This window comes from Prosthecobacter sp. (assembly GCF_044378005.1).
In the GTDB taxonomy this organism is placed as follows: domain Bacteria; phylum Verrucomicrobiota; class Verrucomicrobiia; order Verrucomicrobiales; family Verrucomicrobiaceae; genus Prosthecobacter.
In genome coordinates, this window is the sequence record NZ_JBILYB010000006.1 from 1 (window position 1) to 57398 (window position 57398).

General features: G+C 60.6%; 50 protein-coding genes (1 of these 50 running past the window's edge). 35 read left to right on the forward strand and 15 right to left on the reverse strand.

What is annotated here, in order from left to right; genetic code table 11:
* Window positions 1-503, forward strand: a 503-nt coding sequence (locus AC6FTP_RS02165; protein ID WP_497205260.1) for a hypothetical protein, incomplete at its 5' end; no start/stop codon positions are given.
* Between the two features lie 24 nt (window positions 504-527).
* Window positions 528-2528: a hypothetical protein gene (locus tag AC6FTP_RS02170; RefSeq protein WP_497205261.1), complete on the forward strand. Its 2001-nt coding sequence runs from the start codon at window positions 528-530 to the stop codon at window positions 2526-2528.
* Between the two features lie 95 nt (window positions 2529-2623).
* Here the strand turns inward: AC6FTP_RS02170 and msrA are convergent, their stop codons facing one another.
* Window positions 2624-3247, reverse strand: coding sequence for a peptide-methionine (S)-S-oxide reductase MsrA (msrA, locus tag AC6FTP_RS02175; RefSeq protein WP_497205262.1), 624 nt, complete (start codon window positions 3245-3247; stop codon window positions 2624-2626).
* 189 nt (window positions 3248-3436) lie between these two features.
* Between msrA and AC6FTP_RS02180 the strand changes: the two genes are divergently transcribed.
* The 4 genes from AC6FTP_RS02180 to AC6FTP_RS02195 all read left to right on the forward strand — a co-directional run bounded on the left by AC6FTP_RS02180 (window position 3437) and on the right by AC6FTP_RS02195 (window position 6802).
* On the forward strand, window positions 3437-3739 hold the full coding sequence (locus AC6FTP_RS02180; RefSeq protein ID WP_497205263.1) for a ribonuclease III domain-containing protein: 303 nt from the start codon (window positions 3437-3439) through the stop codon (window positions 3737-3739).
* Between the two features lie 85 nt (window positions 3740-3824).
* Window positions 3825-5321 carry a class I adenylate-forming enzyme family protein gene (locus AC6FTP_RS02185; RefSeq protein ID WP_497205264.1) on the forward strand — a complete coding sequence of 499 codons (1497 nt, stop codon included), beginning with the start codon at window positions 3825-3827 and terminating at the stop codon, window positions 5319-5321.
* Window positions 5318-6550: a type III PLP-dependent enzyme domain-containing protein gene (locus AC6FTP_RS02190; RefSeq protein WP_497205265.1), complete on the forward strand. Its 1233-nt coding sequence runs from the start codon at window positions 5318-5320 to the stop codon at window positions 6548-6550. Before AC6FTP_RS02185 ends, AC6FTP_RS02190 begins: the two co-directional genes overlap by 4 nt.
* 18 nt (window positions 6551-6568) lie before the next feature.
* Window positions 6569-6802, forward strand: coding sequence for a phosphopantetheine-binding protein (locus AC6FTP_RS02195; RefSeq protein ID WP_497205266.1), 234 nt, complete (start codon window positions 6569-6571; stop codon window positions 6800-6802).
* A 3-nt stretch (window positions 6803-6805) separates the two neighbouring features.
* Here the strand turns inward: AC6FTP_RS02195 and AC6FTP_RS02200 are convergent, their stop codons facing one another.
* Window positions 6806-7798 (reverse strand): hypothetical protein, encoded by a 993-nt coding sequence (locus AC6FTP_RS02200; RefSeq protein WP_497205267.1) that lies wholly within the window; start codon window positions 7796-7798, stop codon window positions 6806-6808.
* 78 nt (window positions 7799-7876) lie between these two features.
* Between AC6FTP_RS02200 and AC6FTP_RS02205 the strand changes: the two genes are divergently transcribed.
* A complete protein-coding gene (locus AC6FTP_RS02205) occupies window positions 7877-9208 on the forward strand; it encodes a hypothetical protein (RefSeq protein WP_497205268.1) in 1332 nt (443 codons plus the stop codon).
* 79 nt (window positions 9209-9287) lie between these two features.
* Window positions 9288-9647, forward strand: coding sequence for a hypothetical protein (locus tag AC6FTP_RS02210; protein ID WP_497205269.1), 360 nt, complete (start codon window positions 9288-9290; stop codon window positions 9645-9647).
* Here AC6FTP_RS02210 and AC6FTP_RS02215 read toward each other — a convergent pair whose 3' ends face one another.
* On the reverse strand, window positions 9648-10142 hold the full coding sequence (locus AC6FTP_RS02215; protein WP_497205270.1) for a hypothetical protein: 495 nt from the start codon (window positions 10140-10142) through the stop codon (window positions 9648-9650).
* Window positions 10143-10217: 75 nt separating this feature from the next.
* Here AC6FTP_RS02215 and AC6FTP_RS02220 point away from each other — a divergent pair, with 75 nt between their 5' ends.
* From AC6FTP_RS02220 to AC6FTP_RS02250, 7 genes are all read left to right on the forward strand, one after another.
* On the forward strand, window positions 10218-10757 hold the full coding sequence (locus AC6FTP_RS02220; protein WP_497205271.1) for a flavoprotein: 540 nt from the start codon (window positions 10218-10220) through the stop codon (window positions 10755-10757).
* A gap of 25 nt (window positions 10758-10782) precedes the next feature.
* The gene (gene hemL / locus AC6FTP_RS02225) at window positions 10783-12069 is read left to right on the forward strand and encodes a glutamate-1-semialdehyde 2,1-aminomutase (RefSeq protein ID WP_497205272.1); all 1287 of its coding nucleotides are present in this window, start codon (window positions 10783-10785) and stop codon (window positions 12067-12069) included.
* Window positions 12070-12111: 42 nt separating this feature from the next.
* A complete protein-coding gene (locus AC6FTP_RS02230) occupies window positions 12112-12405 on the forward strand; it encodes a hypothetical protein (protein WP_497205273.1) in 294 nt (97 codons plus the stop codon).
* A complete protein-coding gene (locus AC6FTP_RS02235; protein ID WP_497205274.1) occupies window positions 12398-12736 on the forward strand; it encodes a type II toxin-antitoxin system RelE/ParE family toxin in 339 nt (112 codons plus the stop codon). The genes AC6FTP_RS02230 and AC6FTP_RS02235 overlap by 8 nt, the downstream gene beginning before the upstream one ends.
* Before the next feature lie 66 nt (window positions 12737-12802).
* The gene (locus AC6FTP_RS02240) at window positions 12803-13150 is read left to right on the forward strand and encodes a cupin domain-containing protein (RefSeq protein ID WP_497205275.1); all 348 of its coding nucleotides are present in this window, start codon (window positions 12803-12805) and stop codon (window positions 13148-13150) included.
* Window positions 13151-13156: 6 nt separating this feature from the next.
* Window positions 13157-13471: a putative signal transducing protein gene (locus AC6FTP_RS02245; RefSeq protein WP_497205276.1), complete on the forward strand. Its 315-nt coding sequence runs from the start codon at window positions 13157-13159 to the stop codon at window positions 13469-13471.
* 57 nt (window positions 13472-13528) lie between these two features.
* Window positions 13529-15733 carry an excinuclease ABC subunit UvrB gene (locus AC6FTP_RS02250; protein WP_497205277.1) on the forward strand — a complete coding sequence of 735 codons (2205 nt, stop codon included), beginning with the start codon at window positions 13529-13531 and terminating at the stop codon, window positions 15731-15733.
* Here the strand turns inward: AC6FTP_RS02250 and AC6FTP_RS02255 are convergent, their stop codons facing one another.
* From AC6FTP_RS02255 to AC6FTP_RS02265, 3 genes are all read right to left on the reverse strand, one after another.
* Window positions 15734-16909, reverse strand: coding sequence for a radical SAM protein (locus tag AC6FTP_RS02255; RefSeq protein WP_497205278.1), 1176 nt, complete (start codon window positions 16907-16909; stop codon window positions 15734-15736).
* Window positions 16910-16987: 78 nt separating this feature from the next.
* On the reverse strand, window positions 16988-17338 hold the full coding sequence (locus AC6FTP_RS02260; RefSeq protein ID WP_497205279.1) for a hypothetical protein: 351 nt from the start codon (window positions 17336-17338) through the stop codon (window positions 16988-16990).
* A 14-nt stretch (window positions 17339-17352) separates the two neighbouring features.
* A complete protein-coding gene (locus AC6FTP_RS02265; RefSeq protein WP_497205280.1) occupies window positions 17353-19536 on the reverse strand; it encodes a transglycosylase domain-containing protein in 2184 nt (727 codons plus the stop codon).
* A 131-nt stretch (window positions 19537-19667) separates the two neighbouring features.
* On the opposite strand from AC6FTP_RS02265, the gene AC6FTP_RS02270 reads away from it, so the two are divergent.
* From AC6FTP_RS02270 to AC6FTP_RS02280, 3 genes are all read left to right on the forward strand, one after another.
* Entirely contained in the window at window positions 19668-20792 is a 1125-nt protein-coding gene (locus tag AC6FTP_RS02270; RefSeq protein WP_497205281.1) for a serine hydrolase domain-containing protein, read from the forward strand.
* 78 nt (window positions 20793-20870) lie between these two features.
* The gene (locus AC6FTP_RS02275) at window positions 20871-22046 is read left to right on the forward strand and encodes a hypothetical protein (RefSeq protein WP_497205282.1); all 1176 of its coding nucleotides are present in this window, start codon (window positions 20871-20873) and stop codon (window positions 22044-22046) included.
* Between the two features lie 4 nt (window positions 22047-22050).
* On the forward strand, window positions 22051-22938 hold the full coding sequence (locus AC6FTP_RS02280) for an MBL fold metallo-hydrolase (RefSeq protein WP_497205283.1): 888 nt from the start codon (window positions 22051-22053) through the stop codon (window positions 22936-22938).
* 3 nt (window positions 22939-22941) lie between these two features.
* Here the strand turns inward: AC6FTP_RS02280 and AC6FTP_RS02285 are convergent, their stop codons facing one another.
* The 3 genes from AC6FTP_RS02285 to AC6FTP_RS02295 all read right to left on the reverse strand — a co-directional run bounded on the left by AC6FTP_RS02285 (window position 22942) and on the right by AC6FTP_RS02295 (window position 25171).
* Window positions 22942-23406: a RidA family protein gene (locus tag AC6FTP_RS02285; RefSeq protein ID WP_497205284.1), complete on the reverse strand. Its 465-nt coding sequence runs from the start codon at window positions 23404-23406 to the stop codon at window positions 22942-22944.
* 60 nt (window positions 23407-23466) lie between these two features.
* Window positions 23467-24045: a CDP-diacylglycerol--glycerol-3-phosphate 3-phosphatidyltransferase gene (gene pgsA / locus AC6FTP_RS02290; RefSeq protein WP_497205285.1), complete on the reverse strand. Its 579-nt coding sequence runs from the start codon at window positions 24043-24045 to the stop codon at window positions 23467-23469.
* A 154-nt stretch (window positions 24046-24199) separates the two neighbouring features.
* Entirely contained in the window at window positions 24200-25171 is a 972-nt protein-coding gene (locus tag AC6FTP_RS02295; protein ID WP_497205286.1) for a D-alanyl-D-alanine carboxypeptidase family protein, read from the reverse strand.
* Window positions 25172-25345: 174 nt separating this feature from the next.
* On the opposite strand from AC6FTP_RS02295, the gene AC6FTP_RS02300 reads away from it, so the two are divergent.
* The 3 genes from AC6FTP_RS02300 to AC6FTP_RS02310 are packed head-to-tail and all read left to right on the forward strand — an operon-like array spanning window position 25346 to window position 28008.
* Complete coding sequence (locus tag AC6FTP_RS02300; RefSeq protein WP_497205287.1) at window positions 25346-26092, forward strand: peptidoglycan recognition protein family protein; 747 nt, start codon at window positions 25346-25348, stop codon at window positions 26090-26092.
* Between the two features lies 1 nt (window position 26093).
* Window positions 26094-26990, forward strand: coding sequence for a hypothetical protein (locus AC6FTP_RS02305; RefSeq protein ID WP_497205288.1), 897 nt, complete (start codon window positions 26094-26096; stop codon window positions 26988-26990).
* Window positions 26991-27042: 52 nt separating this feature from the next.
* The gene (locus AC6FTP_RS02310) at window positions 27043-28008 is read left to right on the forward strand and encodes a DUF6807 domain-containing protein (RefSeq protein ID WP_497205289.1); all 966 of its coding nucleotides are present in this window, start codon (window positions 27043-27045) and stop codon (window positions 28006-28008) included.
* A 5-nt stretch (window positions 28009-28013) separates the two neighbouring features.
* Here AC6FTP_RS02310 and AC6FTP_RS02315 read toward each other — a convergent pair whose 3' ends face one another.
* Window positions 28014-28736: a methyltransferase domain-containing protein gene (locus AC6FTP_RS02315; RefSeq protein ID WP_497205290.1), complete on the reverse strand. Its 723-nt coding sequence runs from the start codon at window positions 28734-28736 to the stop codon at window positions 28014-28016.
* A gap of 10 nt (window positions 28737-28746) precedes the next feature.
* The gene (locus tag AC6FTP_RS02320) at window positions 28747-29916 is read right to left on the reverse strand and encodes a M29 family metallopeptidase (protein WP_497205291.1); all 1170 of its coding nucleotides are present in this window, start codon (window positions 29914-29916) and stop codon (window positions 28747-28749) included.
* Between the two features lie 240 nt (window positions 29917-30156).
* Between AC6FTP_RS02320 and AC6FTP_RS02325 the strand changes: the two genes are divergently transcribed.
* The 3 genes from AC6FTP_RS02325 to AC6FTP_RS02335 are packed head-to-tail and all read left to right on the forward strand — an operon-like array spanning window position 30157 to window position 31902.
* Complete coding sequence (locus AC6FTP_RS02325; RefSeq protein WP_497205292.1) at window positions 30157-30768, forward strand: sigma-70 family RNA polymerase sigma factor; 612 nt, start codon at window positions 30157-30159, stop codon at window positions 30766-30768.
* Window positions 30752-31402, forward strand: coding sequence for an anti-sigma factor family protein (locus AC6FTP_RS02330; RefSeq protein ID WP_497205293.1), 651 nt, complete (start codon window positions 30752-30754; stop codon window positions 31400-31402). The genes AC6FTP_RS02325 and AC6FTP_RS02330 overlap by 17 nt, the downstream gene beginning before the upstream one ends.
* Window positions 31399-31902 carry a hypothetical protein gene (locus tag AC6FTP_RS02335; protein WP_497201041.1) on the forward strand — a complete coding sequence of 168 codons (504 nt, stop codon included), beginning with the start codon at window positions 31399-31401 and terminating at the stop codon, window positions 31900-31902. Before AC6FTP_RS02330 ends, AC6FTP_RS02335 begins: the two co-directional genes overlap by 4 nt.
* 13 nt (window positions 31903-31915) lie before the next feature.
* Here the strand turns inward: AC6FTP_RS02335 and AC6FTP_RS02340 are convergent, their stop codons facing one another.
* Window positions 31916-32509 carry a hypothetical protein gene (locus tag AC6FTP_RS02340; protein ID WP_497205294.1) on the reverse strand — a complete coding sequence of 198 codons (594 nt, stop codon included), beginning with the start codon at window positions 32507-32509 and terminating at the stop codon, window positions 31916-31918.
* 127 nt (window positions 32510-32636) lie between these two features.
* On the opposite strand from AC6FTP_RS02340, the gene AC6FTP_RS02345 reads away from it, so the two are divergent.
* The 3 genes from AC6FTP_RS02345 to AC6FTP_RS02355 are packed head-to-tail and all read left to right on the forward strand — an operon-like array spanning window position 32637 to window position 36128.
* Window positions 32637-33182, forward strand: coding sequence for a hypothetical protein (locus AC6FTP_RS02345; protein ID WP_497205295.1), 546 nt, complete (start codon window positions 32637-32639; stop codon window positions 33180-33182).
* Between the two features lie 54 nt (window positions 33183-33236).
* Window positions 33237-34211, forward strand: a complete 975-nt coding sequence (locus AC6FTP_RS02350; RefSeq protein WP_497205296.1) for a hypothetical protein — start codon at window positions 33237-33239, stop codon at window positions 34209-34211.
* 27 nt (window positions 34212-34238) lie between these two features.
* The gene (locus AC6FTP_RS02355) at window positions 34239-36128 is read left to right on the forward strand and encodes an MBL fold metallo-hydrolase (RefSeq protein ID WP_497205297.1); all 1890 of its coding nucleotides are present in this window, start codon (window positions 34239-34241) and stop codon (window positions 36126-36128) included.
* A 9-nt stretch (window positions 36129-36137) separates the two neighbouring features.
* On the opposite strand, the gene AC6FTP_RS02360 is transcribed toward AC6FTP_RS02355, so the two are convergent.
* On the reverse strand, window positions 36138-37088 hold the full coding sequence (locus AC6FTP_RS02360; RefSeq protein WP_497205298.1) for a LysR family transcriptional regulator: 951 nt from the start codon (window positions 37086-37088) through the stop codon (window positions 36138-36140).
* Between the two features lie 88 nt (window positions 37089-37176).
* Here AC6FTP_RS02360 and AC6FTP_RS02365 point away from each other — a divergent pair, with 88 nt between their 5' ends.
* Genes AC6FTP_RS02365 through AC6FTP_RS02390 form a run of 6 tightly spaced genes read left to right on the forward strand, consistent with a single transcriptional unit; the run spans window position 37177 to window position 48297 of the window.
* Window positions 37177-38634: a DUF1501 domain-containing protein gene (locus AC6FTP_RS02365; protein WP_497205299.1), complete on the forward strand. Its 1458-nt coding sequence runs from the start codon at window positions 37177-37179 to the stop codon at window positions 38632-38634.
* Between the two features lie 23 nt (window positions 38635-38657).
* A complete protein-coding gene (locus AC6FTP_RS02370) occupies window positions 38658-41939 on the forward strand; it encodes a PSD1 and planctomycete cytochrome C domain-containing protein (protein ID WP_497205300.1) in 3282 nt (1093 codons plus the stop codon).
* A gap of 20 nt (window positions 41940-41959) precedes the next feature.
* A complete protein-coding gene (locus tag AC6FTP_RS02375; protein ID WP_497205301.1) occupies window positions 41960-44533 on the forward strand; it encodes a DUF1592 domain-containing protein in 2574 nt (857 codons plus the stop codon).
* Window positions 44534-44540: 7 nt separating this feature from the next.
* On the forward strand, window positions 44541-45854 hold the full coding sequence (locus tag AC6FTP_RS02380; protein ID WP_497205302.1) for a DUF1552 domain-containing protein: 1314 nt from the start codon (window positions 44541-44543) through the stop codon (window positions 45852-45854).
* 48 nt (window positions 45855-45902) lie between these two features.
* Window positions 45903-47204: an amidohydrolase gene (locus AC6FTP_RS02385; RefSeq protein WP_497205303.1), complete on the forward strand. Its 1302-nt coding sequence runs from the start codon at window positions 45903-45905 to the stop codon at window positions 47202-47204.
* Window positions 47205-47208: 4 nt separating this feature from the next.
* Window positions 47209-48297: a serine hydrolase domain-containing protein gene (locus tag AC6FTP_RS02390; protein ID WP_497205304.1), complete on the forward strand. Its 1089-nt coding sequence runs from the start codon at window positions 47209-47211 to the stop codon at window positions 48295-48297.
* A 274-nt stretch (window positions 48298-48571) separates the two neighbouring features.
* Here the strand turns inward: AC6FTP_RS02390 and AC6FTP_RS02395 are convergent, their stop codons facing one another.
* The gene (locus AC6FTP_RS02395) at window positions 48572-49258 is read right to left on the reverse strand and encodes a hypothetical protein (protein ID WP_497205305.1); all 687 of its coding nucleotides are present in this window, start codon (window positions 49256-49258) and stop codon (window positions 48572-48574) included.
* A 232-nt stretch (window positions 49259-49490) separates the two neighbouring features.
* On the opposite strand from AC6FTP_RS02395, the gene AC6FTP_RS02400 reads away from it, so the two are divergent.
* Window positions 49491-53645, forward strand: coding sequence for a PVC-type heme-binding CxxCH protein (locus tag AC6FTP_RS02400; RefSeq protein ID WP_497205306.1), 4155 nt, complete (start codon window positions 49491-49493; stop codon window positions 53643-53645).
* 81 nt (window positions 53646-53726) lie between these two features.
* Here the strand turns inward: AC6FTP_RS02400 and AC6FTP_RS02405 are convergent, their stop codons facing one another.
* Window positions 53727-56303 (reverse strand): CehA/McbA family metallohydrolase domain-containing protein, encoded by a 2577-nt coding sequence (locus AC6FTP_RS02405; RefSeq protein WP_497205307.1) that lies wholly within the window; start codon window positions 56301-56303, stop codon window positions 53727-53729.
* A 67-nt stretch (window positions 56304-56370) separates the two neighbouring features.
* Here AC6FTP_RS02405 and AC6FTP_RS02410 point away from each other — a divergent pair, with 67 nt between their 5' ends.
* Window positions 56371-57398, forward strand: the 5' end (the start) of a protein-coding gene (locus tag AC6FTP_RS02410; protein ID WP_497205308.1) for an FAD-dependent oxidoreductase. 1054 nt of this gene lie beyond the right edge of the window; the window shows 1028 of its 2082 coding nt (coding positions 1-1028); its start codon is at window positions 56371-56373; its stop codon lies off the right edge, out of view.

The window sequence follows — 57398 nt, forward strand, 5'->3', positions numbered from 1 at the left end:
TCACGGGCACCTCGACGAGCCTCGTGGTGATGAACAGCTACTTCGCCAACCCCGAGCGCCCGCGCGACTTCTCCAGCACTGCCGCCATCTTCGAGACCTTCCGCCACGCCCACCACTGGATGAAGGCCGAGTACTTCATGTCCACCATGCCGGACAAAGGCGAGGAATACGAGACGACGCAGTTCTACGGCCTCATGGCTAACCCCCACGGCATCTTCGCGCTCTACTCGTATCGCAGCGCGCAGCAGTTCCATAACTTCTGGGCCGCAGGCTCTGGCCGCGACTTCGCCCTCGGAGCCATGCAGACCGTTTATCAGCACTACGATGACGTGACCGACATCGTCAAAGCCGGCCTTTACGCCTCCGCCGAGTTCGACAGCGCCACCGCCGGACCTTTTGAGATCTACACCTGCCCGCTCATTGCCGTGGAGTCGCCCTTCAAAGCTGCGAAACCGGCGAAGCCTGCCAAACCAGCGAAGAAGAAAGCACGCCGCAAAGCGTAAGCCTCCGTTCACATTCTCCCAACCATGAAACGCCTCGCTCTCGCCCTAATTCCTATCATCGCCCTTGCCGATGGTCCCAAGGACAACCTCGCTGAAAATGTCCGCCCGATTCCGCCTCCCGGAGTCGCCGTGCCGGAGGCAGATGCCAAAGCTCTCCAGCAAGGTCTGACGGAGCTGCGTGCTGCTATCGACGCAGCCGCCAAGGCTCAGGCAAAGAACCCGAAGCTCGCCGATCTGCTACCCGATGTGGAGATTTACCACAAGGCGGTGGATTGGGCGCTGAAGTACAACGAAGTCCACAAACTCACCGAGCTGAAAGCTGCCCAGGAAATCATCGCCGAAGGCAAACAACGCGCCGAGCAGCTCAAGAACGGCCAGCATCCGTGGACGACGCAGAAAGGTCTCGTCGTCCGTGGCTATCGCTCAAAGATCGACGGCTCCGTGCAGCCCTACGGCATGGTCATTCCAGAGAGCTACAGCGGTGCGCCATCGCGTCTGGATGCCTGGTGCCATGGCCGTGGCGAGACGCTGAGCGAGATGGGTTTCATCGACCAACGCCGCAAGCAGGTTGGCAATGTCGCTCCGGCCAACACGCTCGTTTTGCACCCCTATGGCCGCTACTGCTGCGCGAACAAATTTGCCGGTGAAGTCGATCTGCTGGAGGCGCTCGATCACGCCAAGAAGTTCTACGCCATCGACGAAGACCGCACCATCGTCCGCGGCTTCAGCATGGGTGGTGCCGCTGCCTGGCAGTTCGCCGTGAACTACGCGGAGAAATGGTGCGCTGCGAACCCCGGCGCAGGTTTTGCCGAGACCCCTGAGTTCCTCAATGTCTTCCAGAGCGAGGACGTCTCCAAAATCCCCGCCTATGAAAAGACGCTCTGGCATTGGTACAACGCCACCGACAGCGCCTTGAACCTCTTCCACGTCCCCACCGTGGCCTACAGCGGCGAGATCGATAAGCAGAAGCAGGCCGCCGACATCATGGAGCGCTACCTCCGCGAGGAAAACATCGAGCTGACCCACATCATCGGCCCGCAGACCGCGCATAAAATCGAGCCCAACGCCCTCATCGAAGTTGAAAAGCGCCTCGCCGCCATCGCTGCCGTCGGTCGTGACCGCACACCGCGTGAGATCCACTTCACCACCTGGTTCCTTCGCTACAACTCCATGCACTGGATCACGGTGGACGAGCTGGAGAAGCACTGGGAGCGCACCCGCGTCCATGCCGAAATCACCGGCGATGCCGAAGTCACGATCAAAACGCAGAACGTCGCCGCCATCACCCTCGACTTCCCCGCCGGCCACTGCCCGCTCAGCGTCCGCGAAAAGCCCACCGTGAAGATTGATGGCACCGCGCTGGAAGTCGTGCGCCCAAAGACGGATCGCTCCTGGGTCGTGCATCTGCGCCGTAGCGGTAGCAAGTGGCAGCAGACGCTCACCGCCCATGAAGAGGGCAAGATCGTGAAGCAGCACGGTCTCTCCGGCCCCATCGACGACGCTTTCATGGACAGCTTCCTCTTCGTGAAACCCACCGGCATCGCCATGAACGACAAAGTCGGCGCCTGGACCAAAGCCGAGATGGATCGCGCCAGCTTCGAGTGGCGTCGCCAGTTCCGTGGCGATGCTCCTGCGAAGGATGACAAAGCCATCACCGATGCCGACATCGCCGCCAACAATCTCATCCTCTGGGGCGATCCGCAGAGCAACGCCGTGCTCGCCAAAGTCATCGCTAAACTGCCCATCCAGTGGACGAACGGCAAGCTCATCGCCAACGGTAAAACCTACGACACCGCCACCCACGCGCCCGTGCTCGTCTATCCGAACCCGCTGAACCCGAAGCGCTACATCGTCATCAACAGTAGCTTTACCTATCGCGAATACGACTACCTCAACAACGCCCGCCAGATCGCCAAACTGCCCGACTGGGCCGTGATCGATCTCACCCAGCCGAAGACGCCCCGCGCCGCTGGCGGCATCGCCGATGCCGGTTTCTTCAATGAAGCCTGGCAGTGGGGGAAGTGATCTCGTTGTAATTCTGTCGAAGCAAAAAGGGTCAAGGGGGGCGACTCCCTTGACCCTTTTGAATGTTTGGCCCTCGCTTCGATGCAGCGGCTATCTTACTTTGCCTCAACTTTCAGCTTGGCCTTCTCTTCTAGCTTTTTGCGGAACTTGATCACCTTCGGGCTGACGACGACGCGGCAGTAACCGGCATACGGGTTGTTGGCGAAGTAGTCCTGGTGGTAGTCCTCGGCGGGGTAGAATTTTTTCAGCGGCACGATCTCGGTGACGATCTTCTCGGGGCTATCTTTTTGAGCTTCGGCCATGGAGGCTTCGGCGATCTTCTTCTGCTCCTCGCTGGTGTACATGATGGTGGAGCGATACTGAGGGCCTTCGTCGTTGCCCTGGCGGTTCAGGGTGGTGGGATCATGGGCGAGCCAGAAGAGGTCGATGATGTCCTTGAAGGTGATGATGGAGGGGTCGTAGTCGATCTTGATGACTTCGGCATGGCCGGTGGTCTTTTCGCAGACCTGCTGGTAGGTCGGATTGTCCACATGGCCGCCGGCGTAGCCGCTGACGACCTTGTTCACGCCTTTGAGCATTTTGTACTGGGCCTCCACGCACCAGAAGCAGCCGCCACCGATGATGGCGGACTCCGTTTTGCCCGAGGGGGCGGGATCAGCAGCAGTGGCGGAGGTGGCGAGGAGGGACATGGCGGCGAGGGTGGCAAAGAGGGATTTCATGGTCGCAGGGGGATGCAGAGTTTTGGCGACGACACAACCGTTACGTCAGCCGTCATCCTTTCAGACGAAAGAGGATTCGTGGAGTGGGAGCGAGATCAGCGAAGTCTATTCCGGGTGAAAATGAAGTGTCATCATCCACACGCCGCTAATTCCTGCTTGGCACCGCAGTGACCTCGGGCAATCTGGCGAATGCCTGACGCTCCTCATCCTCTCGAAAAACTCCGCCAAGATGCCTGGATCGGCGATGCCGTGCTGGAGTTGTATGTTCGCTCGTGGGTGCTGCGGCATCATGGTGCGATGGATGCGGAGATGAAGACGCGCTTTACCTGCAATCAGTTCCTGAACTGCTTCGGCAATCCGACGAAGGTCGAGGCGGATATCGGCGTCATTTATCAGCGTGAGGGAATGGAGCCCGCCTTCGCGTGGATTCGCGAGCACCTGGAGCCGTTGTTTGTGAAGCAGGAAGCCAATCGCGGGCCGCGCAGGCATTGATGTGGCGGCTGACACGACAAGGAAGAACGTATTCCACCTTGCCTCCGAAATGGGCTGAGCGTTCATTTCCGGCTCATCCCCCCCGATGCCTGATTTTCATCTTCAAGACCTGCTCTCCCAGGCCGCTCTGCGTTTCCCGCAGCGGACGTTCCTGTTTGATGATCGGCAAAGCCTGACCTTCGCCGAAGCCGCCTCACGGGTGGAGCGGTTGGCTGCAGGCATGATGAAGCTGGGAGCGCGGACAGGAGATCGAGTGCTGATCGTGTCCGAGAACCGCGTGGAGCTGCCGCTGACGACTCTCGCAGCGACCCGTGCCGGGCTGGTCTTTTCCGTGCTCACCTCGCAGATCAAGGCGGAGTCTTTTCAGCGCATCGTCGGGCAATGCGAGCCGTCTTTGATCTTGCTGGAGGAGAAGCGGGCCGATCTCCGCCCCTTCTGCGGCACGGCCAAGGTCGTGTCGCTCGATCAGGACTTCGCCGCTTTGAGTGAAACGGAAGCCGTCGAGCTACCGAAACCCGAGGGCGGAGATGCCCTGGCCTTCCTCGTTTTCACTTCCGGCTCCACCGGGATGCCGCGCGGGGTGATGCTGAGCCATGCGAATGTGGATTTCGTCACGCGGGCGATTTTGGCGCGGCTTCAGTATCGGGAGACGGACCGAATCGGCGTCTTCCTGCCTCTATCCTTCGACTACGGTTTCTACCAGATTTTTTATGCGCTGATGAGTGGAGCTGCGCTCTTCATCGGGCGCTCCGAGATGGCTGGGCCAGAGCTGCCGCGCATCCTCGCGCGGCATGAGATCACGGTGCTTCCCGGCGTGCCGACGCTCTTCGCTGGACTCATCAAGATGCAGTCCTGGCGGCCCGTGGCACTGCCCCATCTGCGGATGCTGAGCAACACGGGCGATCACCTGCCGCTGCCGCACATTCGTCAGCTCCAGCAGCTCTTTCCCCAGGCGCGCGTATTCCCGATGTATGGCCTCACGGAGTGCAAGCGTGTCTCCATCCTGCTGCCGGAGGAGATCGACGCGCACGAAAACAGCGTCGGTCGTGCGCTGGATGGCACGGAAGTCTGGACCGAGTCGCCTGACGGAGAAAGGCTGCTGCCGGGAGAAGTCGGGGAGTTCATCGTCAGCGGACCGCATGTGGGCCTCGGCTACTGGCGAGCACCCGAGGAGACGGCGAAACGCTACCGCACATTGCTGGATGGTAGGCGTCTGCTCGTGACCGGAGACTACGGCGCGGTGGATGCCGAAGGCTTCCTGCACTTCCAGGCACGCAGTGATTTCATGATCAAGCACAAGGGCCACCGCATGAGCCCGGTGGAGATCGAGGAGGCTGCCTGCCGCGTGCATGGCGTCACTGCCGCTGGCTGCATCAAAGACGAGGCGCAGAACCAGCTCTGCCTCTTCATCGCCTCCACCGGCGGTCCTTTGGAAGATGCGGAGATCCTGACCGCGCTCGCGCAGCATCTCGAGCGCGCCAAGCTGCCGGATCGACTCATCCACCTGCCCGATCTGCCACGCACGGCGAATCAAAAAGTGGATCGTAAAGCTCTCCGCGCGCTGCTTTCCTCCGCCGCATGAATGCCACGCTCGCCCAGACTCTCGCCACGCATCACGGCACCCCCTTTTACGCCTATGATCTGGCCGGAGTTAGCTCTCGAGCTGCGGAGCTTTTTGCGGCACTGCCAGACGGCGCTTCGGTCTGCTATTCCTTCAAAGCGAACCCCTTGCCTGCCATCGCTCGACGGGTGCGGGAGGCGGGTTGCCGTGCTGAAATCACCTCGGAAGGAGAACTCGCCGCCGCGCAGGCCGCAGGCTTCACGGGAGATCAAATGCTCTTCGGCGGACCCGGTAAGACACGCCTGGAAATCGAAACCGCGCTGGCTGCCGGCATCCGGCTTTTCTCCAGCGAGTCCTTCCGCGATCTGGCGCTGCTTTCAGATCTCTGCCAGCAGCGTGGCATCACCGCGCAGGTGCTGCTGCGGGTGAATCCCGCCGAGGCACCGGACGCTCGTCTCGCCATGAGCGGCGTGGAGAGCCAGTTCGGCTTCGAGGAATCGCTGCTGCTGACTCCTGCCGCGCGTGAGCGTGTGCTCCAGCCCCATCTCGATGTCTGTGGCGTGCATGTGTACTTTGGCACTCAGGTTTCTGGCGTGGATGCACTCACGACGAATACCCAGCGCGCTCTTGCCGCCGCCCGGCGAGTGCAGTCGGCCTTGGGCTTCGACTGCCGCATCATCAATGCGGGTGGCGGCTTCCCCTGGCCTTACGCGAACGATCACACCCCGCCCGTGCTCGATGGCCTGCGCCAGCGGTTGGATGACGTCTGGCAGAGCACGGACTTCGCCAAGGCCGGCGCGGAACTTTGGTTCGAGTCCGGCCGCTATCTCAGCGCTAGCAGCGGCTGGCTCGTGGCCCGTGTGCTGGAAGTGAAATCCCTGCCGACGAAGACCTTCATCATTCTCGATACCGGCATTCATCATCTCGGCGGCATGGCCGGACTCGGGCGCGTGCCGCGCGGGGCGGTGACTATGCAAAACCTCAGCCGTGAGGTGTCGGCGGAGCCAATGATCACGGCAGATCTCGTCGGGCCTTTATGCACGCCGCTGGACTGTCTGGCGCGCGGCTTGAAGATTCCGCCCGTCGAGCCCGGCGACCTCATCGGCATCCCAAACGTCGGCGCCTACGGTCTCACAGCCAGCCTGCTCGCCTTCCTCAGCCATCCGCCGCCGGTCGAGATCGCCCATGAAAGCGGCCAAGAAGTCGAAGTCTGGCGATTGCGCCATGGACACGAGCGGCTGTCTGCCTGATTTTTTCGTCCCCCCGTCATGCTTTCCTCTGAAGACCGTCTCATCGCCCTGCTGCGTCCCTTTCTCCGCCTCCTCCCCGCAGACGCCGGGTTGCCCATGGATGCAGATCTCGGCAAACTGGGGCTGGATTCGCTGCAATCCATCGAGCTGCTGATGGCGCTGGAGCAGGAGTTTGGGGTCACGATCCCGGATGAAAAAATCACCGTCGATGCCTTTGCCACACCGGCAAACGTGCTCGCCCTGGTGAGCTGAGATTCAAAGCCCCCAGTCGCCCTCGGCCATCACCTGGCGCAGAGGCTGGTCTTTCAGAGCCGGAGGCAGCCAGCAGAAATGGCTGATCCTTTCCTCCCGCTGGTAAAACTGCGGCACGCCCTGCCAGGGATCATCCGGAAGGAAAGCCGCGAGGCTGATGAAGGGCCACCAGTTCCCGTGATCAGCAGGAGAATGGCGAATGAGCCAGCCGATGAGTAACCGTAGCTCATGATTCGTCTCCAGCGTGGTGAACCAGTCCATCACCTTCCAGGTGGGCACGCCGCGGATGGGCTTGGCGATGAGCATCACATAAGAACTCAGGCCACCCTCCTGATCTACGATACCGACAAAATGGTGCTGCCGCATCGGCGACGCCGCATACCAGCGGAGGTACTCGGGCGTGATGTGCTTCTGAACGAAGCCTTTGGCAAGGCCGGGGGAGATGTGGCGCACCCGCCGAACGTCCGTGGTCACCTCCCGCTCAGGTCCCAGCTTTGTGAGATCTGCATTCATCACGCCGGCGAACAGAGCGGCCGGGATGCCACGCACGACGAGACTGCGGCGCACCTGCATCCGGGGAGTCCAGCCCCAGCGTGTGAGCAGCGCTTGCACCTCCGGGCTCGGTGTCGTGTCCACCAGCAGGAGGTCACGCCCCTGACGCTGGAGCATCATTCCCATCGGCAGCGCGGCGTGCCGGTGGCCCTCCGTCACCGCCCAGGAGGTGGCGATCAAGGCCGGGATGGGCTTGCCCGTGGCGTCTTCATAAAGCGTCGGGATCGTGCCGAGATAGCCGACCATATGATCCCCATCCCGCAGGCACCAGCCACGGCATGGATGCGCCTGAGCAAAGGGGTTTTCATCCCACCAGTAGGCGAAACGCCGCAGCCACTGCGGCTCATCGCAGGCGTCTTCTCCCAAAAACTGCGTCTTCAAAAACGCCGCCAACTCCGTTCGCGTGGAAGGGCTGTCTTGAAAGAGTTCGAGCTGTGCGGACATCGGAAAAATCTACGCATTCGCCGTGCTAATGCTCGACTTTTTCTTGTCCCTGCTGCCACCACATGGCTACCCTTCGTCATGGCATGGAAATTTGATCAGGCGATCGTGCGCGGTGAACTCGACAACACCGAGCAGGGCCGTGTGCAGGTGCGTCTGGAGATCCTCGGGCGCAAAGAACCCCTGCTGTTCGATTTAGCCGGCGATGCCTGGCAGGACATCGCGGGCAGTCGGCTGCGCTTTTCCAATCCGACCCCAAAGCGACAGTTCAAAATTCCAACCACCGCGGGCGTTCAGGCAGGCTGGGTGGGAGACATCACCGCTTCACGAAAAGTGAAGGTCTTCACTGTGCCTGAGGAAGAGTGGCGACAGGCGTATCGGGAGGGAAACATCGACTCGATGCCCACCGAGATGAGGAACAGCCTCTACCTCGAATGGTTCACCGTTGAGCACGGTCGCTGCGTGGTCGAGAGCGCCGACTTCGAGATCGAGGTCATCGAGCACTCCTGGCAGATGGATGAGGATGATGAGGCCGCGCAAAAACTGGCCAACATGCACGCCATGCGTGAATACCTCGCCGGCATCATTCAGCGTCCTCCCCAGCCTGAAGACGGCGAATACGATGACGAACTGCGCCAGGAAGACTTCACAGAGGAGAAATGGGAGGAGCAACTGAAGGCCTCCGACCGTCTCAACGACGCCAGCATGGAGGCGCATGACAAGTACATCGAAGACGATGAATCCGAGAGAAAGATCGCCTTTGTCATGGGCTGGGATCACATCATCGAAGACATGGCCGATGAGCAGGAAGGCGTGCTGCCCTCCGACGATGATTCACCCGAGAAAAAGCGCCGTCGAGAATGGATCGAGGCAATGAACGAGGCCTGCCAGGCTGTCGAGAATGGCGAAGTCGAGGACGACGACGAAGATCTCATCGAGGACGATGAAGACGTGGAGGACTCGGACGACGAAGTTGCTGACGAGGATGATGAAGACGATGACATCTTCGGTGAAATCGACCGTCATCCGCTTCAGAAGCAGTCCAGGAAGTTCATGATGCGTGTTTTTGAAGAAATGCGCAGTGCCGGACTGGATGATCCGCGAGATGAGGAGCCCGGCCACCCGCTGGATGTCTTCCTTTCCAACGTGATGCAGATCTCCGGCAAACTCGCCGGGGCACTCGGCATCATGCGCCGCCGAGTGACCACCAGAATCGACATCGACACAGGCCACGTCCTCGCCATCACCAAGCGCTGCCTGAACTGGGCCAACGAGGCGCTCGCTGCGCTGAACTCCCTGCACGAACTCCCCGAATATGCCGCCCATCACTCCCTTTTGGATGGCTGGCAGGCGGAGCTTTATTCCCTCCGGGATGGCATCACGGATGTCCGCCGCGAACTTCAGGGAGGCTAAGAATCGACCACTCAGGATAAAAAACGGCACGTTTTCAGCATCGACAAACGGCCCGCCGTCAGATGAAACTCACTCCAGCATGACTCAGCCGCAACGCGAAGCCCTCTTCGACCTCCTCTCCCTTTCCATCTATGCCGATGCCCATGTCTCCCTCGCCGAGGAAGATTTGCTGAAGCAGACCTTTGTAAAAAAGGGCTGGAAGTCCGACTACCCCAAAGACCTCTTCATCGAGGAATCCTTCGCCCGTGCCCGCGAAGCTTCCGAGAGTGATGAAACCGTCTTTGACTACCTCAACAAACGCGCCGCCGTCTTCACGACGAAGGGTGCGCAAAAGGAGGCCTGTGATGTCCTCAATGCCATCCTCGAAAGCGATGGCATGGAAGCCGAGGAGAACGAGTTTTACAGCCTGTTCATCCAGTCATTACCCATGGTGAAATGATCAGCGGATGCTGCCTTGCCACAGCTTCGACTTCTTGCTCTCCAACTTCGTCAAATCCAGAGGTGCGTCAGATTTCACCTCTGCCTTCGCGCCGCGCACATCCAGCGTGAGCGACGAATTCAAATGTGAAGCCTCCAGCCAGTAGCGGAGCCGCACACTCTGCGAGGTTTGAGCAGCGATCTGTGGCGGTTTCTCCACCGGCAGGATGTACAGCGGCACCTCTTTGCCATCGCCAGTCGTGAGCTTCACATCCGGCGGTTGCAGGATCAGCGGGCGCGGGCTCGCATTGCGGTAGCGCAGTTCGATGTCCAGCCGCGCATTGCCAAAGTCACGCTCCAGCGTGCAGCGGTGGATCACCAGTGCAGGGTCGGTGCTCGTGGACTCGATCGGCTGCGGATCGCCCTCGACCACAGGTTTGTCCATGAGCACCCAGACGGCAGCGCCACCACCGAGGATCAACAGCACCCAGACTTCGAATCGTTTCAGGAAAGACATGACCTCGGGTCGCTCTGAGCCGCCAGAAATGCAATTTCAGCTTTCAGTTTTCAGCTTCCGGCTTTCTGTCCGCCTATGGCAAACATCGTTCTCGGCATCACTGGCTCCATCGCAGCATATAAAGCGGCGGACATCGCCAGCCAGCTCACTAAAGCCGGGCATGTGGTGACCTGCGTGCTCACGAAGGAAGCCGTGGAATTCGTCACGCCGCTCACCCTCGGCACCCTTTCGCGTCGCCCGGTCATCACCGATCTCTTTGCCGAAAAAGAAGGCTGGCAGCCCGGCCACATCCAGCTCGCCGATGACGCCGACCTCCTGCTCATCGCCCCAGCCACCGCGAATATCCTCGCTGCCATGGCCCATGGCTTCGCCAATGATGCGCTCACGGCCATCGCCCTTGCCACGCGTGCGCCGATCCTCATCGCCCCGGCCATGAATGGCAAAATGTGGCAGCACCCCGCCACTTTGCGAAATGTCGAGACCCTCAAAGCCTGGGGCGTCAGCTTCATCGAGCCCGCCGAAGGTTTGCTCGCCTGTGGTTACGAAGGCGTGGGACGACTGGCTCCGGTGGAAGAGATTGTGGCAGCGGCACAGCAAGCTTTTGTTCGACGCTGACGACCTCCCGCGTATCCGTTTCGCAATGCCCAACGGACCCATCTCAACCAAGCTCTTCGATCTCGCCAAGCAATACATCCCCGGCGGTGTGAACTCGCCCGTGCGCGCGTTCCGCAATGTCGGTGGAGATCCCTTCTTCGTCCGCCGCGCCAAAGGCAGCCGCATCTGGGATGTTGATGGCCGCGAGATGATCGACTTCGTCGGCACCTGGGGGCCGGCCATCCTCGGTCATGCGCCACGTCCAGTGATCGAAGCCATCCACAATGCCGCGAAGGAAGGCGTCAGCTTCGGCATCCCGAATCCGTATGAAGTCGAGATGGCCCGCATGATCTGCGAGTGGGTGCCATCCATCCAAAAAGTGCGCATGGTCAGCAGCGGCACGGAGGCCACCATGTCCGCCATCCGCCTCGCACGTGGTTTCACCGGCAGAGATCGACTCGTGAAGTTCGATGGCTGTTACCACGGTCATAGCGACAGCCTCCTCGTCGCCGCGGGCAGTGGTGCTCTGACCCATGGCAATCCCGACAGCGCCGGCGTGCCCCGTGCCTTTGCCGAGTTGACCACCGTGCTTCCCTTCAACGACGAAGCAGCGCTGGAGGAGCTGTTTGAAAAGAAAGGTCACGAGATCGCCGCGCTCATCGTCGAGCCCTACCCGGCCAATGCAGGCCTCATTTTGCCAAAGCCCGGCTTCCTGCAAAAGCTGCGCGACATCACGGCGAAGCACGGAACCATCCTCATTTTTGATGAAGTCATGACTGGCTTCCGCCTCGCCAAAGGCGGCGTGCAGGAGCTGGAGGGCATCACGCCAGATCTCACCTGCCTCGGTAAAGTCATTGGCGGTGGTCTGCCCGTCGGAGCCTTCGGTGGTCGTGCTGACATCATGGATTTCCTCGCGCCGCTCGGCCCTGTGTATCAGGCCGGCACGCTCAGCGGCAATCCCGTCGCCCTCGCGGCCGGACTCGCGCAACTTCATGAAATGGACAAACAGCAAGGCTACAAGCATCTCGAAGCCATCGGCAAGATCATGGAAGACGCCGTGCTCGACGTGCTGAAGAAGAAAGGCCTCGGCTACCGCTGGTATCGCAAAGGCAGCATGTTCTGCCTCTTTTTCACCGAGAAGGAAGTCCACAACCTGCAAGACGCCAAGACCTCCGACCTCGCCGCCTTCCGCAAGTTCTTCCACCACTGCCTCGACAACGGCGTGTACTTCGCCCCCAGCCAGTTCGAGACCGGCTTCATCAGCCTCGCCCACGACGAAGCCGACATGGCCCGCGCTGCAGAAGTGGCGGCGGAGGCGCTGGCGGCGCTGTAAAAAGGCCGTGCCGAGTTTGAGGTGGCATGATAATCTCATGCCATGCCGCAGCTTACTATTGATCTCCCCGAAGCAGCCATGCCCTGGCTGACCCGCCAGGCAGAGAACGAAAACACGACGCCGGAGAGCTATCTCGTCTCCTACGTCGTCACTCGCAGCCAAATCCAGGAGGAGGAAGAACCCGCCTACACGGACCCCGCTCAGAAGCAGCTCGAAGACATGCTGCTGGAACGGGATCAAGGGCCGTTCATTCGGATCACTGACTCCAAGGCTCTGAAAGAGCGGGTCATGGCCAGAGCACTTGCTAGAATCAAGCAGACGACCACACATGTATAACCGTGGGTACGAACTCCATCCTGATGTTGAATCCGTCGATTTGGAGGACATCGCAGCCTACATCGCCAGAGACAACCCTGCGGCAGCAGATCAGGTGACGGAGGCGATCACAGAGACTTTTGATCTCCTCGCCAGCCAGCCCATGCTTGGCACTACCCAGCACTTTGTCCGCCGAATCCTTCGTGGCATCCGCATGTTCACGGTCACAGCCTACCCGAACTACCTCATCTACTACCGCCCACTGCTGAATGATGCGGGCGTTCGCATCCTTTACGTCCTCCACGCCGCGCGTGACGCAGCCACCTATGTCCACGAGCAACCGCGCCAGTGATTGACTTCGTTATTTCTTCTTCGCTAAAGCTTCGCGGAACACATCGGTTTTACTCATTCGTCATTTATGTCCTTCCCCCGCTTCGCCGTCGCTCAGCTTGATGAAATCCCACCGACACCTTGTCCCTGCGGACAAGCTCGTCGTGCTTTCAAGGAGCCCTGGAACACGCTGGCTACGGTGCATCTCACGGACATCCATGCGGACAGCAAGGCGCACTACCATCAGAAGATGACGGAGATCTACATCGTGCTGGAGGGCGAAGGCTATCTCGAAGCCGATAGCGAGCGAATCCCGCTCAAGCCGATGACCTCCGTGATGATCCGCCCCGGCTGTGTGCATCGTGCCGTCGGCAAACTCAAGATCATCAACATCCCGATGCCGCCCTTTGATCCGGCGGATGAGTTCGAAGTCTGAACCCTCATGAAAGAACTCTATACCAGCATGGATTCCTCCCGCATCGGCTTCTACAAGTCGGTGCTCGATGAGGCGGGGATCGTCTGCTTCATCCAAAACGATGCTGGAGCGCAGACGCTGAATGTCATCTCGCCCATCTTCCAGCCCACGCTCTGTATCGTTGATGACAGCCGCTATGATGAAGCCATCGAGCTTCTGAAGCCGCATCACTATCCTGAAGCCGGTCCTGAAATCGCTGAGTGGACGTGCGAGAAGTGTGGCGAGAGCAATCCGAGCAGCTTCGAGGTATGCTGGAGTTGTGAAGCAGAGAAAACAGCCTGATCAGGTGATCTTGACTCACCTTGACCGCCTTTGACGGCGTAGCCATTGACCCCGCCCATGTCCCCTTTCCAGCTCAATCAAGAATACGCGCCCTGCGGAGATCAGGGGCAGGCGATTGAGAAGCTGGTGAAGTCAATCCGCGCGGGGAATCGGCACCAGACCTTGCTCGGTGTCACGGGCTCGGGGAAGACGTTCACGATGGCGAACATCATCGCGCAGATCGGCAAGCCGGCGCTGGTGTTTTCCCATAATAAGACGCTCGCAGCGCAGCTCTACTCGGAATTCAAAAACTTCTTCCCGAACAACGCCGTCGAGTACTTCGTGAGCTACTTCGACTACTACCAGCCCGAGGCCTACATCGCGCGCACGGACACCTACATCGAGAAGGACTCAAACGTGAATGACGAGATCGAGCGCCTGCGCCTCTCCAGCATGGGAGCGCTCATCACGCGGAAGGATGTCATCGTCATCGCCAGCGTCTCGTGCATCTACGGCCTCGGTTCGCCGGAGGACTATGAGGGCATGATGTTGCCCGTGCATGTCGGCCAGCAAATCTCACGCGAGACACTGCTCACGCGCCTCGTGGACATGCTTTACGAGCGCAATGATGTGCAGCTCAAACGCGGCACCTTCCGTGCTCGCGGCGACGTCGTGGAAGTCGTGCCCGCCTACCTCGACAGCGAAGCCATCCGCATCGAGTTCTTCGGCGATGAGATCGACCGCATCAGCGCCGTAGATGTGCTCACGGGCACCGTCACGCTGAAGATGCCAAGCTACACCATCTTCCCCGCGAAGCAGTTCGTCACGCCGGGCGACAAGCTGAAAAAAGCCATCGTCAAAATCCGCGATGAGATGACTGAGCGCGTGGCCTGGTTTGAAAAGGAAGGCAAACTGCTCGAAGCCCAGCGCCTGCGGATGCGCACTGAGCACGACATCGAGATGATGCAGGAGATGGGCTTCTGCCAGGGCATCGAAAACTACAGCCGCCATCTCACGGGTCGCGAGCCTGGAGCCACGCCGGGCACGTTGTTGGATTTCTTCCCTGATGACTTCCTCTGCCTCGTCGATGAAAGCCACGCCACCATCCCGCAGATCGGCGGCATGTATGAGGGCGACAAGTCGCGCAAGACCGTGCTCGTCGATCACGGATTTCGCCTGCCGAGTGCGCTCGACAACCGCCCGATGAAGTTCCCCGAGTTCATGGATGCGGTGGGCCAGCTCGTCTATGTCAGCGCCACACCGGCCCGCTTTGAGATCGAAAACAGCGTCGTCGGCAATGCCACCTACATCCCGCATCAGCGCGAGCGCATCGGTGAAGAAGAAGGCGTGCCCGCTGCGCTGCCAGGCATCGCTGTGCGAGTCAGTGGCAGCTCACAGCCTGTTGAAAAGTTCGATGTCACCACGAAGGGCAAGCCGCTCGTCGTCGAGCAAATCATCCGCCCCACCGGCCTGCTTGATCCCATCATCACCATCAAGCCGCTCAAAGGCCAGATCGATGAAACCATCGAGCTTTGCCGTCAGCGCATCGAGAAAGGTGAGCGTGTGCTCGTCACCACACTCACCAAGCGCACCGCCGAAGATCTCACCGACTACCTGCGCAATCTCGACATGAAGGTGCGCTACCTCCACAGCGACATCGACGCCATCGAGCGAGTCGAGATCCTCCGCAGCCTGCGCAAAGGCGACTGCGATGTGCTGGTCGGCATCAATCTGCTGCGCGAAGGTCTCGACCTTCCCGAAGTCAGTCTCGTCTGCATTCTGGATGCCGACAAAGAAGGCTTCCTCCGCAGCGAGACCTCACTCATCCAGACTTCTGGACGTGCTGCACGACACGTTGCGGGCGAGGTCGTGCTCTTTGCCGACATCGAAACAAAGAGCATCAAAGCCCTGCTCAGCATCAGCAACTATCGCCGGCAGGTGCAGCTCGATCACAACACGAAGCACGGCATTACCCCGCAAACGATCAAACGCGGCGTGCAGGAGTCGCTGCACACGCTTGGTAAAGCCCGCGAACTCGAAGAAAGCGTCCTGCGCGAAGGTGGCGGAGGCGACTTCGCCGTAACTGAAGTCATCCGCGAACTCGAAGGCGAAATGGCCGAAGCCGCCACCAAGCTCGAGTTCGAGCGCGCCGCCCTTATCCGCGACCAGATCCGCGAGCTAAAGAAGCAAGCTGGGTTGAATGCCGATGACGGCGGTGTTTTGCCAAAGCCAAAGAGCGTCACCTACCCGAAGCCAAAACGTGGCGGCGGCAAGAAGCGCTGATCAAGCCGCCTGCGCGAGAGTTTCCTCTTCGTTCAGATAGCAGGACGGGTCAGGAGCCCAGAAATCGCCGGTCATTTGCAGCGCACGCACACGGAAGCCACCACCGCAGACATTCAGCCAGCGGCAGCTCGCACAGCGGCCGGTGAGATGCTGCGTACGATTGCGCAAGGCGGTGAGTTCAGGGTGGTCGCGGTTCGTCCAGATCTCGCTGAAGGGGCGATCCTTCACGTTGCCGAGGTTGAGGCTGTGCCAGAACTGGTCGGGATGCACATTGCCTTGGGTATCGATGTTGCTGATGCCGGTACCGGAACTGTTCGCGCCGCCGCCATTCCAGGTGAGCAGTTCCATGGCCTTCGCGGCACGCTCGGGATTCTCACGTAGCAGGCGCATGTAGAGATAGGGGCCATCGACAGGTTGATCGACGGTCAAAACTTCGCGCGGTTTGCCGCTGGCAGCCCACTTCGCGGTGCGGTCCAGGATCTTGTCGAGCGCCTTGCGGGTGTCTTCATGAGCGACTTCGATGAGGTCGGCCCCACGTCCGCTATAGACGAGGTGGTAGAAGCAGACGCGTTCGATGTCTTCGCGCTCGATGAAGTCGAGGATGTTGTCGATGTCGTCGATGTTGTGCTGCGACAGCGTGAGGCGGAGCCCGACTTTTTGACCGACGGCTTTGCAGTGGCGGAAGGCGGCCACGGCTTTGTCAAAAGCACCTGTTTTGCCACGGAAGTGGTCATGAGTCGCGCCCATGCCATCGAGCGAGATACCGACGTAGGAAAAGCCGATGTCTTTGAGGCGCTGGGCTTTGTCGGCGTCGATAAGCGTGCCGTTGGTGGAAAGCGTGAGGCGGAGACCTTTGCTGGTGGCGTATTCGGCGAGTTCGAAGAACTTCGGATGGATCATCGGCTCACCGCCGGAGAGCAGAAGCGCAGGCACTTTGAACTGAGCGAGGTCATCCACGACGCCGACGCATTGATTCCAGTCGAGTTCGCCGGGGTAATGCTTCGAGTCGGAGTCCTGGTAGCAATGCAGGCACTTCAGATTGCAGCGGCGGGTGATATTCCAGACCACGATGGGCCGACGCTCGGCAGCCGTAGTCGGCGCACCATGGCCGCGACCATAACGCAGGTGATCCATGGGCTGGGCGATATCGCAGTAAAGACGGGTGAGATTGATCATGAGGCCACTATCAACGTCGCCAAAGCTCCACGCCGCCCGCCCGATCTTGCGCAGTGATGGGCCGTGTTTGCCGAGCTGTCAGAGCCTGCTGCCGGTGATCCGCTTCTTGTTGAAGTCGATGGCTTCGAAGCGCGTGTAGCTCTCATCAAAGGTCAGCACTGCCTTGCCGCCTTTACGGATGAGTTCCACGACGTGCAGGTCTTTGACCTTGAACTTTGCGGTGAAGTTCGGGTGACGAAAGGTTCCATCGTCCATGAAGACACACTCACGGTCAGGCACTCCTGCCTGAACATTCCGCCACGACCATTTCGTGGCGAGCAGCAACTGGCGGAAGTGCTCGGTGGTGCCGACGCGCTCAGGGATCTCAAGTTTCCCAGCGAGCGCCAGCAGAGGGGCAAAGAGGGTAAGAATAAAAGAGAGACGTTTCATGGCAGGGAGATTCCTCATCTGAACCAGCCGCGAATCCGGTCAAACAAACCTAGGCCACGAGGACCGGATGCACGCGGAGCAGAACTTGGTTGGGCGATCATGCCGTTGTGAGCCTCGCAGAATCCCTGGGGGACGAGTTCGTAAGGCAGCTCGTCTTCATAGGCCGCTCCGACTGACTGACAGCCGGGCGTGGCAAGCTGGCTGCTGGTACGGCAGAGGGCTACTTTTGTCAGAGGTGGTTCGGCACGAGGACCGGCGGGGATGTAGCCAAGCTCGACCGCCTTCTTCGCCACGTCCGCCCAGATGGGGATGGACATACGGCTGCCGTAGCCTTCGTCGATGATGGTTTCCGGTTTGTCCAAACCCACCCACACGGCGCAGGTGATGCGGTCGGTATAGCCCGCGAACCAGGCGTCTTTGTAGTCATTCGTCGTGCCCGTTTTGCCACCGCCGGGTTCTTTGAAGCCATGCTGAGAGCGGACGCTGGCGGCGGTGCCTTTGTCCATGACCTGACCGAGGATGCGGCGCATGATGTGCGCGACTCCGGGGGAGACGACATCGACCTCGATGATGCTGGCATCGAAAAGCACGTTGCCCGCTTTGTCGGTGATTTTGTGGATGAGGAAGGGGCGGCGGCGCTTGCCATCGTTGGGAAAGATGGTGAAGGCGCTGGCGAGTTCACGGGGGTTGCCGGCGAGATTGCCGATGAAGAGCTGGGGATTTTTGACCACATGCTCGCAGATGCCAGCATCGCCAAGCACACGCAGCACGCGGTCGAGCCCGGCGTAGTTGCCGAGGCGGATGGTCATGGTGTTGCGGCTCTGCACGAGACCGGCGGTGAGTGTCTGCTGGCCGAGAAATTTGTTATCTGAGTTCTGCGGATTCCAGGCAGGATCGGCACCCTCAATCTCGCCGGGACGGAGCGGGGCATCCTCAATCAAAGTGCCGGGTAGAAAGCCGCTGGCGAGAGCGGACGCATAAACGAAGGGTTTCACCGTGGAGCCGATCTGGCGCTGGCCGAGTGTGGCGCGGTTGAATTTGCTCTGGCGATAGTCACGCCCGCCAACGAGTGCGAGGATGCCGCCGGTTTCGTTGTCGAGCACCGTGAGCGCGCCCTGCAGATAGGGAGTGGAGGTGAGTTCGGTGCTGGGGTCCCAGGTGGCATCGAAGCTGGTTTTGGAGGGGTGTCTGTATCCCGGCAATTTTTCCACAGCAGCGAGTCGCTTCTCCACGGAAGCTTCGGCGGCGACTTGTAGTTCCTTGCTCAGGGTGGTGTGCACGAGCAGGCCGCCATCCTCGATCTCATGCTGTTCGAGCAGGCGGTCCAGATCACGTCTGACGGAATCAAGCGCCCAGTCGCCCTGGCTTTGGAAGAGCGGCTGCGCACGCATGGCGATGTCGGCGTAGCGAGCGGCGAGCTCTTCCTCGGGCGTGATCATTTTCAGAAGCAGCATGCGCTGGAGGACATCGTTCCGCTCCTTGATGGCACCGTCGAAATTACGGAATGGAGAGAAGCGCACCGGGCTGCGGATGATGCCGACGATCATGGCACCTTCGCTCAGCGAGAGCTGGCTGGCGTGCTTGCCAAAATAGACCTGACTGGCGCGCTGGATGCCATAGACGCCGGTGCCGAAAAAGATGCGGTTCACGTAGTGCTCGATGATCTGGTCCTTTGTCCACACGCGCTCGATGCGCCGGGCGAGCATCATCTCCAGCATCTTGCGATGGAAAGAGCGGTCGTTGAGGTCGGGATAGCTATTCCGGGCGAGCTGCATGGTCAGCGTGCTCGCACCCTGCACGACCCGGCGTTCCTTCATGTTCCTGACAAAGGCGCGCGCCACGCCGACGTAGTCGATGCCGCTGTGGCTGTAAAAGCGCGAGTCTTCGCGAGCGAGCAACGCCTTCACGAAATCTGGCGAGACCTGGCTGAGAGGCACGACGATGCGATTTTCCCCATGCATGCGCCCGAGCAACTCGCCTGCGGAATCGAGCACCATCGTTCGTTCAGGCATCTGACCGAGTGCGGCGAGGTCGTACTTCTTTGCGAGCTGCGAGTAGATGCCGATCACCACCGCAAGCGCCACTGTGCCGAGCAAGCTGATACCCATAATGCCAAACACAGCCCAACGCCGCCATTGGCTCCAGCGCGAGACACGGGGTGGCGGACGATGCGGGGCGGAGGCGGAGGGTTTCTTCATGGAGAGGCGGGTTCAGACGCCGGTCGGCATCATTCCATTCTAGTATTGATTCTGGCAAGATCTGCCTTGGGTTGTTTGTCCATGTCATTTAGGTCTTGCCACGCACCCGGTCATTGTTGTGTCATCTGCGCATGACCTTTCTGACACGCCGTCAAATCCTCGCCACAGCAGCTTCGGCCTTGCCCTTTGTCCGACTGAGCGCGGAGGAAAAGACGATCTCGCCGTGGTTGGCGAAGCTGGAGGCCATTCGAGTCAAACATGAGCTACCCGGACTTGGCGGAGCCATCGTCACGAGTGCGGGGCTGCGAAGTTCCGCCGTTTGTGGCGTGCGCAAGGCTGGGACTGAGATCGCGGTCATGCCAGATGACCTCTGGCATCTCGGCTCGAACACGAAAGCCATGACCTCCACGCTTGCCGCCATCGCCGTTGAGGCGGGGAAACTGAAGTGGGACAGCACGCTGGGAGAGATTTTCCCGAAGCAGAAGGATCTGAAAAAATCTCCGCTCGCCAAAGCCACCCTCACCCAGCTCCTCAGCCACTGGTCGGGTCTGCCTGCGAATGCCCTGTGGGGGATGATCAAGTTCGCGGGTGGCGATCTCCGCCATCAGCGAGAGACGGCGCTACAACTCGCCGCGCGGACACCGGACCTGCCGGAGCCGGGCAAAGAACACCTCTACTCGAACTGGGGCTACGCTCTGGCCGGGCACATGCTGGAGCAGGTGTGGGATGCACTCTGGGAGACGCTTATGAAAAAGCGCGTCTTCGAGCCGCTGGGGATCACTCATGCTGGATTCGGTGGCACTGGCACGCCGGGCAAGATCGACCAACCCTGGCCGCACAATCGCGATGGGAAGCCCAATGAGAAGAATGGTCCCGACATGGACAATGCCGCCGTGCTTGGACCGGCGGGTACCGTTCACATGCCGCTCAGTGATTGGGCCAAATTCATCGCCGAGCACCTCGCGGGGCGTGCTGGCAAAGGCAAGCTTCTGAAAACCACGGCCAGCTATGAGCATCTGCACACGGCCACCCAAAGTGGTGAACCGTATGCTTTTGGCTGGCTCGCTGTGGAGAGGGCTTGGGGCGGTCACGTCCTCAATCATAATGGCAGCAATACGATGAATCACAGCGTCGCCTGGCTGGCACCGGAGAGGGACTTCGCGGTCATCGCCTGCACAAACTCCGGCTCGGATCGGGCTGCCAAGGCTCTGGATGACGTCGCGGGACTGCTGATCCAGGAGCACACGGCGAAGTAGAGCTTCCCGAGAGGGTGTTTTGCCATCGGGTGACTACGACGTTGCTTCTCGGCGCGCCTCGGGCACTTTCCGCGCGCTTTGACGACGACCCAGGACAGGTATTTCCAGACCGGACTCGCAGGATCCTTTGTGATCCATGCGCTGGTGCTGCTTTTCCTCACCTGGTTCCTGAACAGCGAGGCCGGGCGTCGCCTGCTGGAGCCGCCAGAGGCGCCTGCACCGGTGGAGGAGCAGAAGGAGGTGACGATGATCTTCCCCGAGATGGTCATCCCACCACCGCTCCAGCCGAAACCCAAGGCCTACATCCGCACCACGCAGAATCAGGCCGCAACGGTGAAGCCAGCGGGGGCGGCTTTTGAATCCGACCGCAACACCATCGCCGCCAGCAAACTGCCGCCGAAGGCTGATGCCACGCTGATGATGCCCACGACGAATGGCGATGCGCCAACGAAGATGGAGCTGGCAAATCGCGACTTCCGCGATGGGCTGATCAAAAACGACGCCGTGGCTGCTGCGCCAGCGAACGCTACTCCGCTGGACATGCGCCCGCCCGCGCCGAATTCGCCGCCAAGCATCCTCAAACCGCAGCCCGTCACGCCTCCCCCACCCGCTCCGAAGCAGGTGGCCAAGGCCACGCCTGCGGACACCACACCACTGACCAAGATGATGGAGGAAATGGACAAAGAATCCGCCCGTCTGGACACCAACCGGTTGCTCTTGGAGGTCAGAAAGCCCGAGGCCATGAAGCCGGAAGTGGCTCCTCCGCCGAAACCGCAGGTGCGCGCGCCATCGGATGAGTCGCCACCAGTTCCCAAAGCCATCCCCGTCACTGACGATGTCAAAGCCACGGCTGGGAAGCCCGAGAAGGATGCCTTCAGCCCCTTCACCCGCATGGGGAAGAACGATGGCGCGATCAGCCGCGAGGGCGAAGACGCCGTGGATGCTGTGGCCACGCCACGCGGAATTTACATGCGTCAGGTCACCGGCGCTGTGGAAAAAAAGTGGCACCTCTACGTCCGCCTCGCGCGTGATTCCGTGACCTATGGTCGCGTGCGTTTCCGCTTCTATGTGGATCAGCGAGGCACGCCTCAGGATCTGAAAATCCTCTCCGACGCCCGCGATGCTGATCCGCGCATGAGAGAGATCACGCTCCGCGCCATCCTCGATGCCGACATCCCGCCGATCCCGGCGGAGCTCATCCCCGAACTCGAAGACGGGCGGCTAAAAATCGAGTACGAAGCCATTGTTTATTAGACTCGTGCAAGTCCACACCCTCGACCTTCATTTTCAAAACACGCCCGGCCTCATCGCCGCCTACATCATCGAATCCGCTGGCGAGCTGGCGCTCATCGAGACAGGTCCGGGCTCCACGCTGGAGACGCTGCGGGCAGGCATTCGCGGACTTGGACTTGATGAAAAGCAGATCCGCCATGTCTTCGTGACCCACATTCACCTCGATCACGCGGGCGCAGCAGGTTGGTGGGCGCAGCAGGGAGCGCAGGTGTATTGCCACCCGAGCGCAGCGCGGCATCTCGTCGATCCCTCGCGGCTCATCGCCAGCGCGCAGATGATTTATCAGGAGCGCATGGATTCACTCTGGGGTGCGATGTTGCCCGCGCCTGCCGAGCGTGTGACGCCGCTCCAGGATGGCGAAAGCGTGCGCGTGGGAGAGGCCGAAATCATCGCCTGGGACACTCCCGGTCATGCGCGCCATCACCATGCCTTCGTGGTCGGTTCCGTCTGCTTCACGGGAGATGTGGCCGGGATGCGGCTGCCGGGGAGCGACTACCTTTCCGTCACCGCCGCGCCGCCGCAGTTCGAGCCAGCGGCGTACGTCGCCTCGGTGGACCGCATTGCAGCGGCGCATTTTGAAAAGCTTTACCTCACCCACTTCGGGGAGGTCAGTGACGTCGCCGCGCATCTCGCCCGCTACCGCCAGCGCATCACGGAGGTGTACGAGGCCGTGCGTGCCGATCATGACGCCGGATGCGATGAAGCCGAGAACCGCCGCCGCTACACAGCGCGCGAACACGCGCTCGCCGTTTCTCTTGGTGTGAACGAAGCCGACTGGCAGCGACTAGAGATGTCCAACAGCACCACGATGTGTGCTGATGGTGTGCGCCTCTGCTTGGAAAAGGGGAGGTGAGCCTCAAACATCCACCTCAAAGATCCCCTCGATCTCCACGGCGATGTTTCCTGGCAGTGATCCCATGCCCACAGCACTGCGGGCACCGATGCCAGCGTCTTCACCCCAAATCTGCGCAAAGAGTTCGCTGCATCCGTTGATGACCTTCGGGTGATCGGCGAACTCGGGCGTGCTGTTCACCATGCCGAGCAGCTTCACCACGCGCTTCACGCGGTCGAGGCTGCCGAGTTCCTTCCGCAGCGTCGCCAGCAAAGCGAGCCCGGTTTGACGCGCAGCGGCATTGCCCTGGGCGAGGTCGAGGTCATCGCCCACACGACCCCGGATCATCCCGCCATCGGCGAGGTAGGGACCATGACCGGAGACGTAGGCCACATTGCCGACGATGACGACGGGCTTGTAGATGCCACCTTTCGGCGGTGCAGGAGGGAGAGTGATGCCAAGGGCGGTGAGTTGGGATTCAGCGGACATGGTGGTGATGATTACGCCCTCCATGCTGCACATTTTCCAAACACGACTCAATCCCAAATCTCAGGCATCATCAAAGAGATGCCGGTTTTTCCAGAAATAGCTAAAGCCGGAGACAACGGTGAGCACCGTCGTGATGCCGACAATCGCCGCGCCCACCCACCAGTGGGCGGGTGATGGCTCCAGCCAGGGGCGCAGGAAGCCAAACATCACCTCTGCCGAGGCGGAACTGAGCAGGAAGTAGAGCACCGTGATGATCTGCCAGGCCATTTTGTGCTTCCCGAGACGCTCAGCTGCGAGCACGACGCCTTTTTGCACCGCGATGAGCCGGATGCCCGTGACGAAAAACTCACGCCCGAGGATGGCGATGGCGATCCAGGCCTTCATCTCCGTGCGCTCCACAAGCAGGATGAAGGCGGCGGCGATGAGCACCTTGTCCGCGAGTGGATCGAAGAGCTTGCCGAAGTTCGTCACGAGATTGCGCGAGCGGGCGATCTTCCCATCCAAGTAGTCCGTGAACGATGCCGCCGAGAAAATCAGCAGTGCTGCCGTCATGGCCTGGGACCAAGGGATGTAAAAACACACCACGAATGCGCCCGTGAGGATCAGGCGGGAAACGGTGAGCTTGTTGGGCAGGTTCATACAGGTGGGGCGAAACTGTGTAGCGAGAGAAATGCGTGGATGTCAAACACCCGCTTCGCTATGTGGCGAAATCGTCAGACGCGCTGCACCCACTTCACTCCGCCAGGAATGTCGCGAAAGTCAGCCCCCCCGGCCGGCGAATCTAAAGAGATGGTCACCAGTTGAAGGCCACGCCGCCGCCGCTGGCGCGCTGGAGGCCCCAGCGCATCATGAGGCTACCGTCATTCCAGATGTATTTCGTCTTGGTGCCGAGCTGGACGAGGATGACGCTGCGGCCGCGGCTGGTGGCGGTGGAGATGAGGCAGCGGCCGCTGGCGTTCGTGTAACCGGTTTTCATGCCGTTGCACTCGGGCATGACGCCGAGGAGCTCGTTGGTGTTTTTCAGCGTGGTGGTGCGGCCATCCCGACGGGTGAAGGTATAGTACTTCCGGCGCACGGCATCGCGGATGATGGGATTCCGGTAGGCGGCCATGGCGATGCGGGCCATGTCGCGCGCGGTGGAGTGCTGGCCGGGGACGGTGAGGCCGTGGGGATTGTAAAAGCGGCTGTTAGTACAGCCGAGCGAGCGGGCCTTGGCCGTCATCTTTGCGCCGAAAGCGCTGATGCTGCCGGCATTATCCCGGGCGAGCACGTTGGCGACGTCGTTGCAGCTTTTGATGAGGAAGGCGTAAAGCAGATGGCGGCGGGTGTAGGTGTCGCCAGGACGCAGGCCGAGCACGGTGGGCTCCACGCGCACATCGGAGGACTGGACGGTGACTTTTTTATCCAGATTCCCCGCATCCAGCACAACGAGGGCGGTGAGAATCTTCTGGGTGCTGGCCACGGCACGCGGAGTCTCGGTGGCACGTCCGGCGAGGTGCTTGCCCGAATTGGCATCGATCATGATGTAGGAGGCGGCATGGATGGGTGGCCCGCTGGAGACGGCGAGCATCGGCTCGGCACCGACGGAGGTACCGCCATCATAAGCCACTGGCGTGGCGACGGGGAGGGCGGGGCTGCTGTAGTATCCGCCACTCATGTCTCCGGACATGCGTGTGCCCGAATGGTCTGCCGCGCAGGCCGAGAGGAGGAGCGCGAGCGTGCAGAAGGAGAGATTCAGGAGAAAGCGGAGCCGGGGCAACATCATGACGAGCAATGGGGGAACAGAGCGCAGCTTTCGTGCCGCTGCCCTGATGGGATCATGTAGGCGGCAGCAGCGCGGACTGTCAACCGGGCAGGCGGCGGCTGGAGGCAGCCTATGAAGGATGCGAAAACTTGCCTGCCTTCTTGGCAAAGTCTCTCCTATGGCGATAGTGCAGCCATGAAGAAATCCTGGGCACGTCTTGCCATTCCCGTTGCGCTTCTCATCGCTGTCATTTTCGCCGCTTGTGTGCAGCCGATGAATCGGTCCCGCATCAGTCAGTGGGAATCGCGTTATCATGACTCGATGCTCGGCCGGGTGACTCCGCAGCAACTCCTCAACGAGGTGGGCCTGCGCCCCGATCTCATCCGGGCTGGAACCGTCGGGCGGAAGATCTACCGGCCCATGACGCCGAAGTACATCACCATCCACAGCACGCAGAACTACACCGGAGATGCCTACAATCATGCCCTGGCTCTGAAACGCGGTGCCCTGCGTGCCACGAAACGGAAAGGCGGCAACCGCATTGGCTACCTGACCTGGCACTTCACCACGCAGGCGAACGTGGCCATCCAGCACCTGCCCTGCCGCGAGCAGGGTGAGCACGCTGACTTCGACGGCCCTGGGAACAACTACAGCATCGGCATCGAGATGTGCGAGCATCGCGGCAACGACGTCGGCCTGACCATCGACAAGACTGCGCGCCTCGCCGCCTACCTGATGTACACCTACCGCATCCCGCTGAATCATGTGGTGCCGCATTATCACTGGCCGCGCATCAGCCCCTACATCAAAGACCCGCACAAAGACTGCCCGCATTTCCTCATGGACGGCGGCAGGCCAGGGGGCACCTGGCAGTGGTTCCTCAATCGAGTGAACCTGCACTACAACCGCCTCATCCCAGGCCCGGCCCGCACCCTTGGTTAATTTGAGATTTCTCCTACCAGCCCTGCTCGCCGCCTGCGCATCTTCCGCCTGGGCGCAGCAGATCGAAACACCCCGCACTGAACGCGTGGCGGTGCTTCAGGACAAACGCATCAACGAAAGCTCCGGCCTCGCACGCAGCCTGCGGGAGCCCGGCATCTTCTGGACTCACAACGACTCGGCCAACGATCCCTGCGTCTATGCCATTGATCAGGCAGGCAAAACGCGCGCCAAGGTGCGCCTGCTGAGCGCGGTGAATTTCGACTGGGAAGACATGGCCTCCGCGAAGGACAAGGACGGAACCTCACGGCTCTACATCGCGGACATCGGAGACAATTTGCTCATGCGACCTAGCATCCAGGTTTATCAAATCCCCGAGCCTGCTTTGCCAAAGACTGCCGACAAAGAACTCCTCTCCGCCGAGCCGCAGATCTGGCATGGCCAGTATCCTGACGGGCATCACAATGCGGAGACGCTTCTTGTTCATCCGCTGACACGCCGGATCTACATCGTCACGAAAAGCGAGCAGGAGCAAAGTGCTGTGTATGCCTTTCCCGAGACCCTGACCAAGGACAAACCGATGAAGCTGGAGAAGATCGCCGATCTCCGGTTCCCGCAGCGTCAGCTCATCGGCAAGCGTCCGCACGATGCCTGCCAGACCACGGCGGGCTCTTTTTCCGCTGATGGCAGCCGCCTCGCCATTTCGACTTACAGCTTCATCTATGAATGGCGAATCAAGGCCGATGAATCCCTCGTCGAGGCTTTGAAAAAGCCTGCTGTCATCATCACGATCCCGCTCATCCCGCAGCTCGAAGCCCTGTGCTACGATGCCGATGGCAAGACGCTCTGGTTCACCAGCGAACGACTGCCTGCACCGCTCTGGCGCATCGTGCGCGATTGAGCTGCCTTTCGAAGGCAGGCGAAATTGCTTCGGCAGCGTGCGTTGAAGTCTCATGCGCCATCTCCTGACTCTGCTCCTCCCGCTGGCTGCCGCCGCGCAGCTCCCCTCAGCCAAACCAATCCCGCGTGTGCAGGCGGTGCCGATGCCGCACCACATCACCTCCTTTCAGCTCGATGGACGCGAGCTCACGGCCATGCATTTCGATCCGCAGGACATGCGCCCCTTCTGGCATCCCATCCGCGCTTCACACGATGCCAGCCTGACGCGTATGGGGCATCCGCATGATCCGCTCACGCACAGCCATCACAACAGCGTCTGGGTCACGCACAACATGGTCAACGACCTCGATTTCTGGGGTGACTACGCGAAGAAGCAGGGACGCATCGTGAACGTCGAAGTCTCCCGCGAAGGCTACGAGGACACGGACGATTTCGCCTCCATGCGCATGGTGAACCACTGGCTCAGCGAGGCGGACAAAAGCATCCAGCTCATCGAAGTCCGCCGCACCGAGATTCGCCCGCTCGATGGCGCGAAGAGCTGGTTCATGATCATCGATATCGAGTTCACGCCGGCGAAGGGAAAGACGACTACATTCGGTGCCACTGGGTTTGGCTTGGTAGCCGTGCGCGTGGCGAAGAGTATCGGCGTCCATGATGGCGGCGGGCGCATCCTGAACTCCGAAGGCCAAGTCAATGAAGAGCAGGTCTTCCGCAAACCCGCGCGCTGGTGCGACTACAGCGGCCGCATCACGAATGAGAAGGATGGCTTTGGCGGCATCACCCTGATGAATCACCCGATGAACCCTCACAACCCCACGGCCTTTCACGTTCGCAACGATGGCTGGATGGGCTGCTGCCTGAGCCTGGATGCCCCTGTCGAGGTGACCGAGGAAAAGAAGCTGCGCGTCCGCTATGGGCTCTGGGTGCATGACGGAGTCGCCACGCGGGAGCAAAGCGAGCAGCACTGGAAACGCTTCACCGAGCTGCCCGTGGCGGAGCTGCATCCGCCGAAGAAGTAGCATTGCTATTTCCTGATCCAGCGTGTGCCGAGCGCGACACTCCACTGATACTTCCGCGCGTGCTCGCGGATGAGGAAGGGAAGGTCCTTTTCCAAAGCGAGATCGAAGTGCTCGGACAGCACGGCTTTCAGCCAGTCGCGTGTGGAGCCCTGCGGCCAGTTGCCACGCGGGGTGAACTCTTCCAGCCAGGTGCAGGGTGTGGTGAGCAGGAGCTGGCCGCCCGGTTTTACGAGATCAGGCAATCGCTGGATCAAAAGCTGCGGATCGGTCAGTCGGCAGAGGAGATTGGCCGCATGGACGAGATCGAAGCTGCCGAGATCAGCGCGCAGATGCATGGCGTCGCCTTGCTCGAACTGCACTCGCTCGCGCGGAGAATCGGCGGGTGCTTTTGCGATGAGCTCCGTCATCGCGGAGCCTTCATCGAGTCGCTGGTAGGGCAGCTCGCTTGTGATCAGCGACTTCGCGGCATCGACAAAGCTGTGGCTGTAATCCATGCCGATGACGCTCTGGCAGAGCTTGGCCAGCTCGAAGCTCGACCGACCAACAGCGCAGCCGAGATCGAGCGCGGTGGCTGGGTTCAACGTGAAGTCAGCAAGTTCCATGACCGTGCGCACGGCAAACCCGAGCGCCGAACTCGGCCCCTGCTCCCACGGCAGCACCTCGTGTGGCGCTCCGTAGTGGAAGAGCAGGTATTCATCGAGCAGACGGCGGGTTTCGTAGATGTTCATGCGCGGTGTCTCATTCTGCCGCGAGGGCATCCAGCAGATATTTCGAGGGCTGGAAGTGCTCGATCAGGATCTCCTGCTGAGCGCCACGGTTCATGCGCACCTGCTTGATGTCGAAGTTCGGCGTCTTATGCGGGGCGAAGAGGATGTCATCGTGCGTGGCGTTTTGATGACGCTTGAACTGAGCCGGCGTGATGTGACCGCCAAGATGATCATCACGTCCGGTGGCGAGGTGACAAGTACCGAGCACCTTTTCATCCTGAATGTCGGAGCCGGAGACGGGCAGCACCTGGGTGCCGAAGCCGAGTTCGCCGAGCACGCCGGTCATGGGATCATCCAGAAGGCGGGCGTTGTGAGTGTCGATGGTGGCCTGATTGCCTTCGATGAGTTCGCTCTTGATGATGCGTCCGCCGACGACGGTGAGTTTGCCGAGCGTGCCGTCCTCATATTTCATGGGGAAGAGACCTTCCGCTCCAGTCGGGACAAAATAGACTTCGCCAGCGGGCAGGTTCGCTACATCAGGCGTGGTGCCTCGGCAGAGGCCGTGGCTCTTTTGCGCTTCCTGGCCGCTGAGTTCGAGCTTGGCGGTGAGCACTTCGCCGTTTTCGAGGCCGAAGTCGATCTCCACGCTGTCAGCGCCGGTCATGGCGAGGCGGAGTTTTTCAGCATCGCGGCTGACTTCCTCATAGTCCACGGCAAGGCCGGAGTTCAGGATGACTTCATTCAGGCCATGGAGCGTGGCCCCACGGAATCCGTATTGCTTCGCGAAGGCCGTGAGCGGTGCTGTGGCGGAGAAGGTGGAGATGCAGAGGATGATGTCGTAGTTCGGGTAGATGTCGTCTTCGAGGCTGAGCTGGTTGCCATCCATGTCCACGCACTCGTCTGGCATGTCGAGATTGCTGCCAGTGGTCTGGGTGTAGGCGTAGATTTCACCGCCTTTGAGGGCGAGTTCGTCCATGACGCCATTTTTCAAGCCGAGGTAGAAGTGCTCGTGAGCACGGCTCTGGATGGCACGGGCAGGATTGTTCAGGAAGGCCATGCCTTTGGCTTCGCTGAGGTCGGGCAGGTCGATGAGGATGCAGATCTTGCAGCCGAACGTGGGTTGGAAAACCGTGTGCAGCAGGCGGTAGAGATCGAACTTGGGGAACTGGCGGCTCTTGGCCGTCGATTGAACAGTGGACATGGAGGCGGTCATCATAGTCAGCGATGTGGGGTTTTGGGTAGCGACTTTTACGGGTGCCGATGAAAACGCGGGCGCGCTTTTCTTTTCTGAAATTCAGGCATCCAAGATCGGGGGGCTCGAATGAAACCCAAAATCGCAAGTCTTTGACGACTCACGACGAACCCGCCAGAGTAGCCTTGTAATTCATCTGAATAGCGCCTCCTGCGCTGCCGTCTGTAACCCCGCCATCCTTCTGTAACAATGCCCGCCTCCACTGCGCCTGATCCTGGCGAAGTCCCGGACATCGACCTGGTCAAGCGCTGCCAGGCGGGCGACACGCGTGCGTTTGACGTGCTCGTGAGTCGTTACAGGGGGCGGATTTACGCCATGACTTACCACATGATCCAGAATGAAACCGAGGCCTGGGACCTCGCGCAGGAGGCTTTTATCAAAGCCTGGCGCGCCCTGCCGCGCTTCAAGATGGACTCGGCCTTTTACACTTGGCTCTACCGGATCACTCACAACGTCGTCTATGATTGGCTGCGCAAAAAGAAGATCCAGGGGGAAGGGGAGTTTGATGACTCCTGCACCGAGCACCGTGTGGCTGCCGGAGCGGAGGCCGTGCCGCGTGGTGACGCCGCCCCCGACGTCGCTTTAAAGAATGCCGAACTGGGTGCCCGCATCCAGCAAGCCATCGCCAAACTCAGCCCCGAGCACAAGCAGGTCATCCTGCTGCGCGAGGTGGAGGGCATGGCCTATGAAGAAATCGCCGCCACCGTGCCGTGTTCCCTGGGCACGGTCATGAGCCGCCTCTTTTACGCCCGCAAGAAACTCCAGGAACTCCTCCGAGACTGCTATGAAAACACCGACTGAAGACCACGACCTCCTCCGCTGGCTGGATGGAGAAATGAGCGCCGCCGAGAAAGCGGCCTTCGAGTCACGCCTCGCTGCCGACCCCGCCCTCAAAGCGGAAGCCGAGCTGATGCAGCGCCTGAGCGCCGATTTGCGCACGCATCTTCCCGCCGAGATGCCGGTGCCGTATGCCGATTTCTTCAACAGCCAGATTCAGGTCCGCCTCGCCCAGGATGAGAACCAACAACTGTCCGCGCCTGCGGCGGAGGGCTGGTTCGGCTGGCTGCGCAAACCCTGGCTGACTCCGGCTTTCGCCGCCGCAGCCATCGTCATGGCTGCTCTCACGATGTGGCAAAACGGTGCGCCTTCTGAAGGGACGGATAGCCTCGTGAACAGCATTTACGTGCCGAATTCCGCTGTTCAGGCCCGCGCCTTCCACTCGGACGAAGCCCAGGCCACTGTGCTCATGCTCGATGGCCTCGAAGAGATGCCCGCCGACCGCAAGATCGTGGGATTTAACATCGACCGCAGCGAGGTCGATGAAGCCGTGGCATCCACCACCCTCTTCGGAGCCGATGGCAAAGCCGTGGCCGTCATGGCCAAAGATGCCCGCAATCAACCTCTGCTCCTCACCTCCACGACACCGCGCGGATGAAGCTCGCCACTGCCATCCTCGTGCTTCTGGGTTCCGCGCTGGCGACAGCGCAGGACGCTCCGCCCGTGCAGCCTTTGCCAGCAAAGAAGCCCGCCACTGACGCCAAAGTCTGGGGCGCGCTCATCTTCGCCACGAACGATGCCAAGGAAGCCGCTGCGATGGAGAAGGTGCAGTCCCCAGCTGAGTTTGCCGACATCCCGCAGCGCCTCGGGAAAGTCTTCCCCTATGAGCGCTTCGAGGTCATCGGCCAGCATTTGCAGGATGTTTTCCGCGAGTATGAATCCTGGGTCGTGCCGACGAAGGACTTGTTTTTAAAAGTCGATTCCAAAGGCCCTGCTGAAGGCGGCGGCATGAATCTCCACCTCCAGTTCTGGCGCGATCAGCAGGTCGTCGTGAAAACAGACACCGTCCTGAAGCCCGGCAGTCCTCTTTTCATCGCCGGTCCGAAATGGCGCGGCGGCCAGCTACTCTTCGTGCTCGTGCTCCAGCAGGGAAAGTGAGTGCGGTTGGCGATCAGTGATCGTTCCGCACGTTCAGTTCCCGCCCGAGGAAGAACGCCAGCACGGAGCCCGCGAGCGTCCACTCGATGAAATGGTCCGCCATGTTCACGATCAGATCCCGCGTCGGCAGCTCAAACCAGATCCAGTCCGGCACATCCGCCCCGAGTCCGATCAAGGCACCGATGGTGGCCGCAAAAGCCAGCTTTCCCGGATAACTCATCGTGAGCTGAGTCATCAGCGCGCCGAGCAGGATCGCTGCGATGAAGGAGCGGACGAAGCTGCGGATCAGGTTCTGCTTCACGCTTATCTCATTCTTCCCAGGGCGGACGATGGCATACATGAAGGGGCCTTCCTTCATGGCTTTTTCATACTTCGCCCGCATCTCTTCCGCTTCCTCGGGCGAGGTGATGTCTAGCGGCTTGTATTGGAAAGGCAGCGCGTAGATGCCCCGGCCTTCCGTCGCATTTTCCCGGATGACCTGGGTCACGGCCTGCTCATCTTTGAAATCATGCATGCTCACCTCATGCCAGCTCATCACCATCCAGGAGATGTATCCCCAGAAGAAGGAAGCGAGGGCGGCGAGCAGGGCGGCAAAAAGGAGTTTCATGTGCCCCAGAGTGCCTCCCGCCGTCCTTCGCGCAAGCTGCGGATGCGTTTATCCCATCTTCAGTCTTGCCAACGGTGTGGCTTTTTGATGCAATCGCAGATGTCGGATAACCCGATTCCCCCCCGCTATGAAAACCAACCTTCATTGTTTCGTGGTTCGTTTGGCGCTCGCCCTCGTGGCGGGTGCTTCCATGGGAGTCGCGCCTCTGCGCGCGGCTGATGACATCGAGAACCTCTTCAAAATGGGCCGCGAGGCCTATTACAAGGGCGACCTCGAGCAGGCCCAGCAACTCCTCACCATGGTCGCGGCCCAAAATCCGCGCCATCAGGAGACACGCATCCTCCTCGGAGACATCCGAACGAAGCTGCGCACCACCGCTGGCTCCTCGCTGAAAAAGAAATACGAGGGCGTCAAACTCGCCAAAATCGAGTTCACCGACGTCACCCTCCAGGAGTCCCTGGACGGCCTGCGCGCCCTGTCAAAAAACGCCAGCGGCGGCCAGGTGGTGCCGAACTTCATCGTCACCGATCCCAAGATCGGCACGAATAAAGTCTCGCTCACCCTGACCGACATGCCCCTCACCACCGCCATCGACTACGTGGCGAAGGTGTCCGGTGCCAAGGCCACCTACGATCAGCATGCCGTGCTCTTCACGAGTGCGGCGGGTGGTTGATGTCATCGGCATCCGTGCTCGACATGGCGTGGGATTGCGGAATGATCTCGCGCCATGTCTATTGATACTGCTTCATCCGCTTTCCTGCTGGGTTTCACCCCGCTCGCGTCCGAGCATTGGGGCTTGCTGGCTTTTCTTGCCATCCTCGCCGGAGGTGGTGTCTGGTTTTTTCAGGATAAAAAACTCAAGGCGCTCGCCCAGCAGTCGGCAGAGCAGGCCAGTGCTGCGGAAGCCACGCTCAAATCGCAAAACGAAGCCGCTGCCGCCCAAGCTGCTTTGGCACAGCAAAAGCTCGACGAAGCGGCTGTCGCCCACCAGCTCCTCGACGAACGCTACAACAACCTTCGCGATGTTTCTCAGCGCCGTGAGCAGGAGGCCGAGCAACGCATCGCCAGCCTCAGTGCCGAACTCGCCGCCACTCGCGAACTCGCCGCCCAGCTCGAACCGACCAAGTCTGCTCTCGCTGCCGAGCGTGGGCGCATCAGTGCGCTGGAGCAGACCATCGAAGTCTCCAACAAACGCGCCGAGGACTTCGAGCGCCGACTCGATCAGTCCCATCGTGAATTGACGGAGCAACGCCAGACTGCCGATCTGCGTGCAAGTGAACTTCAGGCCGAGCTCGCGAAGCTGAATCAGACCATCAAGGCGAATGAGGCGCTCGTCACCACTGCTGACAGCCAAGTGTCTGAAGCGACCGAAACGCTGAATTCCTACAAGCAGCAGGCCGAGACACGCATCACCAATCTCCAGCGTCAACTCACTGCCTCCGAGGCCAAGTCAGCCATGGTTCAAAAAGAATTCATGAGTGCTGTTGGAGTCCTGCCAGACAAGCCCTCACCACCCAAGAGCAGTGCCCCTGCTGCCGGTGATGATAAACGCCTCGCCGAACTCGAAGCCAAGATCACCCAGATCGAGGCCGACGCTCGCAAAAAGGCCCGCGAAGACGGCTACAAGATCGCCGAACTTGAATTCCGTCTCAGCGAAGCTCAGGAAGCCCTGGCGCAGAAAGATGCGCCTCCTCAGGAGTGATGCCCGCCCGTTGTGCGTTTTGATGACATGCGCCACGTCATCCTCACCCTCGGCCTGCTTCTCACTCAGGCCCGCGCCGCTTTCCAAGAGCTAAGCCCGGACCTCTTCGTCTGGACTGACACCTGCAATGCCCATGTCCTCCGCGATGGCGATGCAGCGCTCATGATCGACTTCGGAGATGGCAGCGTGCTCGACCACCTCGATGAGATCGGCGTGAAGCGCGTCGAGTGGCTGCTGCTCACCGGGCATCATCGCGAGCTGCTCCAAGGCGTGGGTCGTCTGGACCGCAGCATCACATCCATCGCCGCCCCGAAGGAGGAGCAGGAGTTGCTGGAATCACCCACTCAGTTCCGCAAATGGCACCCGCGCCTCGGTGACAAATACAGCGTGCATGGCGCGAGCTATGTCCGACCACCGCAGTCGCCTGTGAAGGTGGACCGCTGGCTAGCGGCGGATGAAGTGTTTGAGTGGCATGGTCGGCAGATCCGATGCTTCAGCACACCCGGACATTCGCCGGGCGGGATGAGCTATGTGCTGGACGATCAAATCTTCCTCGGCGGCGTGATGCACGACGGCTCAAAGATGACGAACTGGTTCGACACCGAGTGGGACTATGGCTTTGCCAAAGGTCTCGACGCGCTCACCGCCTCGGTGCAAAAGCTCGCCATGCTCGGCATCAGGACTGCGTTTCCATCGCAGGGGCCGATCATTCGAAACGCAAACAGGCAGTTCGAGGTCTATCACCAGAAGCTCGTGGACTTCCGCCCAGACTATGTGCGCGGCTATCCTTCCGAATCATTCGGCAAACGCGCCGCTCATCCCGCCATGAAGCCGACCAAGGCGAACTACATCGTCGAGGTGGCACCGCATCTTTATATGTTCGGCCCGGAGATGGCGGGGAAGAACTTCGCCATCCTCATCGCCGACAGCGGCCACGCGCTGCTGCTGGATTGCGGCCTGTTCCCGAAGCTAGTGCTGGAGCGCATCATCAGCGACATGAAGGAGCACCTCGGCCTCAAACAGATCGACGCCTGCTGGATCAGCCACTCGCATGGCGACCACTTCACGCTCTTTCCCGCGCTGCAGGATCACGGCGTGAAGTTCTGGACGATGGACACCATCGCCGACAAGTGCGAGAACCCGCGCTTCTACGACTACCCGGCGATGATCGGCGCCTACAACGCCGGATTTGAAAAGGCGAAGATCGACCGCGTGCTCAAGGCCGGCGACGTGATCGAATGGGAAGGCTACCAGCTTCACATCGACTGGATGCCCGGCCAGACGGAGTTCGGAAACGCGCTCTGGCTCATGCTCGACGGCAAAAAGGTCGTCTTCACCGGCGACAACCTCTTTGGCGATCCCAGCGATCCCGCGCAAAACGGCCACGAGTGCGTGAACGCGCGCAACAGCGCCATCATCGAAGAAGGCTACCTCGTCGCCGCCAAGTATCTGCAAAAGCTCCAGCCAGACATCATCATGGGCGCGCACGGCGTGCTCATGACCGAACCTGCGGGCTTTGTGGACCGCTTTCATGACTGGGCGCTGCGTGCGATCCGCAAATACAAGGAACTGCTGCCCGACGCGAACTATGAATACGGCTACGATCCCTACTGGGTCAGCGCGTATCCGTATCGAGTCGATGTCGCGCAACCGGCCGAGGTGAGCATCACCGTGCGCAATTTCCGCGACACGCCGCAGCAGCATCGAGTCGTCCTTCAGCCACCACCCGGCCTCAAAGCCGAGCCTGCGGTGCTGGAAGACATCATCGGCCCCAAATCGCGTGCAAGCTTCAAGGTCAAGCTCACCGCCGATCCCGAAAAACTGCCCGCCGGCGTGCAAATGGTGCCGCTGGACATCACCCTTGATGGAAAGCGATACGGCCAGCTTTTTGACTTCATCGTTCAGGCGAAGGAGTAAGCTCGGGAATCAATCTTTGTGCAGTGCCTTCACCACGATCTCGCGAAACGCCAGGTGATGTGGCAGCTCGACTTTCGCTTTGCGATGGAGCACCACGACCTCCTCGCGGCCAAAGAGCTTCGAAAGATCGCGGAAGGCGACACCACGATAGCTGCTGTGGCCTTGGGCGGCTTCTTTGAGAATCATCGGGCTCACGGAGGTGACGCTGATGCCGAAACCCATTCGCACGTAGCCGACGACGATGTCGAAGGTGCTCGCGGTGAGGGCGACGTTGGCCTTTTGCCACAACGCGGCCGCTTCGAAGACGTCTTGCACATGGCGGCGCGAGTTCGCGCCTGGACCTGGAAGCACGAGGGGCTGCTTGATGAGGTCAGGGAGCTTCAGGGTCTTCGCTTTGAGCAACGGATGCCCCACGGGACACACGAGCACGAAGGGATAGGCGGTGACGGGTGTGACCTCGATACGTGGATGCTTTGGCGCATTGATCTGACCGACAATCGCCACGTCGGCCTCACCATCTTCGAGATGCTTGCGCGCCATCGCGGAAGGGCGGTCGATGAAGGAGAGCTGCACATCAGGATGGCGCTTGCGGTAGAGTTCGAGCGGCTTTTGCAGCTCGTGCAGCAGCAGACTCGCCGTGGTGGCCACAGTGATGCGGCGGGTGAGCTTTTGGTTTTGATCGGCAAAGAGTTCGCGGATGCGGTCGAAGCTTTCAACGAGCGGCTGCGACAATTGCACCAGCAATTCGCCCTGCTGAGTAAGCACGGCGGCCTTGCCGGATTGCTTCACCATTGCCACGCCAAACTCTTCCTCCAGTGCCCGGACTTGCTGCCAAACCGAGGGCACGGACATTTGCAAGGTCTCGGCCACGGCGGTGAAGCTGCCTTTTCGTGCAAGTTCGACGAGCGCACGAAGCTGGCGGAAGCGGAGTTCTTTAAAGTAGCGGCGTGGAGAGGACATGATGGCTTTAGGCAAAGACTAAAGCACTTTAGGAAGTTTTGGCACAAGGTCACGAAAATCATGGGCCGTCCCCGCGTATTGTTCGATCATGATTTCCCCTCTTTGCTCCAACACCCGCCCCATCACCACGCGTCGTGATTTCCTCACGCGCAGCGCCTTTGGCCTCGGCGGTCTTGGTTTGGCGTCGTTGATGCAGGAACTCGGCATGGCTGCGGAGGCACCGCAGTCCCCGCTGGCGGCAAAGAAACCGCATTTCGCGCCTAAGGCGAAGCGGGTGATCCACATCTTCTGCGAGGGCGGGCCGTCGCAGGTGGACACGTTTGATCCGAAGCCCGCGCTGGAGAAGTATCACGGCAAGATGGCCGATGAGGTGATGAAGGATTACCAAAAGGCTGCGGGCGACGTGGCGGCTGGCATGGGACGGCTCAGCGGGAAGCTGCAGCGCTCCGCCTTCAAGTTCGCGAAGCACGGCCAGTGCGGCATGGATATCAGCGAGCTGTTTCCAAAGCTCGCCACACATGCGGACGAGCTGTGCGTGATCCGCTCCATGCACACGAAGACGAGTGTGCATGAGCCGGCGCAGCTTGTCATGAACACGGGCGAGTTCGCCAGCGTGCGGCCCAGCATGGGTGCGTGGACCGTGTATGGCCTTGGCACGGAAAATCAAAATCTGCCGGGGTTCGTGTCGCTATCACCGAACGGCACGACGAGCAGTGGGGACAAGCAGTGGAGCAATGCCTTCCTGCCTGCGTGGTGCGGTGGCACGGGCATCCCGACGAAGGAACCGACGGTGACGAAGATGCTGGAGCACATCCGCAGCGGCACCACATCGCTACGCGAGCAGCGCCGCCAGCTCGACCTCATGCGCCAGATGCACGAGGACTTCGCGCAGAAGCATCCGGGCGATGCCTTGCTCGAAGGTCGTGTGAGTGCTTTTGAAACGGCCTTCCGCATGCAAGTCGAGGCCACGGATGCCTTTGACCTCACCCGCGAGCCAAAATCCGTGCGCGATCTCTACGGCGACACCGAGCAAGGCCGCCAGCTCATGCTCGCGCGTCGCCTCGTCGAGCGCGGCGTGCGCTTCGTGCAGGTCTATCACAACAACTGGGACACCCACGACCTCAACGACGAGCGCCATCGCGAGCTTTGCTCCGCCGCCGACCAGCCGCTGCACGCGTTGCTCACCGACTTGAAGCAGCGCGACATGCTCAAAGACACGCTCATCCTCTGGGGCGGCGAATTCGGCCGCACGCCGACGAGCGACAACAACGACGTGGCGAAGAAGAAAGGCATCGGCCGCGATCACAACGCCGGAGGCTTCACCATGTGGATGGCCGGCGGCGGTTCAAAGCCCGGCACCGTGTATGGCACCAGCGACGATTTCGGCGCACTGGCCATCGAGAACAAAGTGGAGGTGCATGACTTGCACGCGACGATTCTGCACCTGCTCGGCTTTGATCATGAGCGGCTGACGTATCGGTATGCGGGCAGGGATTTCAGGCTCACGGATGTGTATGGGCATGTGGTCAAAGGCGTGCTGGCATGAAACCCATAAAAAGAGTGCGCGTGATGTCTTGCTCCCGTCTTTTGCCGTTCGTGTTGATTGCCGGTACGGTGCGTGCCGAGGACACTGCGCTGTTCGAATCCAAAATCCGCCCGATTCTCGTCGAGCACTGCTACGAGTGCCATTCGGCGGACAAAAAGCAGAAAGGCAACCTCCTGCTCGACACGAAGGAAGGCACGCTCAAAGGCGGCGACACCGGTCCTGCAATCGTGCCGGGCGATCCGGCGAAATCGCTGCTTATCCAGGCGGTGAAGTGGGCGAACAAAGATCTGCAAATGCCGCCGAAAAAGAAGCTCAGTGATGGGCAAATCGCCGATCTGGAGGCGTGGATCAATGCAGGCGCGCATGATCCGCGCTCTGGGCCGCGCACTCTGACGAAGATCGAGCAGCATCTCGAAGACGCGAAGAAGCACTGGTCGCTCCAGCCCGTCGTCGATCCGAAACCGGCATCGCTCGATGCCATCATTGGCCTCAAAGCCACGCCACCGGCCGACAAGCGCACCCTCATTCGTCGCGCGTATTTTGATCTGCTCGGCGTGCCGCCGACTTACGCGGAAGTGAACGCTTTCGCGGCCGATAATGACCCGAAGGCCTTCGAGAAGCTCATCGACAAGCTGCTGGCCGACAAACGCTACGGCGAGCGCTGGGGCCGCCACTGGCTCGATGTCGTGCGCTACGCCGACAACATGGGCAGCATCTACAACGGCGACGACACCTACCCGAACGCCTACACGTATCGCGATTACGTCATCGACGCCTTCAACAGCGACAAGCCCTACGACCGCTTCCTGCTCGAACAGATCGCCGCTGACCAACTCGACACCGCGAAGGACACGCGCACGCTCGCCGCGATGGGCTTTCTCGGTCTCGGGCGTCGCAAAGACCGCCGCGTCGATGACGACATGTATGACGACACGATTGATGTGATCGGTCGCGGCCTCATGGGGCTCACGATTGGCTGCGCACGCTGCCACGATCACAAACTCGAGCCCATCACGACCAAGGACTACTACGGCCTCTACTCCGTCCTGCGCAGCAGCAAGGAGCCCGAAATCCAGCCCGCGCTGCCGCAGGCCGACACGCCGCAGACACGCGAGTATGCGGAGAAAAACAAGGCCGCACGCGCCGAATACATCCGCGTCATCGCCTTCGAGGCGGATCGCTCGATGAGCGCGCTGCGTTCACGCGTCGGCGACTACTTGCAGGCGGCCAAGGATTCCGAGTTCAAGACGATCTACGAGGGCAAAACGGTCAAAGCCGACATCCTCGACCCGCGTCGCCTTCTCAACGGCCCGCATGGCCGTGTGGTGAAAACTTGGGACAAATGGGTCAAAGGCCATCCAGAGGTCTTCACGCCCTGGCTGGAGCTTTCCGCGCTCAGTGAGGCCGATTTCGCCGCGAAGGCCAAACCGCTGTGCGAGGCCTACGGCAAGAATGCGGACAAAAAATTGCTCGTCTCCGTTGCGCGCGCCTTTTCCAAAGCCACGCCGAAAAACCTGCGCGACGTCGCCGACATCTACAACAACCTCTACACCAGCCAGATCGACGCGCTCTGGGCGGAGAAGTGGCGCGAGCCGCTGAAAGTCGCCTGCGTGCCCACCGCCGAGGAACTCGATCTGCCGCTCAAAGAACTCGAACCGCGTGCCATCGACCGCCTCAACACCGTGCAGAAGGCGAATGCACTTCCCGAGGCCGAAGATCAAACCCTGCGCGCGATTTTCATCGAGGACGGCTCGCCGTTCTTATTCACCGGCAAAGATTTCCTCTCCAACCAACTCTACTCGACGCGCGATGTCGCCGATGGCATCCGCCGCAATGTCACCAAGGCCGTCACGGAGCTGCAAAACCATCCCGGCGCGCCTGCACGCGTCATGAGCTGGGCGGACGCCGACAAGATGTATGACGGCAAAGTCTTCGTGCGCGGCAATCCGCAGACTCCAGGCCCGGAAGCACCGCGCCAGTTCATCACGGCGCTCAAGCAGATCGCGCCGGAGCCGTTCCCGAAGGACAAAAGCGGCCGCCTGCAACTCGCGCAGGCCATTGCGAGCAAAAACAACCCGCTCACCGCCCGCGTGATCGTGAACCGCGTGTGGGCCTGGCACTTCGGCGATGCCATCGTCGGCACGCCGAGCGATTTCGGCTTCCGTGGCGACAAGCCGACGAATCAGCCGCTGCTCGATCATCTCGCCGCGTGGTTCATGGAGAATGGCTGGAGCTTCAAGAAGCTGCACAAGCACCTCATGCTCACCGCCGCCTACCAGCGTGCCGATTTCCCGATGCGTCCGCTCGATCTGGAACCGTTTCGCGACGCGCTGCTCAGCGTCACCGGCCGCTTGAAGCCCGACTTTGGCGGCAAAGCCGAAAAGATCGCCGAAACGACGCGGCGCACGGTTTACGGCTTCGTCGATCGCAAAACGCAGCCCTCGCTCTACCGCAGCTTCGATTTCCCGGACCCGAACTTCAGCGCACCGAAACGCAGCCGCACCGCGCTCACACCGCGGGCGCTCATTTTGATGAACAGCCCCCTTCTCACCGACAGCGCGAAGAATCTCGCCGCCACGCTCGCGAAAGACCTGCCGGACGACAACAGCCGCATCGAGGAGCTGTATCGACGCGTGTTCCAGCGTCAGCCCACGGATAAGGAAATGCAGCGTGCGCACGACTACCTCGCCGCGTATCCGAAGAACGACCTCGTGCATCCCGAGTCGCAGGACTGGCAGTATGGCTTCGGCGATTTCGATGCCGCCGCGAAGCAGGTGAAGGATTTCGCCTCGCTCGCCAATTTCGACGGCAAGGCATTCAAAGGCACCGGCGTCGTGCTCGATGCCATGGGCGGTGATCCTGGCGCGTCGAGCAAGCAAAGCACCGTGCGCCGCTGGGTCGCACCGCTCGATGGCGAGGTGAACATCGCAGCCGAACTCATCCATATGGACGAAAAGAGCGACGGCGTCGTCGCGCGCGTTCTCAGCAGCCGCGCTGGCCAACTCGGCGAGTGGACCGCGAAAAAGCAGGCCGTGTGCACCGATCTGACGAAGATCGCCGTGAAGAAAGGCGACACGCTCGACTTCATCGTCAGCAGCGTCAGCGGCAAAGACGCCGCCGCGTATCAATGGAGCCCCAGCATCGTCATGCCCGGCACCGACATGCCCGCGATGCCCGGCATGGCTCGCCGCTGGGACGCCCGCGTCGATTTCGCCAATCCCAAAGCCCCGCAGAAGCCGCTCTCGGCCTGGGAAGAACTCTGCCAGGCCATTTTGCTCTCACCGGAATTTGCGGTGATGGAGTGAGCGAATCCTGTCCACTTTCCATGGTTCGTTACATCACCATCGCTTTTTGCCTGCCACTGCCGTTTACCGCCACGGCCGCAGTTCCGTTGTCGTTTGTCGAAAAGCACTGCGTGGAGTGTCACGACGACTCCATGAGCGAGGGCGATTTCCGGGCTGATCTGCTCGGCAAAGATCTTCATGATGACGCGAGCCACAAGGCGTGGAGCCGGGTGCTCGCGCGGGTGCAGAGCGGCGAGATGCCACCGCCCAAGAAAAAAGAGCACCTGCCAGCGTCGGAGGTCAGCGCGGCGCTCGGAGCGCTGAAGGCCGCGTTTCACCAGGACGCGCTGGCCAAACACGGTGAAACCGGCCGGGTGCGCGTGCGCCGTCTCAACCGGCTCGAATACGAGAACACCGTCCGCGATCTGCTCGGCATCGACACGCCACTGCGGGATCTTTTGCCGGAGGATGACCTGCGCGATGGTTTTAGCAATCAAACGGCAGCGCTGAGCATCTCGCCTGTCCACATTCAGCAATACATGGCAGCAGCGGATCGTGCGCTCGAAGCGGCTAGCGTCCGCCAGGCTAAGCCAGAGACCAAGACGCATCGGTTTGCCTTTGACCACGAGGCCGAAAAGCCTTGGTCCGCTTACGCGCACAACCGGTTGCAGTGCAACTTGCACGGCGAGGATCTGCACTTCTTCCTCGACACGCACATCGAGGTGCCTGTGGCGTTGCGGCAGTTCGAGGCGGTGACGCGCGAGACACCTGGCAGGTATCGCATCCACATCACCACCGAAGCGCTCGATACAACAGGCGACGAGGATCTCATTTACAGCGTATGGCTCGCTTCGGGTGGCAAGCGACGCCAGTTGCTCGGCCACTTCGACGCGAAGCATCGCCAGCAGAGCAGTATCGAGCTGACGCGATTCTTTGACCGCGGTGAGACCGTCATCGTCGCCCCCTATCGCATGGCCAAGGTGCGCATCGACGCCGGTTACAGCGTCTATGCGCCGGACAAGCAGGAGAAGATGCCCAAAGGCTGGCATTTCCTCAACAATCCCAATCCACCCATTGCCACGGTGGGGCCAGCCATCGTGGTGAAGCCCTTGGAGATCACCGGGCCGCTGATCGAGAGCTGGCCGACACCGGGGCACAAGCTGCTCTATGGCGGCGACACGGAACTGGCTCCCGCCGCAGAAGTCGCAAAAACGGCGCGTGTGCCGGATTCGATCCTCCGTCCTGTGCGCGCTTATCGGCAGCTCAAGGACACCGTCACCGTCCGGTTATCGGCGGACAAAGTAGAGCCCGCCATCCGTGAAGCGCTCAACCGATTCATCAGCCGCGCGTTCCGCCGACCTGCGAAGGCCGAGGAGGTTGAGCTTTACCAAGCGATGACTCGTGACCGACTCGCCAAAGGCGAATGCCTCGAAGTCGCGCTCAATGCCGCGCACCGTGCCGTGCTTTGCTCACCGGAATTTCTCTTCCTCGTCGAACAGGGGCCGAAATTGAACAGCCACGAGCTGGCCGCGCGCCTCTCTTACTTCCTGTGGCGTTCCGCTCCTGACGAAGGCCTGCGCAAGCTGGCGGACAAGGGTGAGCTGACCAAGCCCGATGTCCTGCGCAAAGAAGCGGCCCGCCTGATCGCCTCGCCGCGCTTCGAGGCCTTCGTTAATGACTTTCTCGCTCAATGGCTCAACCTGCGCGAGATCGACGCCACCACGCCGGACCGCGATCTTTTTCCCGAGTATTTTGAAAGCATCGGAGACGGTCGGCAGGATGTGTTTCTGCATGATTCGCTGGTCGGGGAAACACGCGCCTGTTTCCGCGATCTCGTGGAGCGTGATCTCGGCGCGGCGATGCTTGTTTCGGCACCCTACGCCTATCTCAATCAACGTCTGGCTGAGCACTACGAATTGCCTCCGGTGAAAGGCGCTGCCCTGCGGCGCATCACTTTGCCCGCTGACAGTGTGCGCGGTGGATTGCTCACGCAGGCGAGCATTCTGAAGGTTACAGCCAACGGCGCGAACACTTCGCCCGTGCTGCGTGGCGTGTGGCTGCTAGAGAGGATCGTGGGCACACCTGCCCCGCCGCCGCCGCCGAATGTCGGATCCATCGAGCCCGACACGCGGGGTGCGACCACCGTCCGCGAGCAACTAGCCAAGCACCAGTCGGTGAAGACCTGCGCTGGGTGCCATCAGAAGATCGATCCACCTGGTTTCGTGCTCGAAGCCTTTGATCCCATCGGGCGCTATCGCGACTACTACCGCACCACCGAGACGGGTGAGAAGCTCAAAGATCTGAAGGCCTTCTTCGGTGCCCACTACGGACAGGTCAAATACCTCAAGGGTGCCACGGTGGACACGCGGAGCCAGTTGCCCGGCGGGATCGAAGTCGCCGATGTCCGCGACTACAAGACGGCGCTCGCCACGCGGCCCGAACTGCTCGCGCGCAACTTCGTCCGCAAACTCGCCACCTTTGCCACAGGCGTGCACACGGAGGCTGGCGATGAACTCGTCATCGATGCCATTTTGAAAAAAACCAAGGCGTCCGGCTTTGGCCTGCGCACGCTGATTCACGAAGTCGTGCAGAGCGAACTTTTCACCCAGAAATAAGCATTGTATGAAACCGATCTCACGCCGCCTCTTCCTGCGAAACTCCGGCATCGCCCTTGGATTGCCGATGCTGGAGTCCATGCTGCCAGCGGGCCGTCTCGCGGCTGCTCCTGCCTCTTCGCCCCGCCGCATGGTGTGCATCGGCGTTCCCTTTGGCTTCGATCCCACGGCCTTCGTGCCCACCACCACTGGCCGCGATTACACGCTGCCTGCGCACCTCACGCAGCTTGCGGCCTTACGCGATGACTTCACGGTGATCAGCGGCCTGAGCCATCCCAACACTGGCGGCGGCGGACACAAGGCGGAGGCGGTCATGCTCACTGGCGCGCCTTATCCCGATTACTCGTATAATTTGAAAAACACCATCTCGGTGGATCAGGCCTTTGCGGCCAAGTTTCGAGGTGAGACCCGCTATGAGAGCTTCGCCCTGACCACGCAAGGCGGTTCGCTCTCCGTCACTGCCAATGGCGTTACTATTCCTGCCATCGACCGACCCTCGGCGGTCTTCAAGAAGCTCTTCCTCGCTGCAACGCCTGCCGAGATGGATGCCGAGATGCGCCGCATTGATGAAGGCCGCAGCATGCTCGATTTCGTGGGTGATCGCGCCAAGAGCCTCAATCGCCAGATCAGCAGCGCCGACCGCCAGCGCGTCGAGGAATACTTTGAATCCGTCCGCGACGTGGAACGCCAGCTCCAGATGGCCCGCGAGTGGGTGAACCGCCCCAAGCCCAAGGCCATCGGCAGCGAACCCAAAGACATAGGCGACAACCAGCAGCAAAAGGCGAAGTTCCAGCTCATGATCGACATGATACACCTCGCACTGGTTACCGACTCGACCCGCGCTGTGAGCCTCATGACCTTCGGCATGCATCACGACCTCTCTCATCACGGCAAAGAGCCGAAAAAGCTCGCTGCGTGCCGCCAAGTCGAGGTGGAACTCATCCAGGCCTTTAGCGGCCTGCTTGGAAAGCTAAAGAGCGCCAAAGAAGGTGCCACCACCCTGCTCGACTCCACCATGGTCATGATGACCAGCAACCTGCGCGATGGAAACACCCACTGGACCTACAACCTGCCCGCCATCCTAGCCGGCGGCGGCTTCCGCCACGGCCAGCACCTCGCCTTCAACCAACCCTATCTCGATGAAGTGAAGCTGGAACTCAACGCGACAGATGGGAAGAAGATCAACCCCGAGAAAAAGATTCCCCTCATGGGCCAGAACCAGCAACCGCTCTGCAATCTCTACACATCCATGCTGCAAAAGGGCGGCGTCGAGATTGAGCGATTCAGCACTGCGACCGGTCCGCTGGATGGGCTGGCTTGAATCACCACAAACTGTTGGAACACCCCTGCCGGCGACGTTTCGTCTGTCATGAAGTCGCTCGTCCTCTTTTTCCTCGCTACGACCTGCCTAAACGCGGCGGATTCCATCGACATCATGGTCGCGGAGCAGCGTCCATCCTTGATCCAGCTCTACGAGCATCTGCATGCGAACCCTGAGCTGTCGTTTCATGAAGAGAAAACGAGTGCTCGCATGGCCGAGGAGATGCGGGCGGTGGGATTCGAAGTGACGGAGAAAGTCGGCGGCTTTGGCGTGGTGGGTGTGCTGAAGAACGGCCCCGGAAAAACGGTGCTGGTGCGTACGGATCTGGACGGGCTTCCTGTGCGCGAGATTGGTTCCGTGCCCTACGTCAGCAAGACCACCACCAAGGACGATGCGGGCAATGATGTCTCCGTGATGCACGCGTGCGGTCATGACATGCACATGACCTGCTGGGTGGGCTCGGCGCGGGCGCTCGCGGCTTCGAAGGACAAGTGGAAGGGGACACTGGTCTTCATCGCGCAACCGGCGGAGGAACGCGGCATGGGCGCACTGGCAATGATTGAAGACGGACTATTCCAGCGCTTCCCCAAGCCGGATGTGTGCCTCGCGCTGCATTGCGATGCCGGGCTGCCCGTCGGCACTTTTGGCGTGACCAGCGGCCCAGCCACCGCGAGCACGGATACCGTGGACATCTTGGTGAAAGGCGTCGGCGGTCATGGCGCGATGCCGAACACAACGAAGGACCCTATCGTGCTTGCCTCGCAGATCGTGCTGGCGCTGCAAACCATCGACAGCCGCGAATTGCATCCCGTGGAGCCCGTCGTGATCACGGTGGGAAAGTTCAACGGCGGCACGAAGCACAACATCATTCCTGACAAGGTCGAACTCGGCCTCACCGTGCGCACCACCAGCGCTGAAACGAGAAACCAAGTGCTGGAGTCGATCAAGCGCATCTGCCGTGGCCTGGGCATCGCCGCCGGACTGCCGGGCAATCTGCTGCCTGAGATCAAACTGACCGGACCTGGCACGCCATCGCTCTTTAACAATCCTGATCTCACTGCCCGTGTAAGCCAAGTCTGGGCGGATGCCTTTGGCAAGGCGAGCATCATCGAGCGCAAGACCTCCATGGCCGGCGAGGACTTCTCCCGCTACACGATGACCTCCGACAAAATCCCCGTCTTCCTCGCCTGGCTCGGCACCGTCGCGCCCGAAAAAGTCGAGAAGGCCGCCAAGACTGGCGAAGTGCTACCGAGCCTGCATTCGCCCTTCTATCGCCCTGAAGCCGCGCCCTCGATCAGCTTTGGCGTCAAAGCGATGACCCTCGCCGTGTTGAACGAACTCAACCACTGATCACATGAACCGTCGCGATACTCTCGCCCTCACGCTTGCCGGCCTTGGACTGACCACCCGCGCCCGATCCGCCTCTCTCATGCAACCCGCCGCTCAAATCATCCAGACGCAAATCGACAACGGCATGCTCCACTCCGCTGTGCTGCATGTGCGCCGGGGCGATCAGGTCACGCAACACGTCTTCGGCAAGGCGCAGGCGGATTCGATGTTCCTGCTTGGCTCCATCACCAAGCCGCTTGCCGTTGCCCTTCCAGTGATGATTCTGGTAGATCGTGGCGAGTTGAAGCTCTCGGATCGTGCGGTGAAATACCTGCCCGAGTTCAACGATGGCGTGCGCAAGGACATCACCATCGAGCAGTTGCTCACGCACACCTCGGGCCTGCCAGATCAACTGGAGAACAACAATGAGCTGCGGGCCCGGCACGCATCGCTGGCGGAATTTGTGAAGGGGGCGGTGCGCACACCGCTGCTTTTCGCGCCCGGCACGAAGTATCATTATCAAAGCATGGGCATCCTGCTCGCCGCAGAGATCGTGGAGCGAGTCACAAAGATGAAGCTTCCGGATTTTCTCCAGCAGCTCGTTTTCACACCGCTCGGCATGTCGCGCAGTGTGCTCGGCCTCGGCAAATTCAAGAAATCCGACATGGTGCCGATGCAGACGGAGCACGCCGCCCCCGAGGCCGGTGCTGGCGATCCGAACGCGCGCGAGTGGGACTGGAACAGCGACTACTGGCGAAATCTTGGCGCACCGTGGGGTGGTGCGCACAGTACAGCAGGTGATGTGGCCACCTTCCTGCGCAGTTTCTTGCATCCTGACGGCAAAGTGCTGAGCGAGTCCACCGCACGTCTCATGATCCAGGATCACACGCCCACGCTCGAAGCTCATCGCGGCATCGGATTCATGGTCGGCCTTTCGGGCCTCGGCAAAGGCTGCTCGCCTCGTGCTTTCGGCCACAGCGGCTCCACCGGCACGCTTGCGTGGGCTGATCCTGCCACGGGCACCAGCTTTGTTCTGCTCACCGCGCTGCCAAAAAATGTGTCTGGTCCGCTGATCCTGTATCCGGTGTCAGACATCGTCTCCACTCTGCCATAAAAAAGCGGCTGAGTTTCCTCAGCCGCTCATGGGTTGGATGACAGCGGGGGGAATCAAGCCCCGCGATAATCGCGTCGTCCGTGTTCTTCATCTCCGCGACCGCGCGGTGGTTGCGGGCCATCGTTTCGGCGTTCGTCCATGTGCGGGCGTTGCTCGGAACCGCGACCTTCAGGACGTGGGCCACGATGCATCATCGGTGGTGGACCTTTACGATGGAGCTCAGGTCCGCGTGGGCCAGGGCCGCCCTGCATGTGTTGATCCGGGCCGCGTCCCATCATCGGACCACGGGGTTGCTGCGGGCGCTGGCCAAAGCGTGAGTCGGGTCCGATGCCACGGCCATGATGGCGATGTCTGTGTCCGAAGTGTGGTGAGGAGGGACCTTCAGGCCGCTTCTGCGAGAAGCTGTCGCGAGATCCCTGCTGCGGGCCGCGGTCGCCATCACGAGGACCACGATCAGCATGAAATTCACCACGGGGGCCTTGATGAGGAGGCTGGCCTTTTTCACCATCGCGAGGGCCAGATGGGCGGTCGCGATCTCCTTCGCGATGCATTGGAGAATGCTTTTCACCGTCACGAGGGCCGGGCTTGTCACCACGGTCTCCGTCATGTGGTCCAGGGCCGCGTTCACCACCGCCATCGCGATGCATCTGGGGACGGTTTTCACCGTCACGGGGTTTGGCTGGGCCATCACGATCTCCTTCACGGCGAGCCTCTGGCGCGGGTCCACGACGTGCGGGGCCATCGCGGTTGGCTTCAGGGGACGGGCGGCCTTCGCCACGAGCTTCTGGAGCCGGGCCACGACGAGGTGGTCCTTCACGATTGGCTTCAGGTTGCGGCCGCCTTTCGCCGCGATCTCCACCACGAGTTTCGGGCGACTGGGGACGCTCGGCGGGTTGCTCGCGTCGAGGTTCAGGTTTGGCGGCCTCAGGTGCGGGATTGGCCGGAGGCGATGGTGGGGCATTCTCCTGAGCAGTTGCCGCCCCGCTAAGGGCAGCCACTCCGAGAAGCACAAACAGGGTGCGTTGGGTTGGTTTCATGGGTGAGTTGGGCTGGCGCTGGAGCGCGGTTCATGCGCCTAACGCCGTGAAGGCTTTCTTTTGTGTATGCCGGGCCTTGGAAAAAAGAAGTTGGAGAAAAAATGTCCGGTTTGTCCTCCTCACGCGGTATATCGATTCCCGCCCGTTGACCCAACCATGAAGCACCTCCTCCTCACCCTGACTTTCCTGTGCAGCCTCGTCACTGCTCAGGACTACCTCGAACTCGCTGCCAACCCCGGCGGCGCTGGCAAAGGCAAAACAATCGTGCTCGTCGCAGGCGATGAGGAATACCGCACCGAGGAGACGATGCCGATGCTGGCGAAGATCCTGGCGAAGACGCATGGCTTTAACTGCATCGTCCTTTTCTCCACGGATGAAAAAGCGGGCTACATCGACCCGAACAACCAGAAGAACATCCGTGGCACCGAGGCGCTGGACAACGCCGACCTCATGATCATCGGCACGCGCTTCCGCCAGCTCCCTGAGGCGCAGCTCGCGCCCTTTGCTCGCTATCTGAATGCTGGCAAACCGGTGATCGGCATCCGCACGGCGACGCACGCATTCTCCGGCGGAGCCAAGACAGGTGACTTCAAATGGTCGGAGTTCGGCCTTCAGATTCTCGGTGAAAAATGGGTGGCGCATCACGGCGCGCACAAGAAGGAAGGCACCCGCAGTGTTTTCGAAACGGCGAACCTCAAGCATCCTGTACTGCAAGGCGTGGAGGAGATCTTCGGCACGACCGATGTCTATGCGGTGAAGAATCTGGACCTCAGCCGCGCGACCGTGCTGCTGCGCGGCGCGGTGACGGAGAGCCTGCATGATCGCTCGTATCCGGTGAAGGGTCCGAAGAACGAGCCCATGCAAGCGCTGGCCTGGCTCTTTGAATACAAGACGCCAGACGGTAAAGGCACGGGCAAGTCCTTCTGCACCACGATGGGTGCCTCGGTGGACTTTGTGGATGAAGACCTGCGCCGCTTGATCGTGAACGCTTCCTTCCATCTGCTCGGCATTGAGGTGCCAGCGAAGGCGAAAGTGGACTTCATCGACCCCTTCAATCCGACGAACTATTCCGCGCTGAAGAGTGACCACTACAAGCAGATCAATCTGAAGCCCGGCGATTTCGCCACAGGCAAGAGCCCCTCCACCGGTCTGCCTGGTGAAAAGAAAAAGGAAGCCGCTGCTGCGAACGATCATCCTCACGCTCCAGATGCTGAGCCTCCCTCTGCGACCTCGGCGCGTGCTCAAACCGTCGCTCCTCCTGCGAAGGGCGAGCGCATCGTGCTCATCGGCAACGGACTCGCCGAGCGCGACACCTGGTATAGCCGCATCGAGACCGAGCTGCACCTGCGCTACCCGAACGAAGAACTCTTCTTCCGCAACATGGGCCATGTGGGCGACACCCCTGGCTTCCGTCCGCATCCGGCGCGCGTTTCGCAGTGGGCTTTCCCCGGCGCGGAGAAGTTCCACCCCGACAAAAAGATTCACAACGGCAAGGGCTTCTACTCCACGCCTGACCAGTGGCTCACGCACCTGAAGGCCGACACCATCGTGGCCTTCTTTGGCTACAACGAATCCTTCGACGGCCCGAGCAAGGTGAAGAACTTCGAGGACGAACTCGACGCCTGGGTGCAGCACACGCTGAGCAAAGCCTACAATGGCAAAGCGGCCCCGCGTCTCGTGCTCGTCACTCCCATCGCGTATGAAAATTTGAGCGCCAAGCGCGACCTGCCGAATGGCGATAAGGAGAACGCCAACCTCATCCTCTACTCCGCCGCTGTGGAGACCGTGGCCAAGAAGCGCGGGCTGACTTTCATCGACCTCTTCTCGCCCACGAAGGCACTTTATGACAAGACCGAGCAGCCGCTGACGACGGGTGGTTTCGTGCCGAACGAAGAAGGCTACGAGAAGATCGCCGAGCTGCTCGCCACCGGCGTGTATGGGCATCAGTCCCGCGAGTCGAAGGCTGATCCGAAGCTCGTTCTTGAAGCCGTGAAGGAGAAGGACTGGTTCTGGAACAACGACTACAACATCCTCAACGGCGTGCACACGCATGGCCAGCGCTACAATCCCTTTGGCCCGCAGAACTACCCCGAAGAAGTGCAGAAGACCCGCGAGATGGCCGCGCTGCGTGATGCTCTGATTCACGATGTCGCTACCGCGAAGAAGAAGGATATCGCCGTCGATGACAGCAAGACGCTGAAGCTTTCGCCCGTGCCGACGAACTACCAGCCGAGCGTGAAGAACGGCAGCACGAAGTATCTCTACGGCGAGGAAGCCGTGAAGTCGCTCACCGTGCCCGAGGGCTACAAAGTCGAGCTGTTTGCCAGCGAGCAGGAGTTCCCCAATCTCGCGAAGCCGATGCAGATGTCCTTTGATGACAAAGGCCGCCTCTGGGTCGCCACCATGCCGAAGTATCCGCACTATCGCCCTGGCGATCCGATGCCGAACGACATGCTGCTCATTTATGAAGACACGAACGGCGACGGCAAGGCCGACAAAGAAACCGTGTTCGCCGACAAGCTGCATTTGCCCATCGGCTTCGAGTTTGCGCCCGAGGGTGTGTATGTCACTCAGGAACCGAACCTCATCCTGCTGCGCGACACGAATGGCGATGACAAAGCCGACAGCACCGAGATCGTGCTCGGAGGTTTCGACACGCATGACACGCATCACGCGATCAGTGCTTTCACCGCTGATCCAAGCGGTGCGTTCATGCTGTGCGAGGGCGTCTTCCTCCACTCGAATGTCGAGACGCCTTACGGTCCCGTCCGTTGCGTCGATGGCGGCTTCTTCCGCTACAGCCCACAGCGTGGCCAACTCGAGCGCACCATCCAGATGAGCATCCCAAATCCCTGGGGCTTCGTCTTCGACCAGTGGGGTCAGGACTTCTTCCTCCACACCTCCGGCACCAGCATGAACTGGGGCCTGCCCGTCTCCGTGAAGCCCACCTTCGGCAGCAAGACACCGTCCACACCGGACCTCATCCCATCCGCCCAAAAAGTGCGTCCGACCAGCGGTCTGGAGATCGTCTCTTCGCGTCACTTCCCCGATGAAGTGCAGGGCGACATCATCCTCGCCAACGCCATCGGTTTCCTCGGCATCAAGCAGCACAAGATCGAAGACGACAGCACCGGCTGGAAGACCAGCTTCCGTCAGGATTTGCTCAAGAGCAGCGACGGCAACTTCCGCCCCGTCGATCTCGAGTTCGCGCCCGATGGCAGCCTCTACGTGATCGACTGGCACAACGTCCTCATCGGCCACATGCAGCACAATGCGCGTGACCCGCTTCGCGACCACGTCCATGGCCGTATCTACCGCATCACCTACCCGAGCCGTCCGCTGATGAAGCCCGTGCAGATCGATGGTGCCCCCGTCGCTACTTTGCTCGAGAACCTGAAGGAACCCGAACTCCGTATCCGCTATCGCACGCGTCGCGAGCTGCGCAGCCATCCTGTCAGCGAAGTGATCCCCGCCGTCAAAGCCTGGGCCGCCAAGCAGACCGATGTCCACGCCAAGCTCGAAGCCCTCTGGGTCACCTGGGGCATGAATCAGGTCGATGACGGCCTGCTGCGCGAGATGCTCGCCTCCACCGACTTCCACGCCCGCGCTGCCGCTGTGCGTGTGCTGCGCTACAACCACCACGTCATCGCCGATCATGCCGCGCTTCTGGAAAAAGCCGCTGCTGATGAACACGGCCGCGTTCGCCTGGAAGCCATCGTCGCCGCCTCCTGGCTGCCCGACACGAATGCTGGCAAAAAGATCGTCGCCATCGCCAGCAGCAAACCTCTGGACGTGTGGAGCCAAAACGCCGCCAAGACTGCCGCAGATCGCCTCGCCGGCATCGCCGAAGTTGAGAAGCCCGAGTTTGCCGAGATCAAAGCGCCTGCAAACCTCAGTGCCGAAGCCAAAGCCCAGTTCATGGCCGGACAAAAAATCTACTACCGCGAAGGCCACTGCGTGACCTGCCATCAACCGAACGGCAAAGGCCTCGACCCCGCCTTCCCATCCATCGAGAAAAGCCCGTGGGTCATGGGCGACACGGATCGTCTGATCAAGATCGCCATGTATGGCCTCATGGGACCGCTCGAAGTGAACGGCAAAAAATACGACGGCCAAGTGCCCATGACTCCCTTCGCCGGGATGCTCAAAGACGACGAAATGGCCGCCGTGCTCACCTTTGTGCGCAACGCCTTCGGCAACCAAGCCGAGCCCATCACCCCCGCACAGGTCGGCAAAATCCGCGCCGCCAATCCCGGCCGCATGATGTTCTACAACACGGCTGAGCTGCTCAAAGAGCATCCGATGAAGTAGTGGCAGTGCCGGTCAGGCGCTGTGCTTTGTCAAGATGGGTCAAGGAGGTCGAGATGACCTCTTTGACCTTTTGACGAAGACCTACTTTACCTGCACCCACACCGGGCTGCTCCACGCCATGTTGCCGTCGCTTTGCTCGATACGGAGGTAGTAGCGGTTTTCGCCGGGGAGGGGTGCTTCGTCGGTGAAGGTTTGCTCGAAGGTCTTCGTGCCCGGTTCCCACTGCTGGTGGTTCTTTTCGTTGCGGACCAGGGTGACACGTTTGATCGGCGCAGTGCCGTCGATGGCGAATTTGAGCACAGGTTTGCCGCTAAGGGCGATCTCGGTGCCGAGGAGTTTGTCGTTGCAGGTGAACTCGACGAAAATCTTGTCCGTCGCCGCGATGGTGCGGCGGGCGTTGAGGCCTTCGATGATGCCTTCGCGGGTAAAGTCCTTCACATAGACTCCGCCGTAGCTGGTGTGGGTGCTGATGTGGTCGCTGTTCGCCCAGACGCCGAGTTTGTGACCGAGTTCGAGGGCGTGCTGATACACGCCGTTGTTCTTTTCGGTGAAGCTGCGGATCGGTTCGCCGACCACTGGCTTGCCAATGACGGTGGAGGAGTGGTTGTAGTCTTCACCAACACGCAGACCGACGGTGGGCTGCGGGGCATTCAGCCCTTCGTAGCTGACGCGGGCACCTTGGTAGATCTCGATCACGTTTTCGACGCGGTGGTCGATGGGTGGGATCTGATCCCAATCCGTGCCCATGCTCGTCGCGCCAGTGTGGGAGATGGCGGTGACGGGTTTGCCGTAGCGCGTGAGCACATCCCAGAGTTCGGTGGGGTGCATCTCGGCTGGGCCATCCGTTTTCACGGGGAAAATCTTCTGCCAGGGGGAATCGACGTAGTTCTTTCGCTGGATGTACACGATGGGCCCGCCGCGCTGGGCGAAGACAATGTTGCGATGACCGAAGGGCCACTTCTGCTCCCGCTCATAGGCATACATGCTGGTGAAGAAGCCGGGCGCGTAGAAAACATCGACCATCTTCTGGTTCAGCCACCATTCATAGGGGTGGTAGATCTTGGCGATGTCGGTGTGGTCGCTCGTGCCGAGGGTGTCTAGCTTGCCCATGTCGATGGCGTAGCGGAACTGCTCCAGCACGCAGCCGTCGTTCGCGGTGATGCAATTCGAGATGTCAGTGTGGCGATGGTAGTCGCCCCAGTAGAGCTTGTACGTTACGCCACCGTGCGTCCAGGTGTGGCGCTCATCGCGGGCACGCTCGGCAGTGACGGCATTGATGTAAGCCGCGAAAGGTTCGTGAGCTTTCGGTGCTGGCGCGGTGACGAGTGGGAGATCGAGATCAGTGGCGACCTTCGCGAGGTGAATACCGCTTGTTTGATGCAGCTTTGAAGAGCGTAGGTCGCTCGGCCAGGTGATCCAGAGGCTGCCATCGTTGCCGAGCGCATGGTTCGTCTGGCGATCCTGCGAATACACGCTGCCGGGGATGGCGTAGGGCTTCGACCATTGCTTCGTGGCAGGATCGTAACACGTGAGGCCTATGCGCCAGCAGTAGCCTTTGAAGTAACGCACGGTGAGCCAGGGGCGGCCAGCGGCATCAAGCATGAGGTGCGGCAGATTTAGCGCAGCGACTTCATTGGGCGGTGGTTGATTGCTCTTCTTCTTTGGCTCTGCGGCTTTTGCCTTCGCTTTGGCTTTTGCTTTGGGATTGTTGCCACGAGGTGCGGCAGCTTTCGCAGGCTGCGGGCCGGGCAGGTCATTGAAAAGAGCGTCAGGGCTGGGCAATTCATCCAGTTTGCCAGTCGAGAGATCAAGATAGGCAATGACGGTGTTCTTGCCGCCGTTCAGCCCTTGGAGGCGGCCATGCGCACGCATATCGAGACCCCACTGTTGGTTGCCGCGTTCGCAGGCCAGCCAGATGCCTTTGCCGTCCTTCGCGCCAATGGCACTCACTCGACCTTCGTAGCGGTCCGTGAAAATGAGAGGCTTCGTTTCGCCGACTTGGAGATCAGCGCTGATCTTCGTGGCGTAGATGTTGAATTCATTGCCGCGTGACGAATCGAACAGAATCCAGGCATCCGAGCCAGCAAAAGCCACGCAAGGTTCCCAGTCACCACCGGCATCTTTTGTGACCTGAATTTCAGCGGACCATTTTTTGAGAGCTGGATCGAATACACGGCAAAAGATATCACCCTGAGTCCCGCGCATTCCTTGCCAGACAACCCAGACTCTACCCGAATGGTCCGTGATCGCTTTGGCGAAGGCATTGCCGCCATTGGGCGAGCTGGCGAGCTTGGTGATCGAGGCTTTGCCATCACGGATTTGGGCGGCGTGTAGGTCCATGAGGTCTTGGTCATTCACTCGCGACCAGATGACGTGAATCGTGCCTTTGCCATCCGTGGCCATCGCGGGCTGGTGGATGATGCCGGGTTGACCGAGGGGTAAAACATCGCTCAAAGCACCACCTGCGAGCTTGGCGACATGCAGCGTGTCCTTTTCACCATCCCACTGCACATAGGCCACGTGCGGTATGCCATCAGCAGTCGTTGTCAGGGCAGGGAAGTCGGACTGTTTGCCGGGTTCCCGGAGGACATGAGACTGGGGCAGCAGATCCTGCGCGAAGATGGAGGCGGAAAGGAGCGGAAGAATGAAGCGAATCATGGCGCTCTAAACATTCTGATTGCCGATTCCTTTCATGCGGCGATGAAGCGTCGAATCATCACCAGCCATGAAATTTCGAGTTCTCTTCACCACTCTTCTCGTCGTCGGTCACTCTCTGAACGCCGCAGATCATGACGTCGTCATCTACGGTGGCACCTGCGCTGCCGTCACCTCTGCCGTGCAGGTGAAAAAGATGGGCAAGTCCGTCATCATCGTGTCGCCAGACAAGCATCTGGGCGGGCTGAGCAGTGGCGGTCTTGGCTTTACCGACACGGGCAACAAAGCCGTCATCGGCGGACTTGCGCGCGATTTTTATCACCGCATCTACATGCACTATGACAAAGACAGCTCGTGGGTGCAGCAGAAGAAATCCGAGTACGGCAACAAAGGCCAGGGCACTCCCGCGATGGATGGCGAGAACCGCACGATGTGGATCTTCGAGCCGCACGCAGCCGAGCAAGTCTTCGAAGATTACGTCAAAGAGTTCGGTATCGAAGTCATGCGCGACGAATGGCTCGACCGCGCCAAGGGCGTGAAGAAGGACGGCGATAAAATCACCGCCATCACCACGCTCAGCGGCAAGACGTATGAAGGGAAGATGTTCATCGACGCCACTTATGAAGGCGATCTCATGGCCGCTTCGGGGGTGGATTACCATGTCGGGCGCGAGGCAAACAGCGTCTATGGCGAAGAGCACAACGGCATCCAGGTCGGCGTGCTGAATCATCGCCACCACTTCGGCGCGGTGAAGGAACCTATCAGCCCCTACAAAGTGCCGGGTGACCCGAAGAGCGGTCTGCTGCCACGTGTGAGCGCTGAAGATCCCGGCGTCAAAGGTGAGGGCGACAAGCGCGTGCAGGCCTATTGCTTCCGCAGTTGCTACACGACGGACCCGAGCAATCGCATCCCTTTCCCGAAGCCGGAAGGCTACGACGCCACGCAGTATGAACTGCTGCTGCGCGTGCTGAACACCGGTTGGGGCGAGTTCTTCGAGAAGTTCGATCCCATCCCGAATCACAAGACGGACACGAACAATCACGGCCCCTTCAGCTTTGATAACATCGGCTTCAACTACGACTACCCCGAAGCCAGCTA

Bases quoted from the DNA above. Each gene is read 5' to 3' on its own strand.
- AC6FTP_RS02400 (WP_497205306.1), top strand. From the start codon at position 49,491: ATGAAGCACCTCCTCCTCACCCTGACTTTCCTGTGCAGCCTCGTCACT.
- AC6FTP_RS02355 (WP_497205297.1), top strand. From the start codon at position 34,239: ATGCGCCACGTCATCCTCACCCTCGGCCTGCTTCTCACTCAGGCCCGC.
- AC6FTP_RS02365 (WP_497205299.1), top strand. From the start codon at position 37,177: ATGATTTCCCCTCTTTGCTCCAACACCCGCCCCATCACCACGCGTCGT.
- AC6FTP_RS02380 (WP_497205302.1), top strand. From the start codon at position 44,541: ATGAAACCGATCTCACGCCGCCTCTTCCTGCGAAACTCCGGCATCGCC.
- AC6FTP_RS02315 (WP_497205290.1), bottom strand. From the start codon at position 28,736: ATGAACATCTACGAAACCCGCCGTCTGCTCGATGAATACCTGCTCTTC.
- AC6FTP_RS02375 (WP_497205301.1), top strand. From the start codon at position 41,960: ATGGTTCGTTACATCACCATCGCTTTTTGCCTGCCACTGCCGTTTACC.
- AC6FTP_RS02300 (WP_497205287.1), top strand. From the start codon at position 25,346: ATGAAGAAATCCTGGGCACGTCTTGCCATTCCCGTTGCGCTTCTCATC.
- AC6FTP_RS02285 (WP_497205284.1), bottom strand. From the start codon at position 23,406: ATGTCCGCTGAATCCCAACTCACCGCCCTTGGCATCACTCTCCCTCCT.
- AC6FTP_RS02240 (WP_497205275.1), top strand. From the start codon at position 12,803: ATGTCCTTCCCCCGCTTCGCCGTCGCTCAGCTTGATGAAATCCCACCG.
- AC6FTP_RS02245 (WP_497205276.1), top strand. From the start codon at position 13,157: ATGAAAGAACTCTATACCAGCATGGATTCCTCCCGCATCGGCTTCTAC.
- AC6FTP_RS02340 (WP_497205294.1), bottom strand. From the start codon at position 32,509: ATGAAACTCCTTTTTGCCGCCCTGCTCGCCGCCCTCGCTTCCTTCTTC.
- AC6FTP_RS02235 (WP_497205274.1), top strand. From the start codon at position 12,398: ATGTATAACCGTGGGTACGAACTCCATCCTGATGTTGAATCCGTCGAT.
- AC6FTP_RS02330 (WP_497205293.1), top strand. From the start codon at position 30,752: ATGAAAACACCGACTGAAGACCACGACCTCCTCCGCTGGCTGGATGGA.
- AC6FTP_RS02295 (WP_497205286.1), bottom strand. From the start codon at position 25,171: ATGATGTTGCCCCGGCTCCGCTTTCTCCTGAATCTCTCCTTCTGCACG.
- AC6FTP_RS02250 (WP_497205277.1), top strand. From the start codon at position 13,529: ATGTCCCCTTTCCAGCTCAATCAAGAATACGCGCCCTGCGGAGATCAG.
- AC6FTP_RS02345 (WP_497205295.1), top strand. From the start codon at position 32,637: ATGAAAACCAACCTTCATTGTTTCGTGGTTCGTTTGGCGCTCGCCCTC.
- AC6FTP_RS02180 (WP_497205263.1), top strand. From the start codon at position 3,437: ATGCCTGACGCTCCTCATCCTCTCGAAAAACTCCGCCAAGATGCCTGG.
- AC6FTP_RS02195 (WP_497205266.1), top strand. From the start codon at position 6,569: ATGCTTTCCTCTGAAGACCGTCTCATCGCCCTGCTGCGTCCCTTTCTC.
- AC6FTP_RS02220 (WP_497205271.1), top strand. From the start codon at position 10,218: ATGGCAAACATCGTTCTCGGCATCACTGGCTCCATCGCAGCATATAAA.
- AC6FTP_RS02395 (WP_497205305.1), bottom strand. From the start codon at position 49,258: ATGCCCCACCATCGCCTCCGGCCAATCCCGCACCTGAGGCCGCCAAAC.
- AC6FTP_RS02310 (WP_497205289.1), top strand. From the start codon at position 27,043: ATGCGCCATCTCCTGACTCTGCTCCTCCCGCTGGCTGCCGCCGCGCAG.
- AC6FTP_RS02385 (WP_497205303.1), top strand. From the start codon at position 45,903: ATGAAGTCGCTCGTCCTCTTTTTCCTCGCTACGACCTGCCTAAACGCG.
- AC6FTP_RS02255 (WP_497205278.1), bottom strand. From the start codon at position 16,909: ATGATCAATCTCACCCGTCTTTACTGCGATATCGCCCAGCCCATGGAT.
- AC6FTP_RS02390 (WP_497205304.1), top strand. From the start codon at position 47,209: ATGAACCGTCGCGATACTCTCGCCCTCACGCTTGCCGGCCTTGGACTG.
- AC6FTP_RS02325 (WP_497205292.1), top strand. From the start codon at position 30,157: ATGCCCGCCTCCACTGCGCCTGATCCTGGCGAAGTCCCGGACATCGAC.
- pgsA (WP_497205285.1), bottom strand. From the start codon at position 24,045: ATGAACCTGCCCAACAAGCTCACCGTTTCCCGCCTGATCCTCACGGGC.
- AC6FTP_RS02215 (WP_497205270.1), bottom strand. From the start codon at position 10,142: ATGTCTTTCCTGAAACGATTCGAAGTCTGGGTGCTGTTGATCCTCGGT.
- AC6FTP_RS02230 (WP_497205273.1), top strand. From the start codon at position 12,112: ATGCCGCAGCTTACTATTGATCTCCCCGAAGCAGCCATGCCCTGGCTG.
- AC6FTP_RS02320 (WP_497205291.1), bottom strand. From the start codon at position 29,916: ATGTCCACTGTTCAATCGACGGCCAAGAGCCGCCAGTTCCCCAAGTTC.
- AC6FTP_RS02200 (WP_497205267.1), bottom strand. From the start codon at position 7,798: ATGTCCGCACAGCTCGAACTCTTTCAAGACAGCCCTTCCACGCGAACG.
- AC6FTP_RS02370 (WP_497205300.1), top strand. From the start codon at position 38,658: ATGTCTTGCTCCCGTCTTTTGCCGTTCGTGTTGATTGCCGGTACGGTG.
- AC6FTP_RS02170 (WP_497205261.1), top strand. From the start codon at position 528: ATGAAACGCCTCGCTCTCGCCCTAATTCCTATCATCGCCCTTGCCGAT.
- AC6FTP_RS02335 (WP_497201041.1), top strand. From the start codon at position 31,399: ATGAAGCTCGCCACTGCCATCCTCGTGCTTCTGGGTTCCGCGCTGGCG.
- AC6FTP_RS02205 (WP_497205268.1), top strand. From the start codon at position 7,877: ATGGCATGGAAATTTGATCAGGCGATCGTGCGCGGTGAACTCGACAAC.
- AC6FTP_RS02360 (WP_497205298.1), bottom strand. From the start codon at position 37,088: ATGTCCTCTCCACGCCGCTACTTTAAAGAACTCCGCTTCCGCCAGCTT.
- AC6FTP_RS02260 (WP_497205279.1), bottom strand. From the start codon at position 17,338: ATGAAACGTCTCTCTTTTATTCTTACCCTCTTTGCCCCTCTGCTGGCG.
- AC6FTP_RS02210 (WP_497205269.1), top strand. From the start codon at position 9,288: ATGACTCAGCCGCAACGCGAAGCCCTCTTCGACCTCCTCTCCCTTTCC.
- msrA (WP_497205262.1), bottom strand. From the start codon at position 3,247: ATGAAATCCCTCTTTGCCACCCTCGCCGCCATGTCCCTCCTCGCCACC.
- AC6FTP_RS02265 (WP_497205280.1), bottom strand. From the start codon at position 19,536: ATGAAGAAACCCTCCGCCTCCGCCCCGCATCGTCCGCCACCCCGTGTC.
- AC6FTP_RS02270 (WP_497205281.1), top strand. From the start codon at position 19,668: ATGACCTTTCTGACACGCCGTCAAATCCTCGCCACAGCAGCTTCGGCC.
- AC6FTP_RS02190 (WP_497205265.1), top strand. From the start codon at position 5,318: ATGAATGCCACGCTCGCCCAGACTCTCGCCACGCATCACGGCACCCCC.
- AC6FTP_RS02185 (WP_497205264.1), top strand. From the start codon at position 3,825: ATGCCTGATTTTCATCTTCAAGACCTGCTCTCCCAGGCCGCTCTGCGT.
- hemL (WP_497205272.1), top strand. From the start codon at position 10,783: ATGCCCAACGGACCCATCTCAACCAAGCTCTTCGATCTCGCCAAGCAA.
- AC6FTP_RS02350 (WP_497205296.1), top strand. From the start codon at position 33,237: ATGTCTATTGATACTGCTTCATCCGCTTTCCTGCTGGGTTTCACCCCG.
- AC6FTP_RS02405 (WP_497205307.1), bottom strand. From the start codon at position 56,303: ATGATTCGCTTCATTCTTCCGCTCCTTTCCGCCTCCATCTTCGCGCAG.